Origin of the sequence: Salinisphaera sp. C84B14, assembly GCF_040361435.1 — a bacterium.
GTDB lineage: Bacteria > Pseudomonadota > Gammaproteobacteria > Nevskiales > Salinisphaeraceae > Salinisphaera.
Window position 1 is genome coordinate 1 of the sequence record NZ_APNL01000016.1, and the last position, 56,736, is coordinate 56,736.

Annotated in this window: 54 protein-coding genes and 1 other RNA gene (1 of these 55 only partly in view); 28 read left to right on the plus strand and 27 right to left on the minus strand. The window is 61.4% G+C overall.

All coding sequences use genetic code 11. The annotated features are described in order from the left end of the window. Positions 1–259 precede the first annotated feature (259 nt). The 7 genes from C84B14_RS13615 to C84B14_RS13645 all read right to left on the minus strand — a co-directional run bounded on the left by C84B14_RS13615 (position 260) and on the right by C84B14_RS13645 (position 6,474). The gene (locus C84B14_RS13615; RefSeq protein ID WP_353224891.1) at positions 260–1,285 is read right to left on the minus strand and encodes an ABC transporter ATP-binding protein; all 1,026 of its coding nucleotides are present in this window, start codon (positions 1,283–1,285) and stop codon (positions 260–262) included. 15 nt (positions 1,286–1,300) lie between these two features. Next, positions 1,301–2,809, minus strand: a complete 1,509-nt coding sequence (locus tag C84B14_RS13620) for an ABC transporter permease (protein ID WP_353224893.1) — start codon at positions 2,807–2,809, stop codon at positions 1,301–1,303. Further along, positions 2,806–3,834, minus strand: coding sequence for a substrate-binding domain-containing protein (locus tag C84B14_RS13625; protein WP_353224895.1), 1,029 nt, complete (start codon positions 3,832–3,834; stop codon positions 2,806–2,808). Before C84B14_RS13625 ends, C84B14_RS13620 begins: the two co-directional genes overlap by 4 nt. After that, positions 3,834–4,634: a hypothetical protein gene (locus C84B14_RS13630; RefSeq protein ID WP_353224897.1), complete on the minus strand. Its 801-nt coding sequence runs from the start codon at positions 4,632–4,634 to the stop codon at positions 3,834–3,836. Before C84B14_RS13630 ends, C84B14_RS13625 begins: the two co-directional genes overlap by 1 nt. 179 nt (positions 4,635–4,813) lie before the next feature. Then, a complete protein-coding gene (locus C84B14_RS13635) occupies positions 4,814–5,305 on the minus strand; it encodes a hypothetical protein (protein WP_293627873.1) in 492 nt (163 codons plus the stop codon). A gap of 3 nt (positions 5,306–5,308) precedes the next feature. Beyond that, entirely contained in the window at positions 5,309–5,578 is a 270-nt protein-coding gene (locus C84B14_RS13640; RefSeq protein WP_353224899.1) for an ElaB/YgaM/YqjD family protein, read from the minus strand. A gap of 77 nt (positions 5,579–5,655) precedes the next feature. After that, on the minus strand, positions 5,656–6,474 hold the full coding sequence (locus C84B14_RS13645) for a TatD family hydrolase (RefSeq protein ID WP_353224901.1): 819 nt from the start codon (positions 6,472–6,474) through the stop codon (positions 5,656–5,658). A gap of 407 nt (positions 6,475–6,881) precedes the next feature. Between C84B14_RS13645 and C84B14_RS13650 the strand changes: the two genes are divergently transcribed. The 4 genes from C84B14_RS13650 (at position 6,882) to C84B14_RS13665 (ending at position 10,716) form a co-directional block, all read left to right on the plus strand. After that, complete coding sequence (locus C84B14_RS13650) at positions 6,882–7,550, plus strand: TIGR04211 family SH3 domain-containing protein (protein WP_293627877.1); 669 nt, start codon at positions 6,882–6,884, stop codon at positions 7,548–7,550. Positions 7,551–7,659: 109 nt separating this feature from the next. Then, a complete protein-coding gene (locus tag C84B14_RS13655) occupies positions 7,660–9,609 on the plus strand; it encodes a cation:proton antiporter (protein WP_353224903.1) in 1,950 nt (649 codons plus the stop codon). Positions 9,610–9,628: 19 nt separating this feature from the next. Then, complete coding sequence (locus tag C84B14_RS13660; protein ID WP_353224905.1) at positions 9,629–10,270, plus strand: alpha/beta hydrolase; 642 nt, start codon at positions 9,629–9,631, stop codon at positions 10,268–10,270. Then, complete coding sequence (locus tag C84B14_RS13665; RefSeq protein ID WP_293626978.1) at positions 10,270–10,716, plus strand: tellurite resistance TerB family protein; 447 nt, start codon at positions 10,270–10,272, stop codon at positions 10,714–10,716. The genes C84B14_RS13660 and C84B14_RS13665 overlap by 1 nt, the downstream gene beginning before the upstream one ends. A 33-nt stretch (positions 10,717–10,749) precedes the next feature. Here the strand turns inward: C84B14_RS13665 and C84B14_RS13670 are convergent, their stop codons facing one another. From C84B14_RS13670 to proC, 5 genes are read right to left on the minus strand one after another with little or no spacing between them, the layout of a single operon-like run. Beyond that, positions 10,750–11,142 carry a DUF4426 domain-containing protein gene (locus C84B14_RS13670; RefSeq protein ID WP_293626980.1) on the minus strand — a complete coding sequence of 131 codons (393 nt, stop codon included), beginning with the start codon at positions 11,140–11,142 and terminating at the stop codon, positions 10,750–10,752. Positions 11,143–11,174: 32 nt separating this feature from the next. Then, a complete protein-coding gene (gene metW, locus C84B14_RS13675; RefSeq protein WP_353224907.1) occupies positions 11,175–11,810 on the minus strand; it encodes a methionine biosynthesis protein MetW in 636 nt (211 codons plus the stop codon). After that, positions 11,807–12,958 (minus strand): homoserine O-succinyltransferase MetX, encoded by a 1,152-nt coding sequence (gene metX / locus C84B14_RS13680; protein ID WP_353224909.1) that lies wholly within the window; start codon positions 12,956–12,958, stop codon positions 11,807–11,809. Before metX ends, metW begins: the two co-directional genes overlap by 4 nt. 4 nt (positions 12,959–12,962) lie before the next feature. Continuing rightward, a complete protein-coding gene (locus C84B14_RS13685; protein WP_293626983.1) occupies positions 12,963–13,526 on the minus strand; it encodes a YggT family protein in 564 nt (187 codons plus the stop codon). A gap of 5 nt (positions 13,527–13,531) precedes the next feature. After that, complete coding sequence (proC, locus tag C84B14_RS13690; protein WP_353224910.1) at positions 13,532–14,356, minus strand: pyrroline-5-carboxylate reductase; 825 nt, start codon at positions 14,354–14,356, stop codon at positions 13,532–13,534. A gap of 145 nt (positions 14,357–14,501) precedes the next feature. Between proC and ilvA the strand changes: the two genes are divergently transcribed. From ilvA to C84B14_RS13705, 3 genes are read left to right on the plus strand one after another with little or no spacing between them, the layout of a single operon-like run. Then, complete coding sequence (gene ilvA / locus C84B14_RS13695) at positions 14,502–16,079, plus strand: threonine ammonia-lyase, biosynthetic (RefSeq protein WP_353224912.1); 1,578 nt, start codon at positions 14,502–14,504, stop codon at positions 16,077–16,079. A gap of 59 nt (positions 16,080–16,138) precedes the next feature. Then, positions 16,139–17,107 (plus strand): cation diffusion facilitator family transporter, encoded by a 969-nt coding sequence (locus tag C84B14_RS13700; protein WP_353224914.1) that lies wholly within the window; start codon positions 16,139–16,141, stop codon positions 17,105–17,107. Continuing rightward, entirely contained in the window at positions 17,104–18,195 is a 1,092-nt protein-coding gene (locus C84B14_RS13705; protein ID WP_353224916.1) for a glycosyltransferase family 9 protein, read from the plus strand. The genes C84B14_RS13700 and C84B14_RS13705 overlap by 4 nt, the downstream gene beginning before the upstream one ends. Here C84B14_RS13705 and C84B14_RS13710 read toward each other — a convergent pair. The 12 genes from C84B14_RS13710 to C84B14_RS13765 form a co-directional block, all read right to left on the minus strand. Then, positions 18,144–18,548 carry a nuclear transport factor 2 family protein gene (locus C84B14_RS13710; protein ID WP_353224917.1) on the minus strand — a complete coding sequence of 135 codons (405 nt, stop codon included), beginning with the start codon at positions 18,546–18,548 and terminating at the stop codon, positions 18,144–18,146. The two genes, C84B14_RS13705 and C84B14_RS13710, sit on opposite strands and share 52 nt — an antisense overlap. 39 nt (positions 18,549–18,587) lie before the next feature. Then, positions 18,588–19,064 carry an EVE domain-containing protein gene (locus C84B14_RS13715; RefSeq protein ID WP_293626994.1) on the minus strand — a complete coding sequence of 159 codons (477 nt, stop codon included), beginning with the start codon at positions 19,062–19,064 and terminating at the stop codon, positions 18,588–18,590. Positions 19,065–19,109: 45 nt separating this feature from the next. Continuing rightward, positions 19,110–19,706 (minus strand): 5-formyltetrahydrofolate cyclo-ligase, encoded by a 597-nt coding sequence (locus C84B14_RS13720; RefSeq protein ID WP_353224919.1) that lies wholly within the window; start codon positions 19,704–19,706, stop codon positions 19,110–19,112. A 43-nt stretch (positions 19,707–19,749) separates the two neighbouring features. Beyond that, a non-coding RNA gene (ssrS, locus tag C84B14_RS13725) (6S RNA) lies at positions 19,750–19,931 on the minus strand. A gap of 130 nt (positions 19,932–20,061) precedes the next feature. Further along, positions 20,062–20,388 (minus strand): cell division protein ZapA, encoded by a 327-nt coding sequence (locus C84B14_RS13730; protein ID WP_293626998.1) that lies wholly within the window; start codon positions 20,386–20,388, stop codon positions 20,062–20,064. A gap of 12 nt (positions 20,389–20,400) precedes the next feature. Beyond that, entirely contained in the window at positions 20,401–20,598 is a 198-nt protein-coding gene (locus C84B14_RS13735; protein WP_293627000.1) for a hypothetical protein, read from the minus strand. A 119-nt stretch (positions 20,599–20,717) separates the two neighbouring features. Further along, on the minus strand, positions 20,718–22,130 hold the full coding sequence (locus tag C84B14_RS13740; RefSeq protein WP_353224921.1) for a DegQ family serine endoprotease: 1,413 nt from the start codon (positions 22,128–22,130) through the stop codon (positions 20,718–20,720). A gap of 139 nt (positions 22,131–22,269) precedes the next feature. Then, entirely contained in the window at positions 22,270–23,325 is a 1,056-nt protein-coding gene (gene sohB / locus C84B14_RS13745; protein WP_353224923.1) for a protease SohB, read from the minus strand. A 63-nt stretch (positions 23,326–23,388) separates the two neighbouring features. Further along, complete coding sequence (gene hemH / locus C84B14_RS13750; RefSeq protein WP_353224925.1) at positions 23,389–24,390, minus strand: ferrochelatase; 1,002 nt, start codon at positions 24,388–24,390, stop codon at positions 23,389–23,391. 107 nt (positions 24,391–24,497) lie between these two features. After that, a complete protein-coding gene (locus tag C84B14_RS13755) occupies positions 24,498–25,838 on the minus strand; it encodes an alanine/glycine:cation symporter family protein (RefSeq protein ID WP_353224927.1) in 1,341 nt (446 codons plus the stop codon). A gap of 44 nt (positions 25,839–25,882) precedes the next feature. Continuing rightward, the gene (locus C84B14_RS13760) at positions 25,883–27,220 is read right to left on the minus strand and encodes a sodium-dependent transporter (protein WP_353224928.1); all 1,338 of its coding nucleotides are present in this window, start codon (positions 27,218–27,220) and stop codon (positions 25,883–25,885) included. A 304-nt stretch (positions 27,221–27,524) separates the two neighbouring features. Continuing rightward, positions 27,525–28,811 carry an acetyl-CoA C-acetyltransferase gene (locus C84B14_RS13765; protein ID WP_353224930.1) on the minus strand — a complete coding sequence of 429 codons (1,287 nt, stop codon included), beginning with the start codon at positions 28,809–28,811 and terminating at the stop codon, positions 27,525–27,527. 292 nt (positions 28,812–29,103) lie between these two features. Here C84B14_RS13765 and groES point away from each other — a divergent pair, with 292 nt between their 5' ends. From groES to C84B14_RS13815, 10 genes are all read left to right on the plus strand, one after another. Next, positions 29,104–29,391 carry a co-chaperone GroES gene (gene groES, locus C84B14_RS13770; protein WP_353225010.1) on the plus strand — a complete coding sequence of 96 codons (288 nt, stop codon included), beginning with the start codon at positions 29,104–29,106 and terminating at the stop codon, positions 29,389–29,391. Positions 29,392–29,447: 56 nt separating this feature from the next. Continuing rightward, complete coding sequence (gene groL / locus C84B14_RS13775) at positions 29,448–31,097, plus strand: chaperonin GroEL (RefSeq protein WP_353224932.1); 1,650 nt, start codon at positions 29,448–29,450, stop codon at positions 31,095–31,097. 367 nt (positions 31,098–31,464) lie between these two features. Beyond that, entirely contained in the window at positions 31,465–34,218 is a 2,754-nt protein-coding gene (gene glnE / locus C84B14_RS13780) for a bifunctional [glutamate--ammonia ligase]-adenylyl-L-tyrosine phosphorylase/[glutamate--ammonia-ligase] adenylyltransferase (RefSeq protein ID WP_353224934.1), read from the plus strand. A 640-nt stretch (positions 34,219–34,858) separates the two neighbouring features. Continuing rightward, the gene (locus tag C84B14_RS13785) at positions 34,859–35,878 is read left to right on the plus strand and encodes a hypothetical protein (protein WP_353224935.1); all 1,020 of its coding nucleotides are present in this window, start codon (positions 34,859–34,861) and stop codon (positions 35,876–35,878) included. Between the two features lie 22 nt (positions 35,879–35,900). Next, the gene (locus tag C84B14_RS13790) at positions 35,901–36,266 is read left to right on the plus strand and encodes a hypothetical protein (RefSeq protein ID WP_353224936.1); all 366 of its coding nucleotides are present in this window, start codon (positions 35,901–35,903) and stop codon (positions 36,264–36,266) included. A 15-nt stretch (positions 36,267–36,281) separates the two neighbouring features. After that, positions 36,282–36,455: a hypothetical protein gene (locus C84B14_RS13795; RefSeq protein WP_353224938.1), complete on the plus strand. Its 174-nt coding sequence runs from the start codon at positions 36,282–36,284 to the stop codon at positions 36,453–36,455. A 539-nt stretch (positions 36,456–36,994) separates the two neighbouring features. Further along, positions 36,995–37,984: a UDP-glucuronic acid decarboxylase family protein gene (locus tag C84B14_RS13800; RefSeq protein ID WP_353224940.1), complete on the plus strand. Its 990-nt coding sequence runs from the start codon at positions 36,995–36,997 to the stop codon at positions 37,982–37,984. A 303-nt stretch (positions 37,985–38,287) separates the two neighbouring features. Then, positions 38,288–38,908 (plus strand): hypothetical protein, encoded by a 621-nt coding sequence (locus C84B14_RS13805; protein WP_353224941.1) that lies wholly within the window; start codon positions 38,288–38,290, stop codon positions 38,906–38,908. A gap of 56 nt (positions 38,909–38,964) precedes the next feature. After that, positions 38,965–40,116, plus strand: coding sequence for a glycosyltransferase family 4 protein (locus C84B14_RS13810; RefSeq protein ID WP_353224943.1), 1,152 nt, complete (start codon positions 38,965–38,967; stop codon positions 40,114–40,116). Positions 40,117–40,119: 3 nt separating this feature from the next. After that, positions 40,120–41,415 (plus strand): glycosyltransferase, encoded by a 1,296-nt coding sequence (locus tag C84B14_RS13815; RefSeq protein WP_353224945.1) that lies wholly within the window; start codon positions 40,120–40,122, stop codon positions 41,413–41,415. Positions 41,416–41,724: 309 nt separating this feature from the next. Here C84B14_RS13815 and C84B14_RS13820 read toward each other — a convergent pair whose 3' ends face one another. Further along, the gene (locus C84B14_RS13820; RefSeq protein WP_353224947.1) at positions 41,725–42,525 is read right to left on the minus strand and encodes a sulfotransferase family 2 domain-containing protein; all 801 of its coding nucleotides are present in this window, start codon (positions 42,523–42,525) and stop codon (positions 41,725–41,727) included. Positions 42,526–43,158: 633 nt separating this feature from the next. Between C84B14_RS13820 and C84B14_RS13825 the strand changes: the two genes are divergently transcribed. Both C84B14_RS13825 and C84B14_RS13830 read left to right on the plus strand, forming a co-directional pair. Beyond that, positions 43,159–44,133 carry a glycosyltransferase family 2 protein gene (locus tag C84B14_RS13825; RefSeq protein WP_353224949.1) on the plus strand — a complete coding sequence of 325 codons (975 nt, stop codon included), beginning with the start codon at positions 43,159–43,161 and terminating at the stop codon, positions 44,131–44,133. 45 nt (positions 44,134–44,178) lie between these two features. Next, a complete protein-coding gene (locus tag C84B14_RS13830; RefSeq protein WP_353224951.1) occupies positions 44,179–45,420 on the plus strand; it encodes a glycosyltransferase family 4 protein in 1,242 nt (413 codons plus the stop codon). Between the two features lie 17 nt (positions 45,421–45,437). On the opposite strand, the gene asnB is transcribed toward C84B14_RS13830, so the two are convergent. Continuing rightward, positions 45,438–47,330, minus strand: a complete 1,893-nt coding sequence (asnB, locus tag C84B14_RS13835) for an asparagine synthase (glutamine-hydrolyzing) (protein WP_353224953.1) — start codon at positions 47,328–47,330, stop codon at positions 45,438–45,440. 176 nt (positions 47,331–47,506) lie between these two features. Here asnB and C84B14_RS13840 point away from each other — a divergent pair, with 176 nt between their 5' ends. The 9 genes from C84B14_RS13840 (at position 47,507) to C84B14_RS13880 (ending at position 56,305) form a co-directional block, all read left to right on the plus strand. Beyond that, positions 47,507–48,718 (plus strand): glycosyltransferase family 4 protein, encoded by a 1,212-nt coding sequence (locus C84B14_RS13840; RefSeq protein WP_353224954.1) that lies wholly within the window; start codon positions 47,507–47,509, stop codon positions 48,716–48,718. A gap of 11 nt (positions 48,719–48,729) precedes the next feature. Continuing rightward, the gene (locus C84B14_RS13845) at positions 48,730–49,563 is read left to right on the plus strand and encodes a sulfotransferase family protein (protein WP_353224956.1); all 834 of its coding nucleotides are present in this window, start codon (positions 48,730–48,732) and stop codon (positions 49,561–49,563) included. A gap of 141 nt (positions 49,564–49,704) precedes the next feature. After that, entirely contained in the window at positions 49,705–50,841 is a 1,137-nt protein-coding gene (locus tag C84B14_RS13850) for a glycosyltransferase family 4 protein (protein ID WP_353224958.1), read from the plus strand. A 79-nt stretch (positions 50,842–50,920) separates the two neighbouring features. Continuing rightward, entirely contained in the window at positions 50,921–51,535 is a 615-nt protein-coding gene (locus C84B14_RS13855; RefSeq protein ID WP_353224960.1) for a YrbL family protein, read from the plus strand. Further along, the gene (locus C84B14_RS13860; RefSeq protein WP_353224962.1) at positions 51,489–52,355 is read left to right on the plus strand and encodes a lipopolysaccharide kinase InaA family protein; all 867 of its coding nucleotides are present in this window, start codon (positions 51,489–51,491) and stop codon (positions 52,353–52,355) included. The genes C84B14_RS13855 and C84B14_RS13860 overlap by 47 nt, the downstream gene beginning before the upstream one ends. Continuing rightward, entirely contained in the window at positions 52,345–53,439 is a 1,095-nt protein-coding gene (locus C84B14_RS13865) for a glycosyltransferase family 4 protein (RefSeq protein WP_353224964.1), read from the plus strand. Before C84B14_RS13860 ends, C84B14_RS13865 begins: the two co-directional genes overlap by 11 nt. A gap of 93 nt (positions 53,440–53,532) precedes the next feature. Then, the gene (gene rfaD / locus C84B14_RS13870) at positions 53,533–54,507 is read left to right on the plus strand and encodes an ADP-glyceromanno-heptose 6-epimerase (RefSeq protein WP_353224966.1); all 975 of its coding nucleotides are present in this window, start codon (positions 53,533–53,535) and stop codon (positions 54,505–54,507) included. 111 nt (positions 54,508–54,618) lie between these two features. Then, complete coding sequence (locus tag C84B14_RS13875; RefSeq protein WP_293627043.1) at positions 54,619–55,542, plus strand: branched-chain amino acid transaminase; 924 nt, start codon at positions 54,619–54,621, stop codon at positions 55,540–55,542. A 34-nt stretch (positions 55,543–55,576) separates the two neighbouring features. Beyond that, a complete protein-coding gene (locus tag C84B14_RS13880) occupies positions 55,577–56,305 on the plus strand; it encodes a 3-deoxy-D-manno-octulosonic acid kinase (protein WP_353224968.1) in 729 nt (242 codons plus the stop codon). On the opposite strand, the gene C84B14_RS13885 is transcribed toward C84B14_RS13880, so the two are convergent. Beyond that, positions 56,281–56,736: the end of a lysophospholipid acyltransferase family protein gene (locus tag C84B14_RS13885; RefSeq protein WP_293627047.1), read on the minus strand. It continues 501 nt past the right edge of the window; the window shows 456 of its 957 coding nt (coding positions 502–957); its start codon lies beyond the right edge, outside the window; it ends in the stop codon at positions 56,281–56,283. The two genes, C84B14_RS13880 and C84B14_RS13885, sit on opposite strands and share 25 nt — an antisense overlap.

Here is a 56,736-nt window from a genome sequence, read left to right on the forward strand (position 1 = left end):
AGCGCCGTTTGCTGAATCCAGATAAGCGAGCGGCAACGCCGCTCAGGCGCGCGCAAAAGCCCGGCCGCTAAGCGGTTTGGCCCAAAAGGCCGCGCTACGGCGTTGCATGGCTGGATCATAGAGTGGCTATGACGCGGCGCCATGCGCCCTGTATCTTGGCCTTTTGGGACTCAAACGCGACCGTGGATGAATAGATCAGAGGTTCCTTTACTCGATGGCGTCGAAAACGGCTGATCCAGTCGGCTGTTTGGGTCGCGGCTCAACAACCGGCCGGCAGGTGTTCGAACACGGCCAGGGCATGGCCGGCACAGATACGGGTATCGACCGTTTCGCCTTCTTCGAAGCGGTCTTCGTGATTGGTGCGTACCAGCAGCTGGGCGCCCTCGTTAAGCTGCACGCCGTGCAGCCGTGTTTCGCCCTCGTATCGACTCCATTCGATACGGCTGTTGCCGTCGTTCGCTCGCTTGAGCGAGAGATCGTCGGGCCGAACCAGCACGTCCACGCGATCGCCCTCGGCATGTGTCGTGTCTTCCAGCGGCGCATTGCCCAGATCGGTGTGCACCTGCCGCGCGCCGACGCGTCCCGGCACGAAGGCTGCATCGCCCAGAAAACCGGCGACAAAACGGGTACGGGGTTTGCGAAAACAGATGTCGGCACTGCCCAGCTGTTCCAGCCGGCCGGCGCGCATCACCCCCATGCGATCACCCACGGACAGGGCTTCGGTTTGGTCATGCGTAACCCAGATCGCGGGCACCCGTGCTGCTTTGAGCGCCTGGCGAATCTGCCAGCGCAGTTCCGCCTTGAGGGCGGCATCCAGGCTGGCCAGCGGTTCGTCGAGCAGTAGTACCGCCGGCGCGTGGGCCAGGGCCCGGGCGAGTGCAACCCGTTGTTTCTGCCCGCCGGACAGGGTGTCCGGCATGGCGTGACGATGCGTTGCCATGCCCAGCGTATGCAGCCAGTGCTCGGCTGGCGCGCGGTCCTTCAGCCGAAAGGCCACGTTGTCTTCGACGTTGAGATGGGGAAACAGGGCGAAGTCCTGAAACACCAGCCCCACGCCGCGCTTTTCCGGGGCGACATGGTGCTTGGCGTCGATGCGATGCGCCCCGATACGGATCTCGCCCGCCGAAGGCGCGACCAGGCCCGCCACTGCGCGCAGTACGCTGGTCTTGCCGCAGCCGGTGGGCCCGACGAGGGTGACGATCTCGTCGGCGCCCAGCGTCAGGCTGAAGTCTTCGACCGCGGCGGCGTTATCGTAACGGATCGACAGTTTGTCGATTTCTAGCATGACCTGTGTTCCTGTCTACACCCCGAGCGTGCGCCGGCGGCGTGCTTCGCCGGATAGCATCAGCACGAGTGCAATCGCGGACACGCCGATCAGCGCCAGAGCGGGCAAGGCACCACGCCCGAGGTAGCCGGCTTCGTATACGCGCCATAAATAGGTCGCTAGGGTATCGAATTCGTTCGGCCGTAGCAGCAGGGTGGCAGGCAGTTCGCGCATGGCTTCCAGAAAAACCAGCGCGGCGGCGGCGATGATGCCCGGCAGTATGAGCGGCAGGCTTACCCGCCGGAACGCCTCGGCCGGCGTCGCGCCGAGGCTGCGTGCGGCGCCGATCAGGGTCGATTCCACGCGCTCGGTACTCGACCTTACGCTACCCACCGCCAGCGGTAGAAAACGCAGCGTCAGCCCGGCCACCATCAGCGCGAGCGTCTGGTAGAGCAACGGCACTCGCAGGCCGAGATAGACCAGAGCCGTGCCCATCACGATGCCCGGGATGCCGAAGCCGAGATAACTTGCCCGTTCGCAGAGCTTGCCGAACCAGCCGGTACTGGCGGCATAGGCCAACGGCAGTGCAACCACGACTGCAGCCGCGGCGACCAGGGCAGCCGCATAGGCCGAATTGAGCGCATAGCGCAGTTCGAACCCGGCACCGCCTTCGCGCAGCAGCCACAGCGTGAAAATCCCGATCGGCAGCGCCAGCGCGGCGGCGAGCACCATCGCCGCCAGGGCGATGGCGAGCAGGCGCAGCGGCCAGCCAAGCGATAGGTGCAATATGCGCCCCGGGCGCTCGCGGCGCACACGAATACGCGCTTCAACGACGAGCACGGCGATCACGAGCGCCAGCAGCTGCAATGACATCAGCGCCGCGCGATCCAGGCCGAAGGCGTTGTACTCCACGTAGATCATGCGGGTGAAGGTATCCAGATGCATGATTTCCGGCGTGGCGAAGTCCGACAGCGTATACAGCGCCACCAGCAGCGCGCCGGCGGCAATGCCGTTGGCTGCACGCGGCAGCACGATACGCAGTAGCGCAGCCGGCAGTGGTAGCCCGAGGGTGCGGGCTGCATCCACGACGTTCGCGTCCAACGTTTGTAGTGCCGCGCGCGTGGCGATGAACACGAATGGATAGGTATAAAGCGTCATCACCGCACAGGCGCCGAGTAGGCCCTCGGCACGCGGGGTGGCGATGCCGGTCAGCGTCTCGATTTCACCGCCGGGCCCGAAGGCCGCAAAGAAAGCGAACGCACCGAGGTAGCTCGGAATGGCCAGCGGTGCCGCGAGCAGGGCGATCCAGAGTCGGCGCAGCGGCAATGCGGTATAGGTGGTGACGATCGCGAGCGGTACGCCGACAACGATCGCACCGCCAACGGTAATGAGCGTCAGCACGATGGTGTTGAGCAGTATTTCGGCACTGCGCCCGTCGAAGATCGCCTCGGCGCCGAGGCTCATCAGGATCAACACCACGACCGGGGCCAACGCTGCCGCCGCGATCGCCGCGGCCGGCAGCCACAGCAGTGGCGCGCGTCTCATAGCACGCGCGTTTCGCGCAGCAACTCGAGCGTGGGTTTCAGATCGCTGAGCTGGGTCAGATCGATCTTTGGCGGGTGGATCTTGTCGGGCAGCCCGTCGGGCAGGTCAATGCCGGCGGCCATGGGAATTTCATAGGCCTGGCTGGCTAGAAACGACTGCACTTCGCGACTCAACAGATAGCGCACGAAGTTGCCAGCCAGTGGATTGTCGTCGAGTAGCAGTACGCCGGACGAGTTCACCAGGCTGCCGGCATCGTTTTCGGTCAGCGCGAGCGCTACGTTGGCGTCCGGCTGTCCTTTTTTGAGCCTCAGGGTGTAGTAGTGATTGGCAAAACCTACATCCACTTCGCCACGTGCCACCGCCATCACCACGCCCAGCTCGCCCGCATAGCTCTTGGCCTGCCGTTTCACCCCCTGCAACCACGCCCGCGTTCGGTCTTCGCCTTCGAGCAGCCGCATGGCGGTTACAAAAGACTGAAAGGCGCCGTAGGCAGGTGCCCAGCCGATCTTGAGATCGGTTTTGGCGAAATCCATGATTCGCGTGGGCAGCTGCGCGGCCTGGATTCGGTCTGGGTTGTACGCCACCGTGCGCAAGCGCCCGGAGATCGCTGCCCACTGGTCGTAGCGAAAGGCGGGCTTGATATGACGCTGTATCGAAACGGGGATCGGCCGGCTCTTGCCCTGTGCGGCAACAACGCCGAGCGAACTCGCGTCGATAGACCAGAACAGGTCGGCACGCTTTACGCCCGCGCGTGATTCGGCGATCAGCGTGTTCGCCAGCGCCGCCGATGGCCCGCGGCGGATCCTGAGGTCGAGATCCGGGTTGCGTTTGCGTATGGCGGCGACGATATCGTCGTACAGACCGCCTTCACCGCGACCCAGATAGACCGTGAGAGTGCCGGCGAGCGGCGGCAGGTCGTCGGCCGATTCCGCCTCGGCCGTGGGGGTATCGGCGGCCCACAGCGCGCCCGGACCGACAAGCCCGAGCGCGAATGCGCTCTTGAGCAGGCTGCGACGATCAAGCATCAGAATACCGACGGCTTGTTCTTGGCCGCCTCGTCCAGAATCGTCTGGGCGCGGTCCAGCTTGGCGTTCATCGATTTCACTTCGGCGGCCAGCTTGTCGGCAGATGCCGAGCGCTCGATCAGCAGCGGCAGCGTTGCATTGAAATCTTTCTCCAGGTCCGTGACCAGATCGGCGTCGCTCTCGATCAACGTGCCTTCAATACCTTCAAAGCGCTGCATGTAGGTCTGGTGAATCAGCGCGCTGGCGCCTTCGCTGTCGCCCGAGCGGTAGCGTTCCACCACCTGGGCGAGATTGTCTTTGATGATCTGGATGGTTGGCTCGTCGCCGGCGGCCGAGGTCGTGGCCTCGTCTTTGCCATGCGTCGCGGGCGCGGGTTGGGAGGCGACCAGCTTGAGTGCGCCCACGCCTTCATGCAGGGCGTTATTGAGGCGCATCTGCCATTCCGCGACGGCCTCACCGGCGTTGTCTTCGTCCACCGCCTCGCGCAGGCCGCCGAGCGCGGTCCAGATCGGCGGGTAGAGAACCATGGCATGGGTTTCCACCGCTTCGTGGAACTCGACTTCTTCCCAGGTTTCCACCAGGGCGTCGACTCGCTTGCCTACCTTTTCGCCCTTGTCGTAGTCGGCAACGATCTTGGCCGCGGTGTCGCGCATATCCGCGATTTCGCTTTCATAGTCGCCAAGATGTTCTTTGACTTCCGCAACGCTGGGCGCGTCGCCGCGGTGGGCCGAGGCGGCTTGCCCGCAGAGCAATACCGCTCCGAAGAGCAGTGATTTGGTGAAGGACAGGGACGACTTCATGACGGGTGTTGGCGGATTTGAATGCTGGTATAAAAACTAACTGATAATCATTCCTATTCCAAGCGCGCAGTTCGCCAGGACGCGGAATTCGTGGGGTACCCCGACGGGCCGGGGCCTGCCAGTATCCTGGCGGCATCGAGAACGGGCACGCCGCGCCGCGGCATGCCCGTTTGCACGGTCTAGTTGTCGGTCATGCGCTCGAACATCTGCATGGCCTTGCGGGTGAAGATCGGGCCGGCGGCACCGGCGATCAACGCCCGCGTACGCGGGCTGGCCGCGATGACGACGCCGGCAGTGAGCGCACCGGCGATGGCGAGGCCGCTGTTGCGCTTGGCCCAGTCGGTCGCCTGGTTGCCCAGAATCGGACGCAGCTGATGCTCGATCGCGTTGTCCGGCGCCGAGTTCACGGGTTTGTTCTCGCTCGCCCGGGCCGGCGCGGGTGCCGGCTTGCGCCGCGATGACAGCAGCACGCAGATCAACAGCACCGCGACCACGCCGATCAAGCCGCCGCCGGAGAGCAGCAACGCCTCGACCTGGGTGTAATGCTGGGCGAGCCACAGATAGGTACCCGCGGTACACATCAGCAGACCACTGAATACCAGCAGCATGAGCAGCCAGAGCACGACATTCAGGCTCAGCACCCGAATGATCTTTTCCTTGATGCTTCCCATGGCCTAGCGGCCGATCAGCTTGCCCAGAACGAGGCCGATACCGAAGGCCGCGAGTACGCTGGTAAAGGGGCGGGCCTCGATCTCGCTGCCGACGTCCTGAGCATGGCGGCCGGCTTCGCGGCGAAGCTCGTCGTATTTGCCACGGGCGGCGTCGAGCCCGGCCTGGGCCTGGTTCTCGCCGGTGGCCTTGTAGCTCTTGGCCAGGGCGGCCAGATCGTTACGCAGCTGTTCGATGTCTTTCTTGAGGGTTTCGGTTTCGGCGCTCTGGCTCATGAGAATCTCTGGATTCGGAATGGATTCGACAGCATAACGGCTTTCATGGGGCTGCGACCATCCGTACTACTGCTTGATCATCGCACGGCGTCCAGGCCGAAAAACCGGCCTGCATTGGCGTGCGTCAATGCTGCCACCTCGGCCACCGACTGCCCACGTGCGGCCGCGATCGTTTCTGCCACCCAGGGCAGGTTCGCCGGCTCGTTGCGACGGGTCTTGGGCCTGGGCCGGATCGTGCGCGGCATCAGATAAGGACAGTCGGTTTCGATCATCAGACGGTCGTCGGGGATACGGGCGACGTTTTCATACAGATCGCGGCCGCGGCGTTCATCGCATACCCAGCCGGTAATGCCGATATGACAGCCGGCATCGAGATAGTCGTCGAGCGCCTCGCGGCTGTCGGTGAAGCAGTGCACCACGGCCCGCGGCAGGTTGGGCAGGTATTCACGCAGTATCGGCAGGAAGCGCGCATGCGCCTCGCGCTGATGCAGGAAGACAGGCATATCGTGCTCGCAGGCGATGGCGAGCTGGGCGGCAAAGGCTTTTTCCTGGGCGGCGCGGGGCGCGATATCGCGAAAGAAGTCGAGCCCGGTTTCGCCGACCGCGGCCAGACGTCCCGCTGCGGCGCCCGCGCGTATGAGCTCGTCGAGTTCGTCGTTCCAGTCTTCGGCGTGGTGGGGGTGGAGGCCGGAGGTGGCGAAGCACTGGCCGGAATAGCGTTCGGCCAGGGACATGGCATGCCGATTGCTGAACAGATCGCTGCCGGTGACCACCAGTCGGGTCACGCCTGCATCGTATGCGCGTGTGAGGACCGCATCGAGATCTTCGGCGAAGCTTTCATGCGCGAGATTCGCGCCGATATCGGTCAGTTCCATGGGGTTGAGGCGTGAAATCAATGGCGCGTAGTCTAGGGAAGCGCTGCATAACCTGTCACGGTCGCGCCGGGGCCCTGCGGGGTTCGGCCTCGCAGACGCCGCGACGGCGTTGCCGAGCTTGACCTGCCAATAAGGCAGGCGCTGCGCTCGGACGCCTTGTCGCACCGTCTGTGACCTTGAAAGTCTTTTCAGGGCGAACGCGAACCGCGAGAGCTTATGCACAGCTTCCTAGCGATCGCTCGCGCACAATGCAGTTCGTCGGACACGGCGGGAGAAAGCGAAAACGCCCATTTTAAAAAGAGCGTAGAAGCCGGCGGCGGGTTTGCTACACTCGGGCGCTGGCCGCCCGCCACGGCAAGACAAGCGGTGCGCGGTAATTGCGTGCCGGAGCTTGAACGACTGTCACCAGAATCGAAGAAAGGCCTCTCATGCGTTATCAATCCGGGCTGCTCGCCGGCCTCGTCGGCATCATGCTGTTCAGCAGTGTTGCAACGGCCGCGACGCGCTATGTCAGCGATGAATTGTCGATCAATATGCGTCGTGGCCCGGGCACGGGCTATCGCATCAGCGAACTGGTCAAGGCCGGTGATCGCTTGACCACCCTGTCCGAGGCCAATGGCTGGACCCAGGTACGCACCAGCGACGGGACCACCGGCTATGTACTGACCCGCTTCCTTTCCGACGAGCCGGCCGCACGCACGCGTATCGCGGCGATGCAGGCGCAGACCGAGAAGTTCAAGCAGGAGAACGAACAGCTCAAGGAGCAGCTCGCGGAGGTGCGCAGCGGTTCCGAGGAGTTGACCGAAACCAAGAGCACGCTGGAAAACGAAAACCAGGAGCTCTCGCAACGCCTTCAACAGCTGCGTGAAACCTCGGCCGACGCCGTGCGTATCAGCAACGAAAACGAGAAGTATCGCGAAGAGCTGCTGTCCATGCGCAGCGACAACGAGCGCCTGCGGCATGAGAACGCCGCGCTGCAGAGTCGCCGGGACGGCATGAAGATCGGCGCGCTCATTCTCATTGGCGGCGTGATCATCGGCCTGGTGCTGCCGCTGTTCCGGCGTCGGAAAAAAGGCAGCAGCTGGGATTCGCTCTGAGCATCGCGATCGCGACCTGCAATCGTATCCACTAACCATCAGCCCGGGTTGCCGGCTATGGTTATTCCACTCGATTTGTGAGCGAGCCCGTGTCGCCTAGCGAAGGCTAATGGAACATCATCTTTCTCTGATTCTGATTTCGATCGTCGCGCTGGGCGTATTCTCGCAGTGGATTGCCTGGTGGCTGCGCATGCCGGCGATCGTGCTGTTTCTGGTCAGCGGCGTACTGGCCGGGCCGGTGTTCGGCGTGGTCAACCCCACCGAGGATATCGGCGAGGTGCTCTCGCCCATGGTCGGGCTGGCGGTTGCGGTCATCCTGTTCGAGGGCGGGCTGAGCCTGCGCCTGCATGAATTCAAGGAAGCCGCATCGGGCGTGAAACGGCTGGTGTCGGTCGGCGCCGTGCTGTCCTGGGCCTTGTATACCGCGGCGGCCTACTACATCGGCCAGCTGTCGATGGCGGTATCGCTTCTTTTCGGCGCGATTCTGATCGTGACCGGGCCCACCGTCATCATTCCCATGCTGCGGCAGGCCGGGCTGAACCGTCGCACGGCCTCCTATCTGAAGTGGGAAGGCATCATCAACGACCCGATCGGCGCGCTGCTGGCGGTGCTGGTTTTCCAGTATTTCGTGTTTGCCGGCGCCGATGCCGGGGACGGGGCGCAGGTGTTCGTGGACCTGGGCTGGGCGATCCTGATCTCCTTCGTGCTCGGCGGCGGCGTCGCGCTGGCGCTGGGCTGGGCCTTCAACCACACATGGGTGCCTGAGTATCTCAAGGCGCCGCTGACCTTCGCCTTCGTGCTGGTGATCTACGGTGTGGCCAGCGAGTTCTTTGCCGAAGCCGGGCTGCTGGCCGTGACCGTCATGGGCATGGTCATGGGCAATCTGTCCATCGCCGGCATGGCCGAACTGCGACGATTCAAGGAATACATCACCATTCTGCTGGTCTCGACCGTGTTCATCGTGCTCACGGCCGATCTTGACCCCAACGTGCTGCTGCATCTGGACTGGCATGCCGCCGCGCTGGTGTTTGCGGTGCTGTTCGTGGTGCGCCCGACGGCCATATTCCTGGCCACCGCCTTCACCGACATGAACTGGCGCGACCGTACCCTGGTGGCCTGGATCGCGCCGCGCGGTATCGTCGCCGCGGCCGTGGCCGGCGTGTTTGGCCCGCGTATGGTTGAAGCCGGCTATGGCGGCGCCGAGCAGCTGTTGCCGCTGATCTTCGCCATCGTGTTCTCGACGGTCATCCTGCACGGCTTTTCGATCGGGCGCGTATCCCGCTGGCTGCGGTTGTCGGCCGAACCCAACGGCGTGCTCATCGTGGGCGCATCGCCCTGGTCGACGGAGCTCGCACGCGCGCTCACCAACGAGCTCAATATGCAGGTGTTGCTGGTGGATTCGTCCTGGCACCGCCTGCGCACGGCTCGGCTGGCCGGCGTACGCGTGCTTTATGGCGAGGTGCTGTCGGACCAGATCCAGCAATCGCTGGAACTCAACGAAATATCCTGCCTGCTCGCGGCGACCAGCAACGACGCCTACAACGCGCTGGTGTGCTCGCATTTCGTCACCAGCCTCGAGCACGACCGCGTGTTCCAGCTGCCGATGTATGCCGCCGACGAGGACAACGAATCCAAGGTGGTGGCCCGTCCGCTGCGCGGTCGCCCGGCCTTCCACGAAAATGCGCAGTACGAAGAGCTGTGGCGCAAGCATTTCCAGAGCTGGCAGTTCTACAAGACACGCCTGACCGAGGGTTATACGCGCGAGGATTTCCGTCGCGACTGCCCGCCCGATGCCGTGATCATAGCCACGCTCTTTGCCGACAACACCGTGCTGTTCCATGCCGCCGGCGCCACGCCGCGTCCGGAAGAGGGCGATACGGTGATCTACTACGCGCCCAAGAAGAGTGCGACTGAACGCCGCCGTGCCCGCGCCGAGCGCGCGGAAGCGGTAAGCGAACGCGCAGCGGCCGCTCAACTGTCGGCCGACGACTCGCAGGCGCCCGAGGGCGGCCCGGCGGGCAGCGGCGCGCAGCGTAACGAAAGCTCCGACCCCACTTAACCAATCGCGACAGGATTTCATGCTCGAATGGCCCCAAGCCGGCGATAGCGCCAGCGGACAGATCGACGGCCCGGCCGGCGAACTGCAGATCGATATCGACATGCCGGAAGACACCCCTCGCGGTGTCGCGGTGATATGCCACCCGCATCCGCAGCACGGCGGCACCAAGGACAACAAGGTGGTATTCATGATCGCCCGGGCGGCCGTCATGGCCGGGCTGGCCGCGGTGCGGTTCAACTTCCGCGGCGTGGGCGAAAGCCAGGGCAGCTACGACGAGGGCGTGGGCGAGGTCGACGATGCCCAGGCCGTTCGCGACTGGGCGCTCGATGCCTCCGGCCTGCCGCTCGCCGCGCTGTGCGGCTTTTCCTTCGGCTCGGCGGTGGCACTGCGCCTGGCCGATCGTGAGGCGCCGCCCAAGCTGGTTACGGTGGGTTTTCCCAGCAGCTATTTCGATAAGGCACCGCCGCGACCCTCGAGTGAATGGCTCGCGGTCTTCGGCGACGCCGACGATGTCATCGATGTCGATACCTCCATCGCCGCCGTGCGCGAACTCGAGCCGGCTGTCGATGTCCAGATTCTCGAAGGCGCCGGCCACTTTCTGCATGGCCGGCTCACGGACCTGAGAAAGCGCGTGGTCGCGCATTTGACCGAGAGTGACTGATGGGATTGTTTGAACGGTTGAGCCAGGCGCTCAACCCACAGGTGGACGAGCCGCGCGACGTCGAGCGCGCCCAGCGCATCGCGGCGGCGGTGCTGCTGCTGGAAATGGCCCATGCCGATCATCGTCACGACGATGCCGAATACGCCGAGATACGGCGGCAGCTACAGGGCCACTTCGGACTCGACGCGGCCGAAACCGAAGAGCTGATTTCCGACGCTGCGCCCCGGGCCGAACAGTCGGTATCGCTCTATAAATACCTCAAGACGCTCAACGACGGCCTGAGCGAGGGCGAAAAGCGCCAGGTCATGGAAATGCTGTGGCGGGTGGCGTATGCCGACCACCATATCGATGCCCATGAAGAGCATCTGCTGCGCGAACTCTCGGAGCTGCTCTACCTGCCGCACGAACAGTTCATACGGGCCAAGCTCGCCGTCCTCGGCGAATGAGCAGTGCGACCATCGCGGGGCGGGCGCGTATAGCTAGCGCGTATAGAACGTCTGATTGAAGCGCACCGGAACCGTGGCCCGGCCGTCGGCGGCACGCACGTTCAGGTCGAAGGTGAGCGTCTGCTCGTCGTCGATCGCCACCGGCGCCAGTGAATACACGCTGCCCGCGCTTTCCACGCGCTTGAAGGTCAGCGTCTTGCGTTCGCCCATGAGCGAGCGGGCCGTGCCGGTCACGTTGGCGGGCACGGCGTTCAGGGGCGCGTCGGCGGTTGGCTTTTGCAGCGTGATCATCACGATGGCCGTGTCGCCGGCACGCTCTATACCGTTGGCCTTGGCCACGGCCTGCGGGATCTGCAGGCTGTTCACCGCGCTGTAGTGCACGACGTAGTCGCCGCTGTTGATGCTGCCGCCGGCCAAGGCGGGCATTGTGAACAGCAGGGCCAGAATCGCGAATGCGATCAGGCCGTGTCGTGATGGCGCAGCTGATACAGGGCGATTTCGCCGAGCAGATTGGGGAAGGTGCGCATGCCGATGTTGCTGCGATGCGCGTGATTGACCACGTGCCTGCGCACGATGTCCACCTGTTTTTGCCGACATAAGGTTTCGAAATCCCGCACGGTGCAAAGATGGATGTTCGGGGTGTCGTACCACCGGTTCGGCAGTGAGCCGGAGACCGGCATCAGCCCGCGCAGGCCAAGCGAGATGCGTGGCTTCCAGTGGCCGAAGTTGGGAAAGGTCACGATCGAGTCGCGGCCGATTCGAAGCATTTCGTCGATGAGCTCGTCGGGGCGCCGTACTTCCTGCAGCGCGCTGCTCATGACCACGAAGTCGAAGCTGTTGTCTTCGAATTGTTCCAGGCCGGCGTCGAGATCGAGCTGGAGCACGTTCACGCCCGCCGCCACGCATTCGATGACGTTGTCGGCATCGATCTCCAGGCCGTAGCCGCTGACCTGCTTGTGGGCCTGCAGATGGGCCAGCAGCGCGCCGTCGCCGCAGCCGAGGTCCAGCACCCGAGCGCCGGGGGTGATCCAGTTCGAAATCAGGGCCAGATCGTCGCGCAGGCCGTCGTGGCTGTGGGTGGTCTGTGTGTTCATGCGCCGATCTCGACCGCCGCGCGGTTCAGATAGGCCCGCAGCGTGTTCACGTAGTGGGGCATGGTCAGCAGAAAGTCGTCGTGGCCGAGGTCGGAGGTGACTTCGGCATAGGAGACCTGCTTGCCGGCGTCCACCAGCGCGTCCACGATCTCGCGCGATCGCGCGGGGGCAAAGCGCCAGTCCGAGGTGAAGGAGATCACCATGAAGCGGGCGGTGACCGGGGCGAAGGCCTTGGCCAGATCGCCGCCGTGGGCATGGGCCGGATCGAAATAATCCAGCGCCTTGGTCATCAGCAGATAGGTGTTGGCATCGAACCGATCCACGAACGACGCCCCCTGGTAGCGCAGATAGGATTCCACCTGGAATTCCACGTCGAAGCCATAGGAAATACGCCCGTCGCGCAGATCGCGGCCGAACTTGGCGCGCATGGCCTCATCGGAGAGATAGGTGATGTGGCCGAGCATGCGCGCCAGCATCAGCCCGCGCCGGGGCACGACGTCGTGCTCGTAGTAGCGCCCGCCGTGGAATTCCGGATCGGTGACGATGGCCTGGCGCGCGATTTCGTTAAAGGCGATGTTCTGGGCGGAGAGCTTGGGCGCGGCGGCGATGACCACGGCATGGCGCAGCCGGTCCGGGAAGTCAATCGACCACTGCATGACCTGCATACCGCCCAGACTGCCGCCGATCACCGCATTCCACTGCTCGATGCCCAGCGCGTCACGCAGGATGTCCTGCGAACGTACCCAGTCGCCGACCGTGACCACGGGGAAATCCGGCCCGTAGTGGCGCCCGGTTTCCGGATGCGCGCTATGAGGCCCGGTGGAGCCGTTGTAGCCGCCCAGGTTGGCCGGGCAGACGACGAAGAAGCGATCGGTATCGATCATCTTGCCGGGGCCGATGCATTTGTCCCACCAGCCGGGCTTGGGATCGTCCTCGCTGTGATAGCCCGCTGCGTGGTGGTTGCCCGACAGCGCGTGGCAGATCAGCACCGCGTTCGAGGCATCGGCGTTGAGCCTGCCGTAGGTCTCGTAGACGAGATCGAACTGCGAAAGCTGCTTGCCGCAGTCCAGCGGCATCGGGCCGTCGACATGCAGGGTCTGGGGCTCGACCAGGCCGACCGAGCCGGGGAAATCCGCGTGCGTGGTCATATCGCTAACGGAACAGGCCCGGCAGCGGCAACAGGCGGCTGATGACCTGCAGGCCGATGATGACCACCAGCGGCGACAGGTCCAGCCCGCCCACCGCGGGTATGAGATTGCGCACCGGACGCAGCAGCGGCTCGTTGATGGTCCACAGAATCGCGGTGGCCGGCGAATGCTGCCCGGGCGATATCCACGACATCAGCGCCTGAATGAGGATGGTGAAGAAGTAGAAGTTGCACAGCAGTACCGCGGCCTTGAGCACCGCCCACCATAGCGCCAGCACCGGTTGGGCACCGTACTGGGGCGCGGCCAGGGCCAGATCGATCTCGATGTTGATGAAGCAGAGGATGACCGCGAACACGAGCGCTGGAATATCCAGATTGCGCCAGCGCGGGATCACCTTGCCGAGAAGGCCCACGGGCATGCGCGTGGCCTGCCATACGAACTGCGAGATGGGGTTGCGAAAATCGGCATGCACCCACTGCAGCAGCACGCGCATGAGCACCACCACGATATACAGCGCAAAGACCGTATCGATGAGGAAAAGCAGGGCATCGTTGGCGTTGTTGAGCATGGGGTCTACTTATCGAGCAGTTTGGTGGCAAGGCTGTCGGCCCGGCCCGCGGCCGCCTGCATGGCGCGGGCGACGAGGGCGTTCAGGTCGCCGGCGGCATATTGTTCCAGCGCGGCCGCCGTGGTGCCGCCCGGCGAGGTGACTTTCTCGCGCAGGGTGGCCGGGTCGTCGCCGGATTCGATGGCCATGCGTGCAGCGCCGAGCGCGGTATGCAGTACCAGCTCGCGCGCGGCGGCTTCGTCCAGACCGAGTTCGACCGCGCCGGCCTGCATGGCTTCCATGAAGGCAAAGAAATAAGCCGGGCCGCTGCCGGAGGTCGCGGTGACCGCATCCAGCAGCGATTCCTCGGCCACCCAGGCCGTCATGCCGGCCGTTTCGAGAATGCTGTCGGCCAGGCTGCGCTGGGCATCGGTTACGCCGTCGTCGGCATACAGGCCGGTGGCGCCGGCGCCGATCAGCGAGGGGGTATTCGGCATGCAGCGCACATAGGCATGGTCTGCGCCCAGCCACTGGCGAAACGCGGCGATCGGTACGCCGGCCGCGATCGATACCACCAACGGCTTGCGATCGCCCAGTGGTTCGACCAGGCCTTCGCACACCTCGCGCATCATCTGCGGCTTGACCGCGAGCACGATCACATCGGCGTCCAGGCTCTCGGAATCCGCACTGGATGCCACGTTGACGCCGTAGTCTGCGCGCAGCTTTTGTGCCTTGGTATCGTCGGGTTCGATCACGGTGATGCGCTCGCCCGACCAGTCGGCATGGCGCAGGCCGCTGATCAGGCTGGTGGCCATATTGCCGCCGCCCACGAAAACGATGCTGGTGTTCATTTCGACCCCGGTCGATTAACTGGCCGCATGATACGCGATGGCCCACGCCTGTCGCGACCCGCCGCCCACCGGAAAGGGCATCGCCGCGATGGTCTGCAAGCACGCAAGGGTTTAGCATTACGGCTTGTTCTAATCCTTGCGATCCATGACCAGCAGCCTGAAACAGACCGCCGAATCATCGTCCGCGCCGGCCGTCGATATCGGCGATGCCGATTATCTCAAGCGCATCAATACCGCGCGTGTCTACGATGTGGCCATCGAGTCGCCATTGATGCAGGCCAATCAGCTCAGCGCGCGTATCGGCAACGCCGTTTATCTCAAGCGCGAGGACCTGCAGCCGGTTCACTCGTTCAAGCTGCGCGGCGCCTATAACAAGATTTCCCAGCTCACGCCGGAAGAGCGCGAACGGGGCGTGATCTGTGCTTCGGCCGGCAACCATGCCCAGGGCGTGGCTCTTTCGGGGCGCAACATGGGCATTCGGGCGGTGATCGTCATGCCGCGCACCACGCCAGAGATCAAGGTGCGTGCCGTGGCCGGCTTCGGCGGCGAGATCGTGCTCCATGGCGACAGCTACGACGAAGCGGCCGCCCATGCCGCCGAGCTGCAGGCCCGCGACGGACTGGTCTATATCCACCCCTACGACGATCCGGACGTCATCGCCGGGCAGGGCACGATCGGCATGGAGATCGTGCGCCAGCACCCGCAGGATATTCATGCGGTGTTTGTCTGCGTGGGTGGCGGCGGCCTGCTGGCCGGCGTGGCGGCCTATATCAAGAGCGTGCGCCCGGATATCCGCGTGATCGGCGTTGAGCCCGAGGACGCGGCCAGCATGGGTGCGGCCCTGGCGGCCGGCGAACGCGTGGCGCTGCCCGAAGTCGGGCTGTTTGCCGACGGCGTGGCGGTCAAGCAGGCCGGCAAGGAGACTTTCCGCCTGTGCAGCAAGCATGTCGACGCGATGATGACGGTCAGCGTCGACGAAATCTGTGCCGCGGTGCGCGATATCTATGAAGACACGCGCGCGCTGGCCGAACCGGCCGGCGCACTGGCGGTTGCGGGCGCCAAGAAATACGTCGCCGAAACCGGCATCGAAAACCAGGATCTGGTCGCCATCACCTCCGGGGCCAACGTCAACTTCGACCGGCTGAGCTATATCGCCGAGCGAGCCGAACTCGGCGAGCGCCGCGAAGCACTGCTGGCGGTCACCATCCCGGAGCGGCCCGGCTCGTTTCGCGAGTTCTGCATGCGCATCGGCGATCGCTCGATCAGCGAATTCAGCTATCGCTATGCCGACGCCCAGCGCGCCCAGGTTTTCTGTGGGGTGAAGCTGACCAACGGTGTCGCCGAGCGCGATGCCTTGATCGCCGACCTCGAAGCCGACGGCTATGAAGTCGTCGACATGAGCCGCAACGAAATGGCCAAGCTGCATGTGCGTCATATGGTCGGCGGCCGGGCCCGCGGTGCCGGTGACGAAGTACTGTTTCGGGTTGAGTTCCCCGAGCGCCCCGGCGCGCTGCTGAAATTCCTCAACAGTGTGGGCGATCGCTGGAACATCTCGCTGTTTCATTATCGCAACCACGGCCATGCCCACGGGCTGGTCCTGGTGGGCATGCAGGTCGCCCCCGATCAGCAGGCCGACTGCCGGGCCGCGCTGGATGCGCTCGGCTACGACTATGCCGAAGAAAGCCAGAACCCGGCCTACCAGCTGTTTCTGCACTCGCACTGATCGATCGTTGAAGCCGTCGCCCTCGCGGCGGCGGCCGTCTGCTTCTCAGGGAATACGCCATGGCCTCGGGTTCGAAAACCGTCATCATCGCCGCGCTCACCGGTAATCTGCTGATTGCGGTGACCAAGTTCATTGCTGCCGCGTTCACCGGCAGTGCCGCGATGATGGCCGAAGGCATCCACTCCACCGTGGATACCGGCAATCAGGGGCTATTGCTCTATGGTATGAAGCGGGCCAAACGGCCGGCCGATGCCAAATTTCCCTTCGGCTACGGCAAGGAGATCTATTTCTGGAGCTTCATGGTCGCGGTGCTCATCTTCGCGGTGGGTTCCGGCATTTCGATCTATGAAGGCGTGAATCGACTGCTGCACCCGCACCCCGTTGAAAGCCCGATGATCAACTACGTCGTGCTGGGGCTGGCGATGCTCTTCGAAGGCGCGGCCTGGTTTGTCGCGGCCAAGGAATTCAATCGCCTGAAGGGCAAATGGGGCGTGTTCGAGGCCGTGCGTCGCGGCAAGGATCCGGCCACGTTCCTGGTCTTGTTCGAAGACAGCGCGGCCATGCTCGGCCTGGTGATTGCCTTTGCCGCGCTGCTGGCCGGCCAGCTGACCGGTATCGAGATCTTCGACGGCATCGCCTCGATCTGTATCGGCATCATCCTCGCCATCACTGCCGTGTGGCTCGCGATCGAAACCAAGGGGCTGCTTATTGGCGAGGCGGCCAACCAGCATGTGGTGCGCGATATTCGCGAGGTCGTGTCCGGCTATGAATCGGTCGCGAAGACCAACGAAGTGCTGACCATGCACGTCGGCCCCAACTTCATTCTGGTGAATATTAGTGTGAGGTTTGCAAAGGGCCTGAGTGGCGAACAGATCCAGAACGAGATCGAACGCATGGACAGCGATATCAAAAAACGCTGCGAGAACGTCAAACGCATCTTCATCGAAGCCGAACGCTCGGCGGACCGGCCTGCGACAGCCAGCGACCAGGGCGGGGAGGGCACCACTTCGCCCAAGCCGGCTGAATGACGGCTAGAGGCCAGGGCGCGGCACCGCGTCGGGTATGTATTCTGCGGCTGTCGGCGTTGGGCGACTGCGCCAACGTGGTGCCGGCGATCCGCACGCTCCAAGCGGCCTATCCGGATGTCGAAATCACCTGGATCATCAACAAGGCCGAGGCCGGGCTGGTCGCCGATATCGCGGGCGTTGAATGCCTGGCCTACGACAAACGCGGCGGCCGGGCGGCGATCGCCGATCTCAAGCGCCAGCTTGCCGGCCGGCGCTTCGATGCGTTGCTGAACATGCATGCCAGCTGGCGGGCGAACCGTATCAGCCTGCTGGTCAAGGCCGATCGCCGTATCGGCTTCGATGCACGCCGGGCCCGCGACGGCCAGCGCCTGTTCGTCCGCGAACGTATTCCAGCGGTGGGAAGCCGACACGTCGTCGATGGTTTCCTGGCCTTTGCGGCGATGCTGGGTGCCAGCGAGCCGGTCATGGACTGGCGTGTCCCGATCGCCGAGGCCGACCGTGCGCGGGCGGGCGAACTGCTCGGCGACGATGCCCGCGAAATCCTGTTCATCAGCCCCTGTTCGAGCCATACACGGCGCAACTGGCTGGCCGACCGCTATGCCGCGGTGGCCGATCACGCTGCCCATGAACACGGCTTGCGCGTCGTGCTCGTCGGCGGACCGAGCGATCTCGAACGCCAGATGGGCGTGGATATCGAAACGGCGATGGCAACGCCCGCCACCAATCTCATTGGCCAGACCAACCTCAAACAGCTGATCGCCTTGTTCGAACGGGGCCGGGTGCTGGTCACCCCTGACTCCGGGCCGGCGCATATGGCAAATGCGACCGACATCACCACGATCTCGCTCCACGCCGCGACCGACCCGCGCCGCAGCGGCGCCTATCGCTCCCGCCAATTCTGTGTGGATTATTTCGCCGAAGCCGCAGCCCGCTATCGCAACGCCACGCCGGACACGCTCAAATGGGGCACCCGTATCGAGGACGACGCGGGCGTGATGGCGCTGATTCCGGTGGAAGCGGTGACCCGGCGGGTCGATCAGGCCCTGGCCGCGGACTCGCCGGCCTGCAGCATGGCCGCCATCTTCTGATGAATAAGGTTGACGGCCTTCAGCGGTCGTAGCATGACCTTGAATTCGGTGATCTGGCCGGCGTCGTTCCATTCGATCATGTCGACGCCGTTGATCTGTATACCGTCCAGTTCCAGCTCGAATTCCAGCACCGCGTTGCCCTCGGCCTGTAGTTCCCGCACGTAGCGAAAGCTATCGGTCCCGAACACCTGCAGGGCGGCTGCGAGATACTGCACGGTGATGGCCTTGCCCACCTGGGGCGTATGCACTACGGGCGAATGGAAGACCGCATCGTCGGCAATCAATGCCTCGAGGCCGTGGGCGCTACGGGCTTTAACGAGTTCGTGCCAGGTGGCGATGGGGTTTTGGTGCATGGACGGATCTCTGCGGGACGATGCGGATGCGGCAGGCGCTTACTCGGGCGGCTGGTTTTCCAGGCCGAGGATGAAGTCCCAATGTTCCTTGTCCACCGGCATGACCGACAGCCGATTGCCCTTGCGCACCAGCGGGAAGTCGCCGAGTTCGTCGGCGTGGTCCTTGATCTCGGCGAGTGAAATCACGCGGTCGAGTTCGCGCTCGAAGGTGACATCCACTCGATACCAGCGCGGCTTTTCGGGATCGGATTTGGGGTCGTAGTGGGCATCCTTCGGATCGAAGGCGGTGTCGTCGGGATAGCCGGCCCGCGAGATACGCATGATGCCGACTACGCCCGGTACCTTGGTGTTGGAGTGGTAGAAGAAAGCCAGATCGCCTTCCGACATATCGTCGCGCATGAAATTGCGCGCCTGATAGTTGCGTACGCCGTCCCAGCCTTCGGTCTGGTTCTTGCGCTGCTGCAGATCCTGGATGCTGAACTCGTCGGGTTCGGACTTCATCAACCAATAACGCATGCGTATCCGTTCCTTTGAAACTTGCTGAAAGCGTTGTCCGCGAGTTTAACGCAGCGAAGGCGGGCAGGTCGCCCGGCGATAGATCGCGGCTTCGCTTGCGACCGCGTCGAGCGGCACGTCCCATTCGCGGGTGGCGATATGGTCGACGCGCTGTACTTCGAACGCCAGGCCGAGCAGCCAAGGGCCGCGAAAACCCGACGCTCGCTGGCCGGCCAGGCTGCGATCGTAAAAGCCGCCGCCCATGCCGATACGCCGAGCAGCGGCATCGAACGCCGACAGGGGCATGATCAGCAGATCGAGCGCGGCCACGGGCCGGGCGCTGCCTGCGGTGGGCTCGAGGATGCCAAGCGGACTGCGCCGTCGGCGAAAGTGCGGGCCGTCGACGGCGATGAATTCCAGGCGCTCGCCGGCAACGCGCGGCAGGAATGCCTGTTGGCGTCGGTTGAAATAAGGCAGCAGCAGCCGCGGGTCGGCCTCGTGGCGCATGGGCCAGTACAGGCCGATACGGCGCGCACGACGGAATACGGGCAGGCGTGCAATGCGTTGGCAGGCCCGACGGCTGGCCATACGGCCCTGCTGGGGTGCGAGGCGGCGGCGTGCGCGGAGCGCGGCACGGCGCTGGTCGTCGATGGAAACGCTCATGGCGCCACAGCATCAACGAGTGGGGCAAAAAACGAAAGGGGCCGACACTCCCGCCTGTGCCGTCGACCGTCCACTATCCTTGAGACGAATGCTCAAGTGGGGCGTTCCACGCCGCATTAGGTTTCCCGCAGCAAGGCGGGCGTACTCACCTGCGACGTTTCCCACCCCGGTTTAGGTACTTAGGCTCAAGGGGAACCGGGAGGTCGTCGAACACCGCAGGAGTGCCGGCAGCATCGATGATACGCGGCTCGAAGCGGTGGTGCCAATCATGCGATCGCACGATCGCGTGTGCCGGGGCTGCCGGCGATTATTGCAGCGCGAGGACGGTCGTCGCGCGCCAAGGCGGGTTACGCGGCTAGTTCGGTTCCTTGAGCGCGGATTCGATATGCAGCTGCAGCTGCGACAGGCGTTCGGTAATCTCGCCGTCCGTGGCGGGCAGACCGGCTTCCTGACGCTCGAGCCGACGTTCGGCGGCGATCAGATCACGGGCAATATTGAGTGCGGCCATCACGGCGATCCGTTCCACGCCCAGCGTCTTGCCCTTGCGCTGGATCGCGTGCATGCGCCGCGACAGATACTCGGCCGAGTTGAGCAGCGCTTCGCGCTCGCCTTCTGGACAGGCGATGGAGTAGTCGCGGCCCAGAATACGGATGGTCAGCGCGGATTGTTTTTCTGGCGGCATTAAGTGTATCCGTTAGGCGTTGTCGGCTTCCGCTTCGAGCGCGCGAATGCGTTCGATCACGCCGTTGAGGCGCTCGCGCGTTTCCCGATTGCGGGCCTGTTCTTGCTCGTAGGAGGTCTTGAGTTCCTCGTAGTCGCGCAGCAGTGCGCGATAGGCCTCGATCAAGGCTTCGACGCGATCCTCGAAGTGGGTGATCTCGAACTGGCTCATAACGCTCCCTAGATGTGTACCCGAGTATAGCCGGCACCGGGCGCTGCGGGAAATATGAAAAAAAAGGCCCGGCAAATGCCGGGCCTCGTGTGAGCGATCGTAAGGATCGCGCCTGCAGACTAGCGAATCAGCAGGAACAGCGCACCGCCGCCGCGGCGAACGTGGAGCAGCAGCTGCTTGACGTCCGGGCCGGCCAGCTTGGACAGCTGCGAGACGTCCTTGACCGGCTGGCGATTGATCGAGGTGATCACGTCGCCCGGGCGCAGCCCGGCACGTGCCGCCGCAGAGCCGCGCTCGACGTCTTTGACCACCACGCCTTCGACTTCTCCGGCCAGCGGGTTGTCGTCGGTGAGCGGCCCGAAGGTGGCGCCCTGAAGGCCCGAGGCGAGGTCGCTTTCGGCGCTGGCGCTATCGCCGCCGGCGCTGTCGGGCGCGTCGGCCGCGTTGCCGAGCGTGGCCTTGACCTCGCGTTCCTTGCCGTTGCGCAGCAGGGTGATGGAGACCTTGTCGCCCGGCGACTTCAGGCCGATGGCGTTGGCCAGCTGCGAGAAGTCGTCGATGTCCTTGCCGTTGACCTGCGTGATCACGTCACGCTCCTTGATGCCGGCCTTGGCCGCCGGCGAATCCGGCATGACCTGGGCCACGACCACGCCCTGATTGATGTCCAGATCGAAGGCCGAGGCCAGATCGGCAGTCAGATTCTGGCCGACCACGCCCAGACGACCTCGGCGCACCTCGCCATTCTCGGCAATCTGCTTGTAGACGCTGTTGACGAGGTTGCTCGGGATGGCGAAGCCGATCCCGATATTGCCGCCGGTGCGCGACAGGATGGCGCTGTTGATGCCCACCAGCTCGCCCTTGAGATTGACCAGGGCGCCGCCCGAGTTGCCGGGGTTGATGGAGGCATCGGTCTGGATGAAGTCTTCATAGCGGTTGCCGAGCCCGTGCCGGCCCAGCCCGCTGACGATACCGGAGGTCACGGTCTGGCGCAGGCCGAAGGGGTTGCCGATGGCAACCACGAAGTCGCCCACGCGCAGATCGTCGGAGTTGGCGATCGGCAGTTCGGTGAGCTCGTCGTCGGTCTTGATCTGCAGTACCGCGATATCGGTTTCCGGATCGTCGCCGATGAGCTTGGCGTCGTATTCGCGGTTGTCGTTGAGGCGGACCACGATCTTCTCGGCATCGGTGACCACGTGGTGGTTGGTCAGCACAAAGCCCTTGTCGGCATCGACGATCACGCCGGAACCGGCCGCGGTCGGCTGGCGCGGGGTCTGGCGCTGCTGCTGGTCGGGCACGTCGAAAAAGCGACGGAAGAAGGGGTCGTTGAACAGCGGGTTATCCGGCATCTGCTGGGGTTTGCCGGTCACGACCACGTTCACCACGGCCGGCAACGCCTCGTCGAGCATGGGCGCAAGCGACGGGTTGTCGCCGGCCAGCATGCCGCTCGGCACTGCGGCGTGGGCGCTGCTCATGCAAAGCAGCAACAGACAGGAAAGAAAGAGCGCGTTGATCCGCTTGTTCATTGGCGTCATAGGTCTTTTCTCGTTGGTGTGTTCACCATACGACCGGCGTACCCCGGGTCGTCCCGCAGCCTAAGACCATCGCAGGATGGTCGAGTTTCATGCCTCGCACAGAAACATGGTCATTGCACGCAGTCCTGCCGGTTCCCAGTTATTGCGTGCGATGAACCACCTTGGCCAGGCCGCTTTCGCTCAGGCTGCGGCTGATGGCAAGCCGCGATTGTTCGGCGATCCGGGCCAGAAAGCCGCTGTTGTGTTTCATGGCCACGGTGAATACGTCGCGACCGTCGCGTGCGGCGGCGAGCATGACGTCGTCGCTGGTGGCCACTTCGTCGACCAGCGCCAGGGTGAGTGCCTGGCTGCCGTACCAGTGCTCGCCGGTGGCTACGCGGTCGATATCGAGGTTCGGCCGATAACGCGATACGAAATGCTTGAACAGGCCGTGGGTGTCTTCGAGTTCCTCGCGAAACTTGGCGCGGCCTTCCTCGGTGTTTTCGCCGAAGACGGTGAGGGTGCGCTTGTAGTCGCCGGCCGTATGCATTTCGAAATCGATCTGCTTGTCCTTGAGCAGGCGATGAAAGTTGGGAATCTGGGCGACCACGCCGATGGAGCCGATGATGGAAAACGGCGCGGCGACGATCCGCTCGCCCACGCAGGCCATCATGTAGCCGCCGCTGGCCGCCAGACGATCCACGCAGATGGTCAGGCGCACGCCCGCATCGCGCAGGCGGGCCAGCTGGGATGCCGCCAGGCCGTAGCTGTGCACCATGCCGCCGGCGGATTCGAGCCGTACCAGCACTTCGTCGCCGGCCTCGGCCACCTGCATGACGGCGGTGATTTCGTCGCGCAGCGATTCCACCGCCGAGGCACGGATATCGCCGTCGAAATCGAGCACGAACAGGCGCGCCGGCTCATGGCGCTTGCCCAGCTTCTCGGCCTTGCGGCGCTGTTTGTCTTCCACCTTCTTGCGCTTGGCGCGGGCCTTGCGCTCGCTGTCGTTGAGCAGAGTGGCATTGAGCGTTTCGGCCATACGATCAAGACGATCGTTGACGTGGGTAATGCGTAGCCGGTCGCCGTCGCGTTCTGCCTTGGCCTGGCCGATCAGGCTCAGTATCCAGCCCACGGTCAGGGCAAGGGCGATGACCACGGTCACGGCCTTGGCCAGGAACAGGCCGTAGTTCATGGCAAAGTCGGCGATCAACTCCATGGCGTCGATTATCCTTGAGGGGCAGGGCGCAGAGCCGGCGAGCGTTAACGCGAACGCCGGCGATTAGATCCAGCCCGAAAGTTCGCGCTTGATCAGTCGGGTGAACATGTCCACATGATCTTCGCGGTCGTTGAGCGCGGGAATATATCGCAGCGAACCGCCACCGGCTTCTTCGAAATATTCGCGGTTTTCTTCCTTGATCTCTTCCAGCGTTTCCAGACAGTCGGAAGAAAAGCCCGGGCACATCACGTCCACGCTCTTCATGCCGGCCTTGCCCCAGGCCTTCATCGTTTCGTCCAGATACGGCTGCAGCCAGGGCTCACGACCGAAGCGCGACTGGAAGCACACCTTGTATTCGTTGCGCGAAAGGCCAAGCTCGGCCGCCAGCAGCTGGGCGGTGATGCCGCAGTCGCGCGGGTAGGGATCGCCGTTCTTCACATAGCGCTTCGGGATGCCATGAAACGACAGCACCAGTTTCTCGGCGCGCCCGTGCTCGGCCCAGTGTTCACGTACCGACGCCGCCAACGCCTCGATATAGGCCGGCTCGTCGTGGTAGCGATTGATCTGGCGCAGCGCCGGCGGCTCCGGCCACTCGGCAAGCACCTCGCCGATCTTGTCGAAAGTCGTCGCGACCGTGGTTGCCGAATACTGCGGATAGGCCGGCAGGACCAGCACCTGCTTGCAGCCGGCGGCATCCAGTTCGCGCAGGCCCGCCTCGATGGAGGGGTTGCCGTAGCGCATGGCAAGGGCGACGTGTACCGGGCGCTCGATTTCCTGATCCAGCCGTGCCTGGATGCGCTCGGCCTGGCGGCGTGCGTAGACCAGCAACGGCGAGCCTTCATCGGTCCAGACGGAGCGATAGCCTTCGGCCGAGTTCTTGGGCCGGAAGGTCAGGATGATGCCGTAGAGAATGGGCAACCATAACGCGCGGTTGAGATCGACCACGCGGCGGTCGCTCAGAAATTCGGCCAGATAGCGGCGAACGGCAGGAATGGAGGTATCGTCGGGGGTGCCCAGATTGGTGAAAAGCACACCGATCGGGCGCTGCGCACGGCGGGAATTCATCATGTCCTCTCGCTATCGTTTCGCGGGCTACGATATTTAGGGGCAATGGTACGGGATGCAACCGAACGGCTGCATCCCATACCCGATTCTACCGCCTGTGCGGGTGCTTATGCTTTATCGAAATACGTCCGGGTGAGTTTGAACACCACCGGTGCGAGCAGAACCAGCGCGATGAGGTTCGGAATGGCCATGAGCGCGTTCATGACGTCCGCAATCAGCCAGACCAGATCCAGCTCGGCCACGGCGCCCACGAATACTGCCACCACCCAGATCAGCCGGTAGGGCACGACGATACGCGAGCCGAACAGATACTCGGCGGTGCGTTCGCCGTAATAGCTCCAGGCCAGCATGGTGGAAAAGGCGAAGATCACCATGCCGAAGCTCACGATCCAGCCGCCAGGGCCGGGCATGCCGGTGGTGAAGGCTTCTGCAGACAGCTGGGCGCCGGTGGTACCGGACGACCAGGCCCCGGTGGCGATGATCACCAGCGCGGTCATGGTGCAGACGACGATCGTGTCGATGAAGGTGCCCAGCATGGCGACCACGCCCTGACGCACCGGGCTGTCGGTACGCGCTGCGGCATGGGCGATAGGCGCGCTGCCCAGGCCCGCCTCGTTCGAGAAGATGCCGCGGGCCACGCCGAAACGAATCGCCATGAGGATGCCGGCGCCGGCGAAGCCGCCGGTCGCGGCGGTGCCGGTGAATGCGTCGGAAAAGATCAGGCCGATTGCCGCGGGGATTTCCCCCGCGTTGAGCAAAAGCACAAGCGCCGCGCCGATGACATAAATTACCGCCATCACCGGAACGAGCTTGTCGGTCACACTGGCCAGGCGCTTGAGGCCGCCGATGATTACCGCGAACACTGCGCCCGCCATGACCACGCCGGTGAGCCAGCGCGGGACCGACAGGGTTTCGTCGAAGACCTGCGACACCGAGTTAGACTGCACGGTGTTGCCGATCCCGAAGGCGGCCACGGTGGCAAAAAGCGCAAACAGGAAGGCGAGCCATTTCCAGTTCGCGCCCAGGCCGTTGCGAATGTAGTACATGGGGCCGCCCACGTAGGCGCCCTCGGCGTTGGTCTCGCGGTACTTCACGGCCAGTACGGCTTCGCCGTACTTGGTGGCCATGCCCACGACAGCGGTCACCCACATCCAGAAAATCGCCCCCGGGCCGCCCAGGTGGATGGCGGTGGCCACGCCGGCAATGTTGCCGGTACCCACCGTGGCCGCGAGCGCTGTGGCGAGCGCCTGGAACGGGGTGATATCACCGGGCTCCGTACTCTGCTTGCGGCCCGCGAACAGCATGGAAAAGCCATAGCCGAGCTTGCGTTGCGGAATGCCGCGCAGGCCCACGGTCAGATAAATACCGGTGCCCAGCAGCAAAAACAGCATCACCGGGCCCCAGACCCAGCTGCTGACCGTGCTCAGCGCGTTCGTAAGTGTTTCCATTATCGAATCCCCCTGAATGGGCTGCATGCGCAGCCCGGATGACGTTATTCAAAAAAGCCCTGGGCCAGAATCCAAGCAATACCCAGAGGTGCCACGAAACGCAGGATGAACAGCCATAGCCCGGCGAGCGGTAGCCGTTGATCCGGGTGCGACTTCAGTGCCTCGACGGCGCGCGGCCCCAACCGCCAGCCGACGAACAGCGCGATCAGCAGGCCCCCCGCCGGCATCATGACCTGTGCGGTCACGAAGTCGGCAAAGTCGAGAAAGGTCATGCCCGCGATGGTGATTTCTTTCCAGACGCCCTGCGACAGCGAAATGGGAATGCCCAGCAAGAAGATCACGACGCCGGCCGAGCTGGCGGCAGTGAAGCGGGTGAAGCCCTTGTCGTCGACCAGATAACTGACCACCACTTCGAGCAGGGAGACGGCCGATGTCAGTGCGGCGATCGCAAGCAGCACGAAGAAAGCCAGCCCGAATATGGCGCCGGCCGGCATTTGTGCGAACACCGTCGGCAGGGTCATGAAGGTCAGCCCGGCCCCGGCGCTGGGTTCCATACCGGCCGAGAACACCGCCGGAAGAATGACCAGGCCGGCAAGCAGGGCAACCAGCGTATCCAGACCTACGACCAGCGAGGCATCGCGAGGCAGGTTCTGCTCGCGCGACATGTAGGAGCCGTAGGTGAGCATGGCGCCCATGCCCAGAGACAGCGAGAAGAAGGCCTGACTGATCGCACCGCCCCAGGTGCCAGCCGTCACCCGGCTCCAGTCGGGCATCAGATAGAAGGCCACGCCATCGCCGGCACCCGGCAGGCTGACAGCACGGATAGCCAGCACCACGAGCAGAACGAACAGCAAAGGCATGAGCCATTTCGATGCACGTTCGATGCCGGAGGCGACGCCGCCGAGCACCACGCCGACCATGAGCACGGTAAAGATCGCGGCATAGATGAGCGGCTGGATAGGGGAGGCGACAAAGCCGGTGAATATGGCGGTGCTCTCGTCGATGTTCAGGCCGCTGAAGGTGTTTTCACCCATGAACAGGATATAGGCCAGGGTCCAGCCCGCCACGACGATATAAAACGACAAGATGATGAAGGCGGTAAGCACGCCCATCGCCCCAACCGCCGGCCAACCGCGCCCGCCCAGCTTGCGAAAGGCGCCGACCGGGTTGCTCTGCGTCATCCGGCCGATGAGCAGTTCGGCCATGACCAGCGCGAAGCCGAAAAAGACGACGCAGCCCAGATAGATGATCAGGAAGGCGCCGCCGCCGTTCTCGCCGGCCATGTAGGGGAACTTCCAGACGTTGCCCAGGCCTACGGCCGACCCGGCCGAGGCCATGATGAAGCCCAGGCGGCTGCCCCAGTGTTCGCGCGCTGCACTCATGCTCGTACGCCGACCGCGATAAGAATGGTGATGGTCTGCTTATCGTCCATTTTTCCCCCTGAGGTGTTGCCACGCATGGCGATCACAGGCGCCTGTGCCGGCCCCGTGAGCGTCTTGCACTATTCGTGCCGAGTCTTGTTATTCCCTGAGCCGGCATTGTTTTGCGATCGTGCCAGCTTGATCGCGTACTGTCCCGTATCCATTCGGCGCAGACAAGTACCGGCCGCGCAAAAAAAAGACGGGCTCGAAAGCCCGTCTTTTCTATTCACCGATTAGGCAGTGCGCGCTTATTGCGCGCCCCGTGCTACGGCTTTTCGAGAATGGCAGTCACGCCCTGACCGCCGGCCGCACAGATGGAGATCAGGCCACGGCCACCGCCGTTCTCGTCCAGGATCTTGGCCAGCGTGGCCACGATACGCGTGCCGGTGGCGGCGAACGGATGACCCAGCGCCACCGACGAGCCCTTGACGTTGAGCTTGCTGGTATCGATCGAGCCCAGCGGCGTGTCGCGACCCAGGCGCTCCTTGCAGTATTTCTTCGATTCCCATGCCTTGAGCGTGCACAGAACCTGTGCGGCAAAGGCTTCGTGGATTTCGTAGAAGTCGAAGTCCTGCAGGGTGAACCCGGCGGCGTCGAGCATGTCGGCCACGGCATAGGTGGGCGACATCAGCAGGCCTTCGCCGCCGTCGACGAAGTCCACGGCCGCCGTGCGCGAATAGGGCGTGAAGAACGCCTGCACCGGCAGGCCGTTGGCCTCGGCATACTCTTCGCTGCACAGAAATACCGAAGACGCGCCGTCGGTCAGCGGGGTGGAGTTGGCCGCGGTGAGCGTGCCGTTTTCCTTGTCGAAGGCCGGCTTGAGGTTGGCCAGCTTCTCGACACTGGTGTCCGGACGCAGATTGTTGTCGCGCTCCACGCCAAGATAGGGGAAGACCAGGTCGTCATAGAAGCCGTCGACGTAGGCCTGGGCCGCCGCCTTGTGGCTGGCTACGGCCAGTTCGTCCTGCGCCTTGCGCGAGATCTTCCATTCCTTGGCCATGAGCTCGCAGTGCTCGCCCATGGACAGGCCGGTACGCGGTTCGGACACGCCGGGGAAGTTCGGCACCAGATGACGCGGGCGCAGTTTGGCCAGCAGCTTGGCGCGTTCGCCGCCGGTCTTGGCGCGGTTGACGTCGAGCAGGATCTTGCGCAGATCCTCGTTGATGGCGATCGGCGCATCGGAGGTGGTGTCCACACCGCCGGCGATGCCGCAATCGATCTGGCCCATGGCGATCTTGTTGGCGATCAGCAGGGTGGCCTCGAGGCTGGTGCCGCAGGCCTGCTGAACATCGAAGGCCGGCGTATGCGGGTCGAGATCGGTACCGAGGACCGCTTCACGCGTCAGGTTGAAGTCGCGTGCGTGCTTGAGCACCGCGCCGCCGGCGACTTCGCCGATCTTCTTGCCGGCGAGCTTGTATTTTTCGGACAGCGCCTTGAGCGATGCGGTCAGCAAGTCCTGATTGGACTGATGCGAGTATTTGGTGTTCGAGCGGCAGAACGGAATGCGGGCGCCGCCTACGATGGCGACCCGACGTGGCATGTTCTCAGCCATTGATCCCTCCAGTTTCGCCGGCTCACTGCCGGCGCGGTTGATTAACTGCCCCAAGATAATTGTTGCAGTGCAAAGTGACAAGAAACCCTTTCAAATCCCTATCGGTTCGGAACGCGCTTCTGGCGTGATGCTGATCAAAAAAATAACGGCCCGCTCTTGAAAGGCGTTTCCATGGCCGCATCAATGGCGTTGATTGGGAATGCTAATGATGGCGTTCTCTCCCGGCGGCCAATTTGGCACGTCGGCACAATGTTTTTTGATCTACAACCAACGTTTCGAGGAGAAGGGTGGCATGAATATCCGTCCTTTACATGACCGTGTCGTCATCAAACCGCTCGAGGAAGAGCAGAAGACGGCCGGGGGAATCGTTATTCCCGACACCGCTGCCGAAAAGCCGCAGCGCGGTGAAGTGGTTGCCGTAGGTAACGGCAAGCCGCTGGACAATGGTGAAACGCGTAAGCCCGAAGTCAAGGTCGGCGATAAAGTCATGTTCGGCAAGTTCTCCGGCAGCCCGGTCAAGGTCGACGGTGACGATGTCGTCGTAATGCGTGAAGACGACATCCTGTTGGTGTTGGGTTAAGACCCGCGTCGCTTACGCTCACCGTTTACGAACACAGTATTTAGGGGAAGCTAGCTATGGCAGCTAAAGAAGTACGTTTTGGCGAAGACGCACGCTCGCGTCTGGTACGTGGCGTTAATACGCTTGCGAACGCCGTCAAGGTCACGCTGGGTCCGAAGGGCCGCAACGTCGTTCTCGACAAGAGCTTCGGCGCGCCGACGATCACCAAGGATGGTGTCTCGGTAGCCAAGGAAATCGAGCTGGACGACAAGTTCGAGAACATGGGCGTTCAGATGGTCAAGGAAGTTGCTTCCAAGACCTCCGACATCGCCGGTGATGGCACCACCACCGCCACGGTTCTGGCCCAGGCCATCGTGCGCGAAGGTGTGAAAGCTGTATCCGCCGGTATGAACCCGATGGATCTCAAGCGCGGTATCGACAAGGCGGTGGACGCCGCCGTCAAGGAACTGGCGAACCTGTCCAAGCCCTGTGATGACGAAAAAGCCATCGCGCAGGTTGGCTCGATCTCGGCCAACTCCGATGAAGACATCGGCAAGATCATCGCCGATGCGATGAACAAGGTCGGCAAGGAAGGCGTGATCACGGTCGAGGAAGGCTCCGGCCTGTCCAACGAGCTGGATGTCGTCGAAGGCATGCAGTTCGATCGTGGCTACCTCTCGCCGTACTTCGTCACTGACAACCAGACGATGCAGGCCGAGCTGGATAACCCCTACATCCTGCTCCACGACAAGAAGATCTCCAACATCCGCGACATGCTGCCGCTTCTGGAGAACGTCGCGAAGGCCAACCGTCCGTTGATGATCATCTCCGAAGACGTCGAGGGCGAAGCCCTGGCGACGCTGGTGGTCAACAACATGCGCGGCATCGTCAAGGTCGCCGCCGTCAAGGCGCCTGGCTTCGGCGATCGTCGCAAGGCAATGCTGGAAGACATGGCCGTGCTCACCGGCGGTACCGTGATCTCTGAAGATCTCGGCATGAGCCTTGAGAAGGCCACGCTGGACGATCTGGGCGAAGCCAAGAAGGTTCAGATTTCGAAAGAGAACACCACCATCATCGACGGTGCCGGCCCGAACGGCGACATCGAAGCCCGTATCAAGCAGATCCGTGCGCAGATCGAGGAAAGCTCCTCGGACTACGACAAGGAGAAGCTGCAGGAACGCGTGGCCAAGCTCGCCGGCGGTGTGGCGCTGATCAAGGTCGGCGCGGCCACCGAAGTCGAGATGAAGGAGAAGAAGGCGCGTGTCGAAGACGCCCTGCACGCCACCCGTGCAGCCGTCGAAGAAGGCATCGTGCCCGGCGGCGGCGTGGCCCTGCTGCGTACGCTCAAGGCGATCGAACAGGCCAAGGGTGACAACCCGGACCAGGAAGCGGGCATCCGTATCCTGCGTCGCGCGGTCGAAGAGCCCCTGCGCCAGATCGTCTACAACAGCGGCGCCGAGCCGTCCGTTGTGGTCAACGAAGTGCTTTCCAAGGAAGGCAACTACGGCTACAACGCAGCCACGGGCGAATACGGCGACATGGTTGCCATGGGTATTCTCGACCCGACCAAGGTCAGCCGTACTGCGCTGCAGAACGCCGCTTCCATCGCCAGCCTCATGCTGACGACCGAAGCCGCCGTTGCCGACGTCCCAGAGGACGACGACAAGGGCGGTGCCCCCGATATGGGTGGCATGGGCGGCATGGGCGGAATGGGCGGCATGATGTAAATCGTGCTAGCCACGTCCGGGATGCCTATCCCAGCGTGAAAGAAGAGCCCCGCCAAGTGCGGGGCTTTTTTTTTGCGCGCCGTCAATAAAAGTCCTCGCGGCTTGGGTGATCGAGGCATTGGATGATCCCGGATAGCGATTTAATCGCCAGCTATCCCCGCCGCGCGCCTGCGTGCCACGCGAATGCAGACCGCATTGCGCGTAGCGACTTATTAGGCTCTGCACATCGCTCGATTTGGCTGCGGTGCGCCGCAAGGTAGCGCGTGCGATACCACGGCTTGCCGTGTTATCACCGACTTAAGGCTGGCACAACGCTACAACAGCGCTACCATGCGGGCTGATCGACGACCGATTCGGAGCCTTTCAAGTGCCTCACCCCGAAACACAGACGCGTGTTCGCCGCTGGAGTCATTTCCTCGACAGCTGGTGTGAACACAACCCAGAGCGCTTCGCGACTCTAGCGAACGAAGGGCGCTTGAGTGGTTCCGAGACGGAGCTGGTTGGCGCGCCGCCAGAGCCCGCGCCCACGCAAGCGTTCGAAGCCGCCTTGCGGGAATATCGTAGCGAAACGATGGCGGTCATCGCGTGGCGCGATCTGGCCGGTATAGACGCGCTGGAAACTACACTTGCCGCACTGTCGACCTTGGCCGATCGATGTATCGAAGCCGCACTGTGCGCTGCCGAGCAAGCGATGCAGGAGCGCCACGGTGTACTCCGAGACGCCGAAGGCAACACCCAGCGTCTGATCATCATCGGCATGGGCAAGCTCGGTGGCGGCGAGCTGAACTTCTCTTCGGATATCGACCTGATATTTGGCTATCGCGCCGCTGCGGAATCCGACGGTACCAAACCCCTGGATGCGGACGGTTTCACCAAGCGCGTAGCGCGTCGCCTGGTGCAGATTTTGAGCGAGTCCACGCGAGAGGGATTTGTTTATCGCGTGGATACACGTTTGCGGCCTTTCGGCGATGCCGGCGCGCTGACGGCCAGCATCACGGCAATGGAAAACTACTATCAAGGGCACGGGCGCGAGTGGGAACGCTACGCCTGGGTGAAAGCGCGTCCTGTCGCGGGCGATATCGAGGGCGGGCGCCAACTCATCAGTGCGCTGCGCCCGTTTGTCTATCGTCGCTATCTGGACTACGGCACCTTTGAATCGATTCGCGACATGAAGGCGCTCATCGATCGCCAAGTGGTCAAGGCCGAGTTGCAGGACAACATCAAACTCGGTAGCGGTGGTATCCGCGAGATCGAATTTATCGTGCAGGCGTTTCAGCTTATTCGCGGGGGGCAGGAACCCTCGCTGCAGGATACGCGCTTGTTGCCGACGCTTGCGCGTCTGGCCAGCGATGGGCACTTGCCATCCCATACGGCAGAGGAGCTGGAAACAGCGTACCGATTCCTGCGGCGCGCCGAGAATCGTCTGCAGATGGTCGACGATCGCCAGACGCACGATCTTCCCGAACAAGGTGACGAGCGAACGGCATTGGCTGAATCCATGGGTTATGAAACCTGGGACGCGTTCAGCCTCGCTATGCAGGATACGCGTGAAGGCGTACACCAGGCCTTCGAGCAGGTGTTCGTCTCGCCGCAGGCCGACGACAGCAAAACCGATGGGGAAACCCAGAGACTCAGTGCGTTCTGGGACGGCGAGCTCGACGAATCACAGGCGAAGAACCTGCTCGGCGAATACGGAATTGAGAATGTGTCGGCTGTTCGGGATGCACTCGCGGACATTCAGGGCCAAAGCCTCTATCGTAGCCTCGAAGACCGCGGTCGACGCTGGATTGCGCGGTTGATTCCGCTGCTTTTCGGTGCGGCAGCACGGGCGGATAATCCGGATCGGGCTTTGACCCGCACCATCAGCGTCTTGTCCGCCATCGTGGGACGCAGCACGTATATGGCGCTCCTGGTTGAGCACCCAGCGGCGCTATCAACGCTTATGCGCCTGTGTTCCACGAGTGAATGGATTACAAGTCGTATCCGTGCCCAGCCGGCACTTCTGGATAGCCTTCTCGATCCGCGTCAACTCTATCGACCGCCGCGGCGTGCCGAGCTAACGAAAGACCTCAACGCAGATATGGCTGCGATCGACGCCGACGATCTGGAGCTGCGTATGGATACGCTGCGTCGGTTCAAGCAGAGTGCCACACTGCGTATCGCAGCGGCCGACGTCAGCAATTCAATGCCGTTGATGATCGTATCCGATCATCTCACCGAGCTTGCCGAACTCGTACTCGATGTCGCGCTTGAAATGGCGTGGCATCAGATGATCAAGCGCTATGGCACGCCGCGGGACGACAACGGCAACCGTGCACCATTTGCGATCATCGCTTACGGCAAGTTGGGTGGCTTGGAGCTTGGCTATACCTCGGACCTTGATCTTGTCTTCGTCTACAGCGGCAAGATTGATGCGATGACCGATGGTGAGCGTAGCCTCACGCATCAGGCGTTCTTCACGCGTCTGGCTCAGCGGCTCATTCATGTCTTGAGCACCCAGACCGCGGCCGGGCGCGTGTACGAAATCGACATGCGCCTGCGGCCAAGCGGGCAGGCCGGGATGATGGTGTCCCATATCGATGCGTTTGCCCGCTACCAGCAGGAGCAGGCCTGGACTTGGGAGCATCAGGCCTTGGCGAGGGCGCGACCGGTCAGTGGCGCGGCCGAGTTGGGGCAGCGGTTCAATGCCATCCGACGCGAGACCCTCTCAAAGGCGCGCGATATTCAGGCGCTGGCGCAGGAGGTGCGCGACATGCGGGCGCGCATGCGGCAAGTCAAGGATAAAACCGACGGCGATCAACTCGATGTGAAGCAAATGGACGGCGGGCTGATCGATATCGAATTTCTTGCGCAATTCATGGTACTTGCGTACGGGAATGAATGCCCGGAGCTCATGATCTTTACCGATGCCATCCGAATTCTCGAAACCATGGAATCAGCGGGGCGGGCCGATTACGAACAGATCGCCACGCTGACCCGAGCCTATCGGCGCTATCGGGCGCTGATCCATGCAGCATCCTTGCAGCGGAACCGGGCCATGATCGCTTCGAACGAATACCACTCGATGCGCGGCGAAGTGGCTGAGATATGGTGCGCGTGGCTCGGTGGCGGAAGCGGTTAGTGGCAGTGAAAGAGGGGTCATCGTGTTTGCGGGCCTTATAAAGTCGCTATACTTTTCTAGGGTTTCAGCTGCGATACAGCGTGCTCTTGCCAATCTCGAGACAGTCGCATAGCCGTGCAGGCGAGTTCATTGCATCCTAGAGCGGTCGAGAATAAGCGCGGCGGGAGTAGCTATAAGTTCGGAGTTGTTGGCAGTGCTATAGGAGTTTGCGCGGCCGGTATGCCGGTAAAGATGTTCCTAATGTGACGGTATCAGCCTATCCGCTGTATTAGCCCTCATCCAATAAAGTGTCAGATTGGCAGACTAAAACTACGATAGCCAACCCGAAGGCCGCACTCTTAACGAACTCGAAGCTATCCAAGCTGTCATTACGGGCATATTGATTATTTTTAAGCCGATTGAAGCAAAGAGAAACTACGCCGTATTTAGATTAAGCAACAAAAATCTGTGTGCGGTAGCCGTAGTAATTTGCTTTCCGGTGGCGAGTTCTTGACTCCGTTAGGTTTTATTGAGCATCACGTCGATGGAACGTCGTGTCGTTGTAAATAACAGCCGCCGTCGCTAAAGTGGTCGCGAAGTCGGCTTTCTCGCGCTATTTTTGAAAAGTTTACTAATCTGAAGATCGAGACTGGGCACAGAGTTGGCTAACAAATTTAAAAAATGGTTCAAACCGCCTAAGGTGTACCAAGCGCGGTTGCCGTCATCGCCAGCCTCGGCTTACATCGTATTCGTTGGTTCCGACAAGCGTGGTTTTGGTGGGCAAGGAAAACTAAACGCTGAGTATTTTCTTCCGAAGTTCGAATTCGGGGCCCAAAAAGCCGGCGTTGCTACGCATTTTTACATATCGTCAGACGTGCTTGTGCAGAATCTGCACGCATACCATAGCGCGTCTATCGCGGTGATTTTTGTTTATAATGAGGAGCATTTTCGAAGTTACCCTAGCGAAAAAAACGTCGCGGCCATAGTGCAGCGACCGAATACACTAGTATTCAATGCGCCGGCCAGCGGCAGGCTGATAGCGTTTAAAACCGCTACGAACGAGCTCCTTGCAGCGCGCGGTGTTGATGTGCCGAAAATGGTGGAGTCGAGCATTGGCTCCAAGGTGTTTTCGAATGCCGTTATTGGCTCGCAGACCCCTACGGAGGTGCTGGACGAGACTTGCGATGTGGACGCGAGTCGGTATAACACTGAACTCATCGATACTCGTTATGAGTATATGGGAAACGCATACTATGTTTGCTTGAGAGCACTTTGCGTCGGACCCAAGTTAGTCGACCTGTATATTCGATGTCGGCCGGTGAGCGAGGGGTCCCCAAATGTGCACAGCGGGGATACGCCTCTAGACCCGGAACTTCTGAACGCGATCTATAACGATCGCGTTTCGCCTCGGCTGGAAGAGCTGGAAACCATATGCGCCAGCATCAGTGACGCAGTGGGACCGTGCTTTTTCGCGCACGACATACTTCTCGGCCAAAACGGCAGGCTGGCAGTTTGCGAGGTCGGCTGGAAATTCGATGATAGTACGCTTCGAAAGCACCTGTGGCCGATTTCAGGCGCTTTAGACTTCATGCAACGTACGTATACGGGGGCGGTAGCGGAGTCTGCCGGGACGTACGTTGCGGAGCTGGTCAGTTCGCGCGACGCGAGTGACTCTGGCTAAAGATCAATAGCTTGCCGATGCGATGACGGACGGCGAGCGTAGCCTCACGCATCAGGCGTTCTTCACGCATGTCTTGAGCACCCAGCCCGCGGCCGGACGTGTGTACGAAATCGACATGCGCCTGCTTCCAAGCGGGCCGGCTGGGATGATGGCTTCTCATATCGACGCGTTTGACCGCTACCAGCAGGAGCAGGCCTGGACTTGGGAGCATCAGGCCTTGGCGAGGGCGCGACCGGTCAGTGGCGCGGCCGAGTTGGGCCAGCGGTTCAAGGACATCCGACGCGAGACCCTCGCAAGATCACGCGATATTCAGGCGCAGCGCAAAAAGTGCTTGACATACATGCGTGCGCGAATGCGGCTAGTCAAGGATAAAACCGACGGCAATTAAATCGATGTCAAGCAAATGGACGGTGGGCTGATCGATATCGAATTTCTTGCGCAGTTCATGGTATTGGCATACGGGCAGGGATGCCCTGAACTGATGATCTTCACCGATGCGATTCGGATTCTTGAAACCACGGAATCAGCAGGGCGGGCCGACTACGAACAGGTCGCCACGCTTACCCCCCTCTTATAAGTGTTATCGCGCGTTAATTTACGCAGCCTCCTTGCATCGAAACCGTGCCATGATCGCTTCGAACAAATACAACTCGATGCGCAGCGAAGTGGCTGAGATATGGTGGGCCTGGCTCGGTGGCGGAAGCGGTTAGTGGCAGTGGAATAGGGTCATCGTGTTTGCAAGCCCTATAACGCCGCTATACTTTTCTAGGGCCTCAGCTGCGATGCAGCGTGTTCTTGCTAATATTCAGGGAGGGGCACGACGCGCCTCCTACCAAGACGCAACTTGTTGTGACTGAACTATCACGGTCGGTCACGATGCCCCTCGGCATCGACCACTCAACACACGCTTAAAAGCGTGGTAGCACACGTCACGCGGCGAGCAGCAGCGTTGTGTCACTGCGTCGGTGTCCACGAAATGTTTCGTTCAGGCAAGCTGGAGCAGCTCAAACTGGTCGATAAACGTACTTAGCCGCTAAACTGCGCCGCGTAGCAGGCAGGTAATGCGTGCTCCCGACGCTTGACCTCATTGGAATTACATCTACTTCTGGACCGAATATGAAAGACTTGCTGAGAAAACGCGTGCTTGTGACAGGCGGTGCCGGCTTCGTCGGCTCGCATCTGTGCGACCGGCTTCTCAAGCAGGGAAACGACGTCATATGTGTCGATAATTTTTTTACCGGGCGCAAGGCGAACATAGCGCACTTGGCTGGCGACCCCTTCTTTGAGGTCATTCGGCACGATGTCTGTCTGCCCCTATATGTGGAGGTGGACGAAATCTATAACCTGGCGTGCCCTGCATCACCGGTGCATTATCAGCATGATCCCGTTCAGACTACGAAGACTAGCGTGCATGGTGCGATCAATATGCTTGGCTTGGCAAAGCGTACAGGCGCTCGCATCTTGCAGGCCTCGACGAGCGAAGTGTACGGCGACCCGGAAATTCATCCGCAGCCCGAGTCGTACTGGGGGCGGGTCAATCCCATTGGGCGGCGTTCCTGTTACGACGAGGGCAAACGTTGTGCCGAGACCCTGTTCTTCGACTATCGTCGTCAGTACGGCTTACCGATAAAGGTCGCACGCATATTCAACACCTACGGGCCACGTATGCATCCTCAGGATGGTCGCGTTGTCTCCAACTTCATTATGCAAGCGCTCTCGGGCGAGCCAATCACTCTGTATGGCAATGGACAACAAACGCGTTCGTTTTGCTATGTCGACGATCTGGTGGACGGCCTTATGCGCCTGATGGCGTCGCCTGAAGAAGTCACCGGCCCGATCAACCTAGGCAACCCAAACGAATTTACAATTCGTGAGCTCGCAGAGCGAGTTCTTGCGCAGACAGACTCTGTATCGGAGGTATGTTTTGAGCCTTTACCCGAGGACGATCCCCGGCAACGCCGGCCTGACGTCAGCCAGGCGCAAAAGATGCTCCACTGGAATGCGGAAACCGAGCTGGTTGATGGCTTGCCAAAGACAATTCGTTATTTCAGGGATTTGATATCCGACGGCGACTTCAAGGGATTAGGTTCCGAAAATAGTAAGTAAGCTTAGCGCCCGTTGCCGAACGATGACCGCGTTTCGCGCAACGAACTATCGCTCTTAACGCCTAACGGATAGTGAGTCCAGCACGTTGATACTGGCCAGTGGTCGGCTATGCAAACTGGATAATTGACGGGCATGAGCGAGAAGTGAATAGTTGATTCGGTCGCCCATCTTCTGGTGTTATGGCTTTCGCAGCAATTGAAACGGGCGATCCGTTTAAAGGTTAAGCCTGAGTAAGGTGCGTTATGCTTTAAATGGCGGCGAAAAATAAAAAAACTCTTTGGCTTTTAAATTGCGGGTCGGTAAATGAAAAAGTACGAATATAGGGACTACGATGATTACTACGACGCACAAGTGTCGGCAAACAGAAAGAAAATTGACAAGGTTTGGGCTGTAGAAGGTGTTATTAAGCAGTTAGCTGGTTATTTGGAGAGCCAAATCGAGAATATTAGATTTGGAATATGTCACGGAACGCGTAACGGGCGTGAGCAGTTATGGTTCCGAGAGGCGTTATCTGCAAACGTGGTGGGTACTGAGATATCTCCTACGGCTAGTTCTTTTGCCCACACGATCGAGTGGGATTTTCACAACGTCAAACCGGAATGGGTTGGAAACGTAGATTTCATATTCAGCAACTCGCTTGATCATAGTTACGACCCCGAGTATTGCCTCGACCAGTGGATGTCTTGTCTTGGGCGCGACGGGTTATGTTTGATCGAGTGGACAGAAGACGATGTCGAAAATAAAAGATCCGATCCCTTCGGCGCGAATTTGGAAGAATATCGGTCGCTTATAGGGGGCAAGTACAGACTAATCGACGAGCTCTTTTTCGACGCCGAATATATTAGGGAGTCGTTTTTAAACGACACTAATCGTGAAGGACTTAATTTTTTCGTCGACCGCTATTACTTGGTCGTGGCCAATTGATCGGCGTCACCGTCACCGTATTGCATGTTCAGTGTGTCCGGTAAGGTCGCTTCACAATGAAAGTCGGCTATGTACCGCGAACAGGTCTTTACCAGCGCGACGCGAACACGCTGCATGCCGTCGCAATGGCTGATGCACTGGCTCGCAAATACGACGGGTTCGTGCTCCTGACGCCGTCGCGATTCTGCGGCAGGTTCCTTAAAACCTCTTCGCGATTATCAGCGGAGTTTGGTAGCTATTACGGTTTATCGGGCGACATAGATATCGCGCGCATTGGCTGTGGCGCGACGTTGAAACCGGGCGATAGCCATCGTTTCAGACGAAAATTCTATCGCCGAGCGGTTCGGTGGATGCAGCGACATCGTGTGGATGTCTTCATAACTCGAGCTTATGAAATAGTGCCGCTCGCTGTGGACGCCGGACTCCCCGTCATTCTAGAGCAGCACGAGGACCCCAGTTCTCCGCAGATGCGTGCGATCGAAGATTATGTTCACCGGGACGACTTTTTGGGGTTAAGCACTATTTCGGAAACGCTAAAAGAAGGTTATGTCTCGACATCGGGTTTGCCTGAGTCGAAGGTGTTCGTGTTTCCGGATGGTGTTTCCTTGGATAGGGTGCGCCGGGAGCCTTTATCCAGATCCGCAGCAAGGGACATGTTGAGTATCCCTAAAGACGTGTTTACCGTCGCGTATGTCGGCTCTTTATTCGAATATAAAGGCATAACCTCTTTACTCGATGCGGCGGCAGAGCTGCCAAACGTGAATTTTTTGATTATCGGAGATCGACCGTTCGGTCAGGTCGAGGTTTTGCGCAACCGGTACCGAGAATACACCAACGTGATGTTTCTAGGTCATATGCCTAATGGCCAAGTGCCGGCCTATCTAGATGCCGTAGATTGTTGCGTTCTTCCCAATTCAGCGAAACACCTGAGCGCTCGGTATACCAGCCCATTAAAGCTGTTCGAGTACATGGCCTCGCGCAGGCCTATCATTGCGACGCGCATCGAAGCGTTAGACGGTTTGCTCGAGCACGAGCGTAATGCCTACCTCGTGCCGCCAGACTCTGCCGGCGATCTTTCGCGCGCCATCGAGACTGTAAGGATAAGCCCAATACTGGCCTCTCGTATGGCAAGTAACGCGTTCGACGACGTAGTCCAATTGACATGGGATTGTCGTGCGAAAGCGCTTTGTGAATTCTATGGATTGTGAAACATGAACGAGCATACCGAGCGGAAACTGTTGTCCAACGGGAATCCTGAAGCGGTCCTTCACTGCGTAGACCTCGATAAAGTAGGGGGCGTAGAGCGGTACTTGCTCGACTACTTGGATGGAACCACGGTCACCGAGCCTACTGTAAAACAGAATATCTTCATGCTCGGCCGTAAGAAGTCGCCGCCAGACCAGCTCAAGCCTGTGCTGGAGTCCTTGCGCAAGCGCGGCGTGTCCGCTTACCAAAAGAAGTATTTCCGGGGTTTTAAAATTCCATCGGTACCGAGCGTGCTACGTGATGCCCACCGCCGCCGTATATTCGAAGGCCACGCAAGCGGTGTTGTACTGTTTTGGAACCTTCTTAATCAGTATGAACAGCTTAAAACCTGTCGCGATGAGGGGGGAGTGTCGGTTTATTGGGAGCGAGGAGCGGGTTGGTACAGTGATTTCAGCCTCCCGGATACATTTGCATCACTCAACGAAGCTGACTACGTCATGGCGAACTCGGTCGCAGGAGCCAAGATACTTCGTGCACGTGGCTATGATCGCCCGATAGAGGTTTGTCAGAACGGTGTAAGGGCGGCTATATATCGCCGTCCGGGCTCGGTTAAATCGTTGCCTATGAACCGTACGCTAAGGGTCGGTATTGCCGCACGTTTAGTACCAATCAAAGGAGTGGCACTTTCTATTCATGCCCTCGCGCTGTCGAAGGGTCGCTCGACGAAGTATGATTTGCATATCGCAGGCGACGGCAGAGACAAACAGCGGCTCGAAGAGCTCGCGCAGGCTCTCGGTGTTGCCGACCGCGTGCATTTTCATGGGGTTGTATCGGACATGTCCAGTTTCTACGCGGACATCGATTGCCTGTTGCACCCAGTACTAAGTGAGGCATGTTCGAATACGCTAGCGGAAGCGCAGTATTGTGGATGCCCTGTGGTGGCGACGGAAGTCGATGGCGTTCCAGAAGTCGTGGCGGAGCATGGTGGCGTACTCGTGCCCGGCGAACTCGATAGCGTAGAGTTTGCACGATTGGGGGTTTACGGCGAGGGCCTTCCACCATTCGTCTACGATCCGGCCGATGGCCAGGTTTGCCCTCCCAAGGCGCCGGACCCCGGCAAACTTGTTGATGCAATCGAAGCGGTATTCTCGGACGAAGTTACGTACGCGAAAATGAGCGAAGAAGCGATCGCATGGACGTCGAGAAACCTCAAGCCTCATGTTAAATATCGTGAAGTGATGGATTATCTACACAAGTTTTCTGTTGCACGTGGCCGGGCTATTAAGGACTTGGGGTGGTGAGTTGGCTTGGCCGATTCGGGCAGTTGGTTGGCTGCGTGTAGGAAGCTTGGCCAAGATTACGCTCTGAAGTTGTTTGTCGAGAGCACACGCTATCTATTAGCGCTTATGGGTTCGACGGTTGACGCAAAAGGTGGCGTGTAGCCCTCTATGCTCGTTACAACAAGCGCTCTCTGAGAGCAACCGAGGCCGCTGCCGTTCAGCTCACGCCGAACGGCCAAAATAAAAAAAGCCGACCCTTTCCTGGCGAATTTTGAGATGTCGGATGAGCGGGCCATCAGCGTCGCTTGCCACCGCACGCTATCGCTGCGTCTAACTCGCCGTCATTCGATGACAATACAGGGCGGGTTTATAGACCGCATGGCGATACACTTTATACGTGGCATAACGCATGTTGTAGCGCGGCCAGGCGGGTTTCACCGCACCCGTAAGTTTTTCCATATCTATGTCCATGCGTTCTAGCTGCCGCGGGTACACCACGTCACGGGCGTAGCGGTAAAGCTGAACGTCGAGCTGGTTGGCGTCTTCGAGTGCCTGTCGTGTTTCCGGGTCGGCAAGCACGGCGTCGCGGATGTCGTTCGACGACGCGGTATTCAGGCGGCTTTCCCGCGGCTCCAGTGTCGGTATGCCAAGCATGGGTCCCATAAGTGCGAGTGATTCATCGAAGCGCTCGATCAGTCCGAGAAACGCCACGTCTTCTTCGAGTCGTGTGATCGCGGCGTCAAGATCCTCTTTGCCGGCTAGCGCCTGAACCTGCACATTGCGGTAACGCGGATCCTGAATCCAGCTGGAAAACGTGTTCGGTTGGTAACGTCCACGCAATACGTAGTACTGGTACTCGGACACGCAGCGACGTATGGGTTCGCGCAGGAACGTAAAGTACTTGAGGTTCGGGACTTGGTCGCGTAAGTCGCTGTGCGGCGCGATCGTATGCCCGGCAATGCTCTGTAACCACGGGTAGACGCGCATGAGCTGCTTCAAATGGGCAGCACTGTATACCGCGTCTTTCTTCTGCCACGGCTTCACGTCGCAGTGGGCAGCGCCAAAGTGGGACCGTAGCAAGTACTTAAGGCTGTTACCGGCGGTCTTTTTGATATGTATGAATGCAATCATTCGTAATCCAGCGTTCCATGTGCCGAAGGTTTTGCTCTCAGTCGATTGCTCATCGCCAAATCGCGGACGCGATCGACTGCACGTTAGCTTGATCTGTAACCCGATTATTCCTTACCCGCGATTATGGATACTACCGGATTAAGAGAACGTTAGAAGAGGTTATAAATGGGGTCGCGCCGTGTTATATCGTGCCGCGACGGGCTTAGCCCGGAACAAGGAAGCACTGTGGTGAAGTGCGTGCCGACGACCTTAAGTCTTCAGCCTTGCAGTTATGGCTTACGGGTGCTGCTCGGATCGTATGCGCGGTTTTGAATGCTCGCTAGAGCGCGTGGGTAACAAGGGATTGGGCTATAAGCAGGGCCGTTCTGAGGCAGATCCCTGGCTTATTTAAATAAGCCGTCGTGGTCGTCTTCCAGGATTGATCATTCGCACAGACGCGGGTCGCATAGGTGTGTCAAAGCGAGGTCAGAATGTTAGTCCGGTAACGTACCGGCAATGACAACGCCTTCACTCGCCCGCTGGATCAACGTCATGCGCTATTATCGCGCGTCGGGGCGTTCCCGGGCGGGTTTTATAGTATGGAATGTGCACGATGGCGTGGACGACAATGATGCGACTTCTGGTACGTAAGCGATGACACCCTCTGCGCAACCCGGCGCTTCGACGCCTGACGAGATCGCCGTGGTCATCGCGACTGCCAACCGTGCGAGTTCGCTTGATCGCACGCTTTCGAGTCTTAGCAAAGTCGACCCCGGCGGTCTGGCGTGGCGAGTCATAGTCGTGGATAACGCCAGTGCTGATGAAACGCCCGAGGTGCTTTCGGACTGGCAGCGAGCAAGCCGTCTTCCTCTTCAAGCACTGCACGAACCCCAGCCAGGTAAAACACGCGCGCTCAATCGCGCCTTGAACACCATCGACCATGGTCTGGTGATTTTCGTCGATGATGACGTTGAATTGCCGGTCAACTGGCTAAAGGCTTACGCCGCAGGCGTGCAGCGTTGGCCGTCCGCGGATATTTTCGGTGGTCGTATTACGCCGCATTTCCCGCCAGATGCGCCGGCCTGGGTGCGTGATCAGCGCTACGTGCACCAAAGTGCGATGTTTTCCAAATACGAACCGCTTGAAGAAGAGGGTCTTACGCAGGCGTGGCCGCTCGGGCCAAACATGGCGATTAGGCGGGAATTGATTGGCGATGTGCGTTTCGATACGCGCCTTGGGCCGGGCGGTGAGTATGGCGTCATGGGCGACGAAACCGCGTTCGTATCGCGGTTGGTTGCAGAGAAGCAAGCCCAGATCGTGTATCTTCCTGAAGCCGCTGCGTCTCACTATGTTCGCGATGAGCAACTGAGCCGCGATGCAATCTGGGCCCGAGCTTTCTGGTGGGGGCGTACCCGAGGTGTGGTAGCCGCTATGGAAGCGCGGCGTGCTTGCATAGCCGGCGCGCCGTTAGCTGTATGGACGGCTGCAGCTCGCTCGGGATTGCGATTTGCGTTCGCGCACGTCTTGGGACGCAGCGCGTATTTGAAAACGGGTTGGCAGTGGCAGGTACGTTTCGGCCGAGTGTGCGGCTATCGTGAATATACGCGTCGAGCCCGCGCCGCGAGCTGAGACAGACGCGCAAGTGTTGCGGATTCACCAGATCTAGAAGTTTCTATGGGCCAATCGAGCTATTCCGAGCGTATGCTGCATCGCGTCAATCTCGATGCCGTGGGCGGCGTCGAGGTGTCGTTTCTACAATATGCCGAGTTCCGACAGGCGCTTGGCATCGCGGATACGGTGGTGCCGGGGGACAGCGTACATCCGCGCTTTGGTGATGCGCTCGCCGCGCCGCTGCAAACGCTATGGCGTGAACAGTTCAAGCATTGGCATGGTGTGCGATTGCCGCGCGCGTTTCGCGGGCTGCGTGCACGCTGGGCTGCACATTGCATTCGCCCGTATGCGCCGAGCGTGATTCTGGCCTGGAACCATATCGGTAGCCGTCAGGTCGCTGATATCGCGAACGCTGCGCGGCTGCCGCTGATCCACTATGAACATGGCGAAGCATGGCGCGAGCAGGCCCGACATGCCGGCGCGTTTTTCGACCAGGTCGATGGTGCGATCGTCAACAGTTTCGCGGCCGAGCGTATGCTCGCGTTGCGCTGGGGCTGGCAGGGGCCGGTCGAGCGCGTTTATTACAGCTGCGATGGCGTGCGTGCGATCGATGCGGCGCGCGGTGCGCCGCCAAGCGATCGGCCAATACGCATTGGCGCGGCGGCACGCATGATCGAACTCAAGGGGCATCGTATTGCCTTGCATACGGTCAAGGTGCTGCGCGACGAGCACGGCCTCGACGTGACCTTGGCCATCGCCGGCACGGGCGCAGAAGAGAGCGCGCTTCATGCTGAATCCAAGCGCCTGGGCCTGACCGATATCGTCGACTTCAAGGGCTCTGTGCCCGATATGGCGGCGTTCTACGATGAGATCGATCTGATGCTTGTGCCGTCGATGGTCGAGCCCTTCGGGCGGACCAGCATGGAAGCACAGGCGCGCGGTTGTCCGCTGATCGTGACCGCGGTCGATGGCCTGCCGGAAACGCTGGAACCGGGAAACACGGCCGCTCAGGTGGTGCCGGATTGGTCGCTTGATGAGTATAAGAAAGAGCTGGGCGGCAATGTCGAAAGTGTTTTGCCGTGGGCCTATGATCCGGTAAGCGATCAATTAATTCAGCCGCGGGCAGTATCGCCAGCGCGTCTGGCCACCGCTATACGTGAGCTGGTGACAGATGAGAACGCGTACCGCGACGCGAGTCTGAGCGGGCTGCGCAACGCCAACAAGCGCTTCCTGCCCGAGTTGTACGGGCCGGCAGTGGATGCGGCGGTGGCGAGCCTCGTTCGAGTGGGCAAGCAACGCACGTAGGCGTATTGACGGCGGCGTTACCGATCGAAGAAATCGTCGAGCCAGGCCTGGAACATCAGAATGCACCACAGCCGCCAATGCCAGTCATGGCTACCGGCCAGGTGCGTACGCCAGGTCCAGCGCACGAGTTCGACGTCGAAATAGCCGTCTCGGTGGAGCCGTTCTGGCGCGAGCAATGTCTCGGCCCATTCGCGTAGCGGGCCGCGCAGCCAACGCGCCAGCGGAACGTTGAAGCCATGTTTGGGGCGTTCGACCGTTTCGCGGGGCAGGTAACGATAAAGGAGCTGTCGCGACAACCATTTCGGTTTGCCGTCGCGATAACGCTGTTCCAGCGGCAAGCCGAAGGCGAAGGTCGCCAACTCCGAATCGAGAAAAGGCGCGCGCGTTTCCAGGCTGGAGGCCATGGCGGCACGGTCGACCTTGGCCATGATGTCGTCGGGCAGGTAGCACAGCGCATCCGTGGCTTGCAGCCAGCGCTCCGGGTCTCGAGCCGCTTCGGCCGGGGTGCCGCGCAAGAACGCCGTTGCAATCGGCGGTGCGTTCGCCACCAACGCCTGCGGCTCGTGCCAATAACTCATCGAATTACGATAAAAACAGCGCAGGTCGTTGCCCGCGCGTTTCATGGCACGTTGTTGCAGATACTTGGCGCTTTTTGCAGGACGCGCGCGAGCTTGCGCGGCGAGCCACGCGGCCTGGGCTGTTCTAAGCGGCGAGGGCGTGCGCTGGTGACGGCGCCAGCGGCGCGCGATACCGTCGTAGCGATCATAGCCTGCCATCATCTCGTCGCCGCCGTCGCCGGACAGCGCGACGGTGACCTGTTCGCGTGCCATCTGCGAGACGAGGGTCGTGGGGATCTGCGACGGGTCGGCAAACGGTTCGTCGTAAATCCGCGGCAATCTCGGCACGATGGCGAGCAGATCAGCCTCGGATACATAAAGCTCGTGGTGATCGGTACCCAGCGTGGCCGCCGTCTCGCGTGCCTGTTCGGCCTCGTTAAGGCCGGGCTCGTCGAACCCGATGGTGAAGGTGCGCACGGGCTGATCGGTGTGCGCACGCATGAGCGATACGATCAATGAGGAATCGATCCCGCCGGACAGGAACGCCCCCACGGGCACGTCGGCGACCATGCGATCGGCGATGGAGGTCGATAAAAGCCGCTCGAACTCGTCGACTGCTTCGGTATCCGACAACGGCTCGGGTGTCGTCGCCGCCAGTGTGTCGATATCGAAATAGGGCGTTGGTTCGGATAGTTCGAGATCGGTTCCCACCCGCAGCCACGTACCGGGCGGCAGTTTCCTGTAGCCGCTGAAAATACTGCTTGGGCCGGGGATATAGGACAAGCGCATCAGCTCGGCGAGCGCGCCGCGGTCGATTTCCGAAGCGAACTGCTCGTGCTTGGCGAGCGCCTTGAGCTCGGACCCGAACAGCAAAACGCCGTCATTCACGCCGTAGTAGAGCGGCTTTTCACCGAAGCGGTCACGCGCGAGGTAGAGCGTGCGATCGACACGATCCCAAACGGCGAGGGCGAACATGCCTTCGAACGCGCTCAGCGCCTTGGCAATCCCCCACTCGAGAAATGCGGCCAGCACGACTTCAGTATCCGAGCTCCCGTTGAAGCTGTGGCCTTGCGCGCGCAACGTTTCCCGCAACCGGCGGAAATTGTAGATCTCACCGTTGAATACCAGCACATAGCGGCCATCGCTTGAATGCATGGGCTGCGCGCCACGGGGAGACAGATCCACAATCGATAAACGGCGATGCCCGAGTGCCACGAACGGCGCGTCACCATCGACCCAGCTGCCGCGATCGTCGGGGCCTCGGTGCGACAGGGCATCGCGCATGCGATCGATATTGCGTTCGTGTGCTTGTGCGTCGGGGACGCGCTGTAGAATGCCGGTAATGCCGCACATGCGTGGTCTCGCCGATTGTGGAAGGGCGTGTCGGAACACGGCAGGCGCGAACCGGCCGCGACCGCGTAGGATACTCGCCAAAGCCAGCCCGCGACATCTACACTACGCGGCCGTTATCCATTTGTTTGCGGCGCGGTGAGCGGATGGCCGGCCGTATATCTCCGGATCTTTGTTGAATGAAAATCGTGCATCGGATCAATCTCGATGTTGCCGGCGGCGTCGAGAACCAGTTTCTGGCGTTCTTGCAGCACCCGCTCGCAAAAGCGCCCGTTCGCCACGATTTGATCTATGCCAGCGGCATCGTGACTTCCTTGGCCGCTGAAATCCGGCCTCACATCGACCACGCAAAGAGTTACAAGCGTTGGCGCGGGGTTAAGCTGCCGCGCCGCCCGCAACGGTTACGTGAAGCGCGGATGGCTGCGCTGGTCGAAGCGAGTGCCGCGGACGTGTTGTTGTCGTGGAGCGGCTTTGCCCGCGAGGCGCTAGTGGTCGCCGCTCGCCAAACTAAGACGCCCCTTGTTTATCGCGAGGGCGGCGGAGCTTGGTTCGAGCACGATCCCGATGCGGCTGAGCGGTTCATGAAAGAAATGCGCGGCGCAATCTGCAATACCCACGCCTCCATGCGAATGCTGCAGCTCAAATGGGGCTATTCCGGGCCGGCCAAGGTATGCATGGGCGGGATTCGGCCCTCGGTCATGGCTGCCGCGGACGAATCCGGCCGAACCGCGGCCGGCGGTGAGCGCAAACGGATTGGCGTAGCCGCGCGCCTCGCGTCGGAGAAAGGCGTATGCCTTGCTCTGCACACCTTGAAGCACTTGCGTCATGCGGGGCTGGATTGCGTGTTGGATATTGCCGGCGACGGGCCTGACCGGGCGGGACTTGAGTCCCTCGCCGCAGATCTTGCGGTGGAGGATTCGGTAAGGTTTCGCGGACTGGTGCGTGATATGCCGGCGTTCTATCGTTCGCTGGATCTTTTGCTGCATCCCGCGCTGCAGGAACCGCTGGGCAACGTGACCATCGAAGCCCAGGCTTTCGGTGTGCCGGTGGTCGCAGCCCGGGTCGACGGTATGGCGGAAACGATCCTGGAAGACCAGACGGGACGTACTGTAGCCGCCGATCAGCCCTATAATCGTTATCCGAAGTTTGGCGGTGCCCGTTCGGTCATGCAGTCGGCGCGGGTCTACGACCCGGATACCGACGCACTGCGCCCGGTCGATTTCGTACACCCGCAGGCGTTGGCCGACGCGATCATCGACATTCTGGGCGACGCCGGACGCGCACAGGCGATGTCGGGGGCGGCGAGAGCGCACGCGCGCGAGGCGTTCAGCTTCGATCGCTATATGGCTGGCTTCATGCACTCGATCAAAGAATACGCCGCCACTGAATAGGAGGCTTGCGCGTGGCCGCATCGCAATACACTCAGGTCGCCGTCCCCCCGATCCCGGACGATGCCTACGTCATGATCATTGGCGCCATGAAGTGTGGCACGACGTCCCTGTTCGAGTATCTCAAGGCGCACCCGGGGATCTGCCCGGCGATCGACAAGGAGCCGGAATACTTCAGCGACAATCAGGCCCATGGCGTGGCGGTGCCGTATTACCAGCATCTGTGGCATTTCGATGCTGGCCGGCATCGCTATGCGATGGAAGCCTCGACGGGCTATACCAAATTCCCCGAAGAGCAGGACGTACCGCGTAAGATTCATGCATACGGTATCCAGCCGCGTTTCATTTATATGGTGCGCGATCCGTTTCAGCGTATCGAATCGGAATACGACTTCATCCAGCGGCTCTATCCGCAGGAACGATTCGATATCGAGAGTGATCTGCTGCTGCAAAAGAGCAATTATTATCGCCAGCTGGAGCGATTTAGAGCGTTTTTTCCGCGCGAGCACTTTCTGGTGTTGGACTTCGCCGAATTCACGACCGACCCACGGGCTGTGCTGATGCGTGTGTACGATTTTCTAGGCCTCGACCAGCACTACTTTCCAAAGCGCTTCAAGGTTCGTAACCCGACGCAGCGTAAAACCGGGCCGTTGGGCCGCTTGAAGAAGCGCTGGTCAGCATTTAGAAAAGGCGCCCGGCAGGCGAAGCAGCGTGACTTTTCGCCTAAGGCCCGTGTGTCGTTGACGGCAGCTCAAAAAGCCGAGATCCATTCGGCGCTGGCCCACGATATGCAGCGTTTCCAGCAGGAATACGGTATCGATGTCACCAAGTGGGGCTTTACTGACTAACGCGCACCGATAAGGCGAAAGGAGCGCGCGCCGTCGGTAACGACCCCACGCAACGGCGTTAAGGCGCCTGTATGCCAGGCCGGTCGGATTGCCCGACACACTCCGGTATAGTGCGCCGCATCTGCTCAATCATCTCATTTCATGCGCATAGGCTTGGTCTTCAACCGATTCCGCAGCGATGGCGGCACCGAGCGCATTACGCTCAATGCCTTCCAGGCGCTCGCGCAGGACAACGTCGACTGGGTCGTGCTTGCGCGCAATTGGGGCGGGCCGGCCGAGGAAGGCATCGAGTTCGTGCGGTGCAATCCGTTTTCGATCGGACGCGCTTGGCGGCTGCTGGCATTCGTGCGCGGGGTGCGTAAAGAACTCAAACGCATACAAGTGGACTGGGTTCAGGCCCAGGTGCATATCCCGGAAGCCGATATATTTCGTGCCGATGGCGGCGCGCATGCTGAATGGATTCGCCAGCGCCGTCGCGTCGATCGAGGAGTGAAGGGCTGGTTGCGAGAGGTCGGGCCGTATCACCGCCTCAAGCAACGCATGGAACGACGGATGTATGCCAGCGATCGGTTACAGGCGGTTATCTGTAACTCCGAAATGGTCAAGGCCGATATTGAACGTCATTATCCGGATTGCCGCGCCACCCTGCACGTCATCGACTACGGCATTGATCTTGAGCACTTTGAGCGCAGCGACGCACGGGCAAACCAGGGCCGAGAGTTGCGTCGCGAACTCGGTATCGCGCAGAACGCCCCGGTATTTACCTACGTGGGGTCCGGCTTCGAACGCAAGGGGCTCGCCACGGCGATTCGCGCGCTCGCGAAGGCCACCGAAAGCGCGCATCTGATCGTGGTGGGGCGTGATAGCCGCCTTGCCGGCTACCGGCACCTGGCGAAACGTCTGGGTATTTCGACGCGGGTCCATTTCATGCAGGCGCAGTCCGATGTGCGGCCGTATCTATGGGCTGCCGATGCGCTGGTACACCCAGCGCTCTACGAAGCGTTCGGCCTGGTGATCCTCGAGGCGATGGCCGCCGGATTGCCGGTTATCGCGTCGACGCGCACCGGCGCGGCGCTGGCGCTTGTGGACGCCCCGGAGAAAGGCAGCCTGCACGACGCGCTCGATGTTGATGGCTTTGCCGGGGCGATGACGGCGATACACAATCGCGATGAGGCGGCCAGGGCGGCTGCCCGCAGCGCCTGCGAACAGGCCGCCGCGCCCTACACCATCGATCGCATGCGTTCGAATCTGCTGGCTTTCTATGCCGGCTTGCAGTAGTAATGATTTGGCGCGCACCAAATCGCGTTTTGCCGAGCTTTAGCTTCGCCGCGAATTGCTGTTTGTGGATGCACGGGCCTTGAGTGCTTCCCAGTGCGACCTGTCAGCGCTCACGCTGATCGGCCGAGGCTCCAAGCGTGACTGTTATACGCACCCGCACGATGACGGCTTGTGTCTGAAGGTGGCGCGTGATGCGAATTCCGCGGCCTGCCACGAACAGAACGAAGTGGAGTGGCGCTATGGTCAGTGGCTCGAAGCCAGGGGCGTGCCGTTCAGACACGCTGCACGCTGCACGGGCTGGATACAAACGCAGCGCGGGGCTGCGCTGGTCGTCGAACGTGTGCGTAATAGTGACGGTACCTTCGCACTCACGTTACGTGACGCGTTACTCTCGCAACGGCTGACGCTCCATAACGCATACGCAATGCTGGCAGAGCTTCGCCACTGGGCGCTGACGCACGCGGTAGTGGTGTCGGATCTGCGTAGTACCAATCTCATGGTACGCCAAGCTGATGATATGCATCTGGTGTTCATCGATGGCCTGGGCGCGCGGCGTCTGGGGCCCGCATTCGAACGGCAGATGCGAATGCCACTGCTCGCGCGCCTCAAGACACTGCGCCAGTGGCGACGACAGAAAACAAAGACCTATGCTGCACTGGCAGCTTACAGTCGTGGGGAAAGCACGCATCAATGAGTCTGAAAGCGTCTGGAATATGCTTTTGGCCCAGTCGCCTTGGGCGCGCGGCGGAGCGTGGCTGATGAGGTTTCATCTCGAGCGTGCGCTGGTCGAGCCGGGCGACACCTGGATGATGTCGTTTGATGAACCCGTGCCCGATTTCTCGCAGGCGCAGGAAATCTATCGCGGCGAGCATACGCGTGTATGCCTGCACCCCGACCGGCTCGCGTTGGTCAGCAAACTGTCGATCGTCCAGGCGGTGCCGCGAGACCCGTTTCGCAAGTACCGCTATTGTCAGGCGGCACGTGAGATCGCCGCCGCCGATGTTCTGGTTCGTCTTGGGTTGCGTACGCCGACCATGCGTGGCTTCGGTTATACGCTCATGCCGTGGGCTCGCCACGAGTCGATATTATTCATGGACGAGTTTCCACCGAGTCGGCCGTTACGGTTTGTCTTTCGGGAAGATCTGTCCGAGCCGCGACGCCATGGTCTGCTCGCCGGCGTGGCGACGGGTCTTGGCCGGGTGTATGCCGCGGGCTATCACCTCAAGGATTTCCACTTTGAAAACATTTTGAGCGACCGCGAAAATCGCCTGATATGGATCGACAACGATCTGCGCCATACCAATAGATATGGCCTGGCGGCGCGCCGCTTTGCCGACGCGTTACGGCGACTACACAAAACCAGCGAACGCTTTTTGTTTACGTCCGAGTGGCATTACCTGCTCGACGGTCTCGGTAGGGCACTTAATACCAGCGCGCTTGGCCAGCACCTCGCTGGCAAGGTGCTGCCGCGTTTTCGAATCGATACCAGCGCGCGTCACTTCGATGTCTTCTGAAATCGTACGCCAGGAAAGTGCGGGCAAACCGGCCGGCAAGTCGGTGACGCTGAAGCGTGCGCTGTGTCATATCAACCTTGCCCGCGGTTATCGGGGCGGCGAGCGCCAGACCGAATTGCTGATCAAAGCGCTAGCGGCCCGCGGCGTCGTCCAACGCCTGATCGTGCGTCGCGGCCAGCCGCTCGTCGAGCGGCTGCGTGGTACCCCAGGGCTCACGATCGTCGAGATCGACAAACCGTTCGCGTTGCATGCCAGGCACGCGCGCGGCTATCTGTTACACGCCCATGACGGCCACGGGGCCAAGTTCGCTGCGGCGGCGTCGCTGCTCGTGGGGGCGCCGTATATCGTCACTCGCCGAATCAGCAAACAGCCGAGCCGCAACATCTGGACGCGAACGGTTTATCGTCGTGCCGCAGCCGTGGTGGCGGTAGCCGGCTCGGTCGCACGCGATATGCACGCTTATATGGCACGGCTGGAGCCGGTCGTAATACACAGCGCGCTGGGCGCCTTCAAGGTGGATCGCGGGCGTCGAGACGCTATTCGCGAGCGGTGGGCCGGGCGTTTTCTCGTCGTCAATGTCGCTGCACTCGTGCACTCACAAAAAGGTCAGCGTCATCTCATCGCAGTGGCCCGACGTTTGGCGTCGGCCCGGCCCGATATGGTGTTCGTACTGCTCGGTGAAGGCGCGGATCGCGCTGCGCTCGAGGCCCTGGCCGCGGATTTGCCGAATGTGGTGTTTGAAGGCTTCGTGGAAAACGTCGGCGACTATCTCGACGCGGCAGACGCCTTTGTGTTGCCCTCCCTGCATGAAGGCATCGGCGGCGCCTGCCTGGATGCCATGTATTTCGGTTTGCCAATCGTCGCGAGTGCGGTCGACGGCGTGCCGGAGATAGTCGGTCACGAAGACAACGGCCTGCTGGTGGCACCGGCCGATGAGCAGGCGCTTTTCGATGCGTTATGCCGTGTGTATGACGAACGCGTATTGGCCGACGAGCTCGGCCGCCGGGGGCGCGTGCTCTCCGAGCGTTATACGCCGGATCAAATGGCCGAACGCTATCTCGAAGTCTATGCCCGTGTCGGCTAGGGTGACTTCGGCGGCCGCGGGCTTTTCGCGAAGACGGCTTGAGCACTTCCTCGAGGCGTGCGGCACACAATACCATCTGGAGTTTCAAGCGCAATGATCATCGTCACCGGAGCCGCCGGTTTTATCGGCAGCAATATCGTGGCCGGGCTCAACGCCCGTGGCGAGCGCGATATCCTCATCGTCGACGATATGTCGGACGGCCAGAAATGCCTGAACCTCGCCGACCTGGATTTCAGCGACTACCTCGAATACGACGACCTGCTCGCCCGGGTTGAAGCCGGCGAGGACCTCGGTGAGATTCGCGCGGTGTTTCACCAGGGGGCCTGTTCGGACACCACCGAGTGGGATGGCCGCTACGTGATGGCGCGTAATTACCGCTACTCGAAAAGCCTGCACGACTGGTGCGTGGCGCGCTCTATTCCCTTCATTTATGCCTCGTCGGCTTCGGTCTATGGCATGGGGCCGGACTTCGTCGAACAGCGCGATGCCGAGCGCCCGCTCAATATGTATGCGTTTTCGAAGTTCGCCTTCGACCAGTACGTGCGTGCCCAATCGGCCACAACCGGCTCGCAGGTTGCGGGGCTGCGTTACTTCAACGTCTACGGCCCGCGCGAACAGCACAAGGGCAAGATGGCGAGCGTGGCCTGGCATTTCTCGCGCCAGATCGAAGCCGAGGGTGAATGCCGGCTGTTCGAGGGCTCGGAAGGCTACGACGACGGCGAGCAGCGCCGGGATTTTGTCTATGTCGGCGACTGTGTGGACGTCAATCTCTGGCTGCTGAACTCCGGCGTATCCGGCGTCTTCAACTGTGGCACCGGTCGCAGTCAGACCTTCAACGACGTGGCCGACGCGGTGATCGACTGGTACGGCCGCGGCGAAAAACGCTATATCGAATTTCCGCAATCGCTGGTCGGGCGGTATCAGAGCTTCACCCAGGCGAGCGTTGATGCGCTCCGGGCAGCCGGCTACGGGCCCGCCTTCGCTACCGTGGCCGAGGGCGTGTCCCGCTATCTCGACTGGCTGGCCGCACGCGGCCAGGCCGACCGACAGCCCGACGCCACCGACTAGCTGGCCCATGCAGCCAAGCGGCTGGCCTGCATGGGCGCCGGTGTGGTCAAATAGTTGGCTTCGCCGTGCTCGCACGGCAGCGCAGTTGCACGCGTAACAGGAGAAAAGCGCATGACTTCGATGGCCGACCGCGATGGCCTGATCTGGTTCGACGGCGAACTCGTCGACTGGCGCGATGCCAAGGTCCACGTACTCACCCATACCCTGCATTACGGCATGGGTGCGTTCGAGGGCGTACGCGCCTACAACACCGATCGCGGTACGGCGATTTTCCGGCTGGCCGACCATACCCGTCGGTTGTGTCGTTCGGCCAAGATTCTCGGCATGCCCATGCCGTACACCGAAGACGAGCTCAACGCCGCACAGATCGAAGTGGTGCGCGAGAACAAGCTCGAGTCGGCCTATATCCGGCCGGTGATTTTCTATGGTTCGGAGGCCATGGGTCTGCACGCCCACGACCTGACCAGCCATGTGGCCATCGCCGCATGGACCTGGGGCAGCTATCTGGGCGAAGAGAACATGACCCGCGGTATTCGCGTGAAGACGTCTTCCTTCTCGCGTCATCACGTCAATTCCGCTATGACCAAGGCCAAGGCGAACGGCCCGTACTTCAACTCCATGCTCGCGGTCACCGAAGCCAACAAGGCCGGCTACGATGAAGCCCTGTTGCTGGACTGCAACGGCTTCGTCTCGGAAGGCAGCGGCGAGAATCTATTCATCGTGCGCGACGGCGTGCTCTATACGCCGGATCTCACCAGCGCGCTCGACGGTATCACCCGGCGCACGATCCTGACTTACGCCGAGGAAATGGGCATTCCCTATCGGGAAAAGACCATCACCCGCGACGAGGTCTATATCGCCGATGAAGCGTTTCTCACCGGGACCGCGGCCGAAGTCACGCCCATGCGCGAACTCGACGATCGGCCGATTGGCGAGGGTAAGCGTGGCCCGATCACCGAGGCGATGCAGTCGCGCTATTTCGATCAGGTGACCGGCAAGCGCGACGATCACGCCGACTGGCTGACGTTCGTATAAAACGGGCGCCGCTGGTCGGCGCCGCGGGTCGGATATGACGCTGCAGATCAAACGTGGCGACAGTGGCGAACACATGGTGTGGAACGATGCCGTTCTGGACCATGTGGATGGCCACTGTTTCGATCCGGCCTGGTGGCGTGAGCGCGGCGGGGTGCTGGGCGAAGCCCAGGGGCGCGGCGCGGCCTATTTTCTGCAGGGCATGGACGGCCACGAATGGGTGTTGCGCCACAACCGCCGCGGCGGCGCGCTCGCACGCATCAACCACGACCGTTTTCTCTACACCGGCGTCGAACGCGCACGCCCGGTACGGGAACTGCGACTGCTCGCTGACCTGCAGGCGCGCGACCTGCCCGTACCGACGCCGATTGCGGCGCGGGTAGTGCCGGGGCTGGGCTCCTATCGTGGTGATGTGATCACCCGGCGTATCCTCGACGCCGAGCCGCTTGCCGAGCGGCTGGCCCGCCAGGCCGTGCCGTCGACCGCTTGGCAGAATCTGGGCGCCGTGCTCGCGCGTTTTCATCGTGTCGGCCTGTGGCATGCCGACCTGAACGCGCGCAACGTGCTCATCGACGGGCGGGACGATTTCTACCTGATCGATTTCGACAAGGCGCGGCTGCGCACGCCCGGGAAATGGCGCCAGGCCAACCTGGAGCGTTTTCATCGCTCGCTGGCGAAATTCCGCGATGCGTCGCTCGCCTTCAACTTCCTCGACGCCGACTGGAGCGCGCTGCGCGGCGGCTATGTCTCGGCGTCGGCCTTGTAGGGGTTGTAGCCGGAGCGCTTGAAGCGCTGGTGCAGCCAGAAATACTGCTCGGGCGCCTGACGGGCGACCGATTCGATCATCTGGTTGATGGTGCGGGCGTCTTCGTTTTCGTCGCCGCCCAGCTGGTCTTCGATTGCCGGCAGTATGATGAGCCGGTAGCCGCTGCCGTCCTCGCAGCGCAGGGTGAAGAACGGCACGACGCTGGCCTTGCTCATCTTCGCCAGACGGCTGAGCGCGATATGGGTGCGTGCCGGCTGGCCGAAGAAATCCACCACCGTGCCCAGACGCTTCGGCGGTTTCTGGTCGGCGGCATACCAGACGGCGTCCTTGCGGCGCAGGGCTTTGAGCAGGCCCTTGACGTCGTCATCGCGAATGCTCGATCCGCCGATATGCGCCTCGCGGCGGGTGCGCATGACGTGGTCGACCACCGG

What these genes read in the sequence shown, in the direction of transcription:
- C84B14_RS13665 (WP_293626978.1), top strand. Translation starts at nt 10,270, where the DNA reads ATGGGATTGTTTGAACGGTTGAGCCAGGCGCTCAACCCACAGGTGGAC.
- C84B14_RS13760 (WP_353224928.1), bottom strand. Translation starts at nt 27,220, where the DNA reads ATGAGTGCAGCGCGCGAACACTGGGGCAGCCGCCTGGGCTTCATCATG.
- C84B14_RS13685 (WP_293626983.1), bottom strand. Translation starts at nt 13,526, where the DNA reads ATGCTCAACAACGCCAACGATGCCCTGCTTTTCCTCATCGATACGGTC.
- C84B14_RS13710 (WP_353224917.1), bottom strand. Translation starts at nt 18,548, where the DNA reads ATGCACCAAAACCCCATCGCCACCTGGCACGAACTCGTTAAAGCCCGT.
- sohB (WP_353224923.1), bottom strand. Translation starts at nt 23,325, where the DNA reads ATGGAGTTGATCGCCGACTTTGCCATGAACTACGGCCTGTTCCTGGCC.
- proC (WP_353224910.1), bottom strand. Translation starts at nt 14,356, where the DNA reads ATGAACACCAGCATCGTTTTCGTGGGCGGCGGCAATATGGCCACCAGC.
- C84B14_RS13670 (WP_293626980.1), bottom strand. Translation starts at nt 11,142, where the DNA reads ATGCCCGCCTTGGCCGGCGGCAGCATCAACAGCGGCGACTACGTCGTG.
- C84B14_RS13715 (WP_293626994.1), bottom strand. Translation starts at nt 19,064, where the DNA reads ATGCGTTATTGGTTGATGAAGTCCGAACCCGACGAGTTCAGCATCCAG.
- C84B14_RS13880 (WP_353224968.1), top strand. Translation starts at nt 55,577, where the DNA reads ATGACGCTGCAGATCAAACGTGGCGACAGTGGCGAACACATGGTGTGG.
- metW (WP_353224907.1), bottom strand. Translation starts at nt 11,810, where the DNA reads ATGAACACACAGACCACCCACAGCCACGACGGCCTGCGCGACGATCTG.
- C84B14_RS13660 (WP_353224905.1), top strand. Translation starts at nt 9,629, where the DNA reads ATGCTCGAATGGCCCCAAGCCGGCGATAGCGCCAGCGGACAGATCGAC.
- C84B14_RS13850 (WP_353224958.1), top strand. Translation starts at nt 49,705, where the DNA reads ATGCGCATAGGCTTGGTCTTCAACCGATTCCGCAGCGATGGCGGCACC.
- C84B14_RS13800 (WP_353224940.1), top strand. Translation starts at nt 36,995, where the DNA reads ATGAAAGACTTGCTGAGAAAACGCGTGCTTGTGACAGGCGGTGCCGGC.
- C84B14_RS13735 (WP_293627000.1), bottom strand. Translation starts at nt 20,598, where the DNA reads ATGAGCCAGTTCGAGATCACCCACTTCGAGGATCGCGTCGAAGCCTTG.
- C84B14_RS13830 (WP_353224951.1), top strand. Translation starts at nt 44,179, where the DNA reads ATGGGCCAATCGAGCTATTCCGAGCGTATGCTGCATCGCGTCAATCTC.
- C84B14_RS13620 (WP_353224893.1), bottom strand. Translation starts at nt 2,809, where the DNA reads ATGAGACGCGCGCCACTGCTGTGGCTGCCGGCCGCGGCGATCGCGGCG.
- groES (WP_353225010.1), top strand. Translation starts at nt 29,104, where the DNA reads ATGAATATCCGTCCTTTACATGACCGTGTCGTCATCAAACCGCTCGAG.
- C84B14_RS13815 (WP_353224945.1), top strand. Translation starts at nt 40,120, where the DNA reads ATGAACGAGCATACCGAGCGGAAACTGTTGTCCAACGGGAATCCTGAA.
- rfaD (WP_353224966.1), top strand. Translation starts at nt 53,533, where the DNA reads ATGATCATCGTCACCGGAGCCGCCGGTTTTATCGGCAGCAATATCGTG.
- hemH (WP_353224925.1), bottom strand. Translation starts at nt 24,390, where the DNA reads ATGAATTCCCGCCGTGCGCAGCGCCCGATCGGTGTGCTTTTCACCAAT.
- C84B14_RS13755 (WP_353224927.1), bottom strand. Translation starts at nt 25,838, where the DNA reads ATGGAAACACTTACGAACGCGCTGAGCACGGTCAGCAGCTGGGTCTGG.
- C84B14_RS13860 (WP_353224962.1), top strand. Translation starts at nt 51,489, where the DNA reads ATGCTGCACTGGCAGCTTACAGTCGTGGGGAAAGCACGCATCAATGAG.
- C84B14_RS13705 (WP_353224916.1), top strand. Translation starts at nt 17,104, where the DNA reads ATGACGGCTAGAGGCCAGGGCGCGGCACCGCGTCGGGTATGTATTCTG.
- C84B14_RS13635 (WP_293627873.1), bottom strand. Translation starts at nt 5,305, where the DNA reads ATGGGAAGCATCAAGGAAAAGATCATTCGGGTGCTGAGCCTGAATGTC.
- C84B14_RS13730 (WP_293626998.1), bottom strand. Translation starts at nt 20,388, where the DNA reads ATGCCGCCAGAAAAACAATCCGCGCTGACCATCCGTATTCTGGGCCGC.
- C84B14_RS13640 (WP_353224899.1), bottom strand. Translation starts at nt 5,578, where the DNA reads ATGAGCCAGAGCGCCGAAACCGAAACCCTCAAGAAAGACATCGAACAG.
- C84B14_RS13795 (WP_353224938.1), top strand. Translation starts at nt 36,282, where the DNA reads ATGGACGGTGGGCTGATCGATATCGAATTTCTTGCGCAGTTCATGGTA.
- groL (WP_353224932.1), top strand. Translation starts at nt 29,448, where the DNA reads ATGGCAGCTAAAGAAGTACGTTTTGGCGAAGACGCACGCTCGCGTCTG.
- asnB (WP_353224953.1), bottom strand. Translation starts at nt 47,330, where the DNA reads ATGTGCGGCATTACCGGCATTCTACAGCGCGTCCCCGACGCACAAGCA.
- C84B14_RS13650 (WP_293627877.1), top strand. Translation starts at nt 6,882, where the DNA reads ATGCGTTATCAATCCGGGCTGCTCGCCGGCCTCGTCGGCATCATGCTG.
- C84B14_RS13840 (WP_353224954.1), top strand. Translation starts at nt 47,507, where the DNA reads ATGAAAATCGTGCATCGGATCAATCTCGATGTTGCCGGCGGCGTCGAG.
- ilvA (WP_353224912.1), top strand. Translation starts at nt 14,502, where the DNA reads ATGACCAGCAGCCTGAAACAGACCGCCGAATCATCGTCCGCGCCGGCC.
- C84B14_RS13875 (WP_293627043.1), top strand. Translation starts at nt 54,619, where the DNA reads ATGACTTCGATGGCCGACCGCGATGGCCTGATCTGGTTCGACGGCGAA.
- C84B14_RS13820 (WP_353224947.1), bottom strand. Translation starts at nt 42,525, where the DNA reads ATGATTGCATTCATACATATCAAAAAGACCGCCGGTAACAGCCTTAAG.
- C84B14_RS13615 (WP_353224891.1), bottom strand. Translation starts at nt 1,285, where the DNA reads ATGCTAGAAATCGACAAACTGTCGATCCGTTACGATAACGCCGCCGCG.
- C84B14_RS13740 (WP_353224921.1), bottom strand. Translation starts at nt 22,130, where the DNA reads ATGACGCCAATGAACAAGCGGATCAACGCGCTCTTTCTTTCCTGTCTG.
- metX (WP_353224909.1), bottom strand. Translation starts at nt 12,958, where the DNA reads ATGACCACGCACGCGGATTTCCCCGGCTCGGTCGGCCTGGTCGAGCCC.
- C84B14_RS13720 (WP_353224919.1), bottom strand. Translation starts at nt 19,706, where the DNA reads ATGAGCGTTTCCATCGACGACCAGCGCCGTGCCGCGCTCCGCGCACGC.
- C84B14_RS13655 (WP_353224903.1), top strand. Translation starts at nt 7,660, where the DNA reads ATGGAACATCATCTTTCTCTGATTCTGATTTCGATCGTCGCGCTGGGC.
- C84B14_RS13700 (WP_353224914.1), top strand. Translation starts at nt 16,139, where the DNA reads ATGGCCTCGGGTTCGAAAACCGTCATCATCGCCGCGCTCACCGGTAAT.
- C84B14_RS13790 (WP_353224936.1), top strand. Translation starts at nt 35,901, where the DNA reads ATGACGGACGGCGAGCGTAGCCTCACGCATCAGGCGTTCTTCACGCAT.
- C84B14_RS13625 (WP_353224895.1), bottom strand. Translation starts at nt 3,834, where the DNA reads ATGCTTGATCGTCGCAGCCTGCTCAAGAGCGCATTCGCGCTCGGGCTT.
- C84B14_RS13630 (WP_353224897.1), bottom strand. Translation starts at nt 4,634, where the DNA reads ATGAAGTCGTCCCTGTCCTTCACCAAATCACTGCTCTTCGGAGCGGTA.
- C84B14_RS13810 (WP_353224943.1), top strand. Translation starts at nt 38,965, where the DNA reads ATGAAAGTCGGCTATGTACCGCGAACAGGTCTTTACCAGCGCGACGCG.
- C84B14_RS13765 (WP_353224930.1), bottom strand. Translation starts at nt 28,811, where the DNA reads ATGGCTGAGAACATGCCACGTCGGGTCGCCATCGTAGGCGGCGCCCGC.
- C84B14_RS13865 (WP_353224964.1), top strand. Translation starts at nt 52,345, where the DNA reads ATGTCTTCTGAAATCGTACGCCAGGAAAGTGCGGGCAAACCGGCCGGC.
- C84B14_RS13825 (WP_353224949.1), top strand. Translation starts at nt 43,159, where the DNA reads ATGACACCCTCTGCGCAACCCGGCGCTTCGACGCCTGACGAGATCGCC.
- C84B14_RS13805 (WP_353224941.1), top strand. Translation starts at nt 38,288, where the DNA reads ATGAAAAAGTACGAATATAGGGACTACGATGATTACTACGACGCACAA.